47 protein-coding genes, 2 tRNA genes and 1 pseudogene are annotated in these 53,427 nt (G+C 59.7%); 31 read left to right on the forward strand and 19 right to left on the reverse strand.

From position 1 onward, the window contains the following. The first annotated feature begins 95 nt into the window (after nucleotides 1–95). The 8 genes from AKV04_RS02725 (at nucleotide 96) to AKV04_RS02760 (ending at nucleotide 9,270) form a co-directional block, all read left to right on the forward strand. A protein-coding gene (locus AKV04_RS02725; protein WP_156317321.1) for an IS3 family transposase occupies nucleotides 96–1,285 on the forward strand; the annotation gives its coding sequence in 2 pieces (ribosomal slippage) (nucleotides 96–354 and nucleotides 354–1,285; 1,191 coding nt in all). A gap of 590 nt (nucleotides 1,286–1,875) precedes the next feature. Then, nucleotides 1,876–2,601: a DUF899 family protein gene (locus tag AKV04_RS02730; RefSeq protein WP_054004963.1), complete on the forward strand. Its 726-nt coding sequence runs from the start codon at nucleotides 1,876–1,878 to the stop codon at nucleotides 2,599–2,601. Between the two features lie 182 nt (nucleotides 2,602–2,783). After that, the gene (locus AKV04_RS02735) at nucleotides 2,784–5,072 is read left to right on the forward strand and encodes an arginine/lysine/ornithine decarboxylase (RefSeq protein WP_054004964.1); all 2,289 of its coding nucleotides are present in this window, start codon (nucleotides 2,784–2,786) and stop codon (nucleotides 5,070–5,072) included. A 667-nt stretch (nucleotides 5,073–5,739) separates the two neighbouring features. Next, nucleotides 5,740–6,495, forward strand: a complete 756-nt coding sequence (locus AKV04_RS02740; protein WP_054004965.1) for an amino acid ABC transporter substrate-binding protein — start codon at nucleotides 5,740–5,742, stop codon at nucleotides 6,493–6,495. A gap of 4 nt (nucleotides 6,496–6,499) precedes the next feature. Next, nucleotides 6,500–7,174 carry an amino acid ABC transporter permease gene (locus tag AKV04_RS02745; RefSeq protein WP_054004966.1) on the forward strand — a complete coding sequence of 225 codons (675 nt, stop codon included), beginning with the start codon at nucleotides 6,500–6,502 and terminating at the stop codon, nucleotides 7,172–7,174. Next, on the forward strand, nucleotides 7,171–7,902 hold the full coding sequence (locus AKV04_RS02750; RefSeq protein ID WP_054004967.1) for an amino acid ABC transporter ATP-binding protein: 732 nt from the start codon (nucleotides 7,171–7,173) through the stop codon (nucleotides 7,900–7,902). Before AKV04_RS02745 ends, AKV04_RS02750 begins: the two co-directional genes overlap by 4 nt. 307 nt (nucleotides 7,903–8,209) lie before the next feature. Continuing rightward, nucleotides 8,210–8,755: a YaeQ family protein gene (locus tag AKV04_RS02755; RefSeq protein WP_054004968.1), complete on the forward strand. Its 546-nt coding sequence runs from the start codon at nucleotides 8,210–8,212 to the stop codon at nucleotides 8,753–8,755. Between the two features lie 77 nt (nucleotides 8,756–8,832). Continuing rightward, a complete protein-coding gene (locus tag AKV04_RS02760; RefSeq protein ID WP_235815519.1) occupies nucleotides 8,833–9,270 on the forward strand; it encodes a LysR substrate-binding domain-containing protein in 438 nt (145 codons plus the stop codon). Nucleotides 9,271–10,050: 780 nt separating this feature from the next. On the opposite strand, the gene AKV04_RS02765 is transcribed toward AKV04_RS02760, so the two are convergent. The 6 genes from AKV04_RS02765 to AKV04_RS02790 are packed head-to-tail and all read right to left on the reverse strand — an operon-like array spanning nucleotide 10,051 to nucleotide 14,851. Beyond that, complete coding sequence (locus AKV04_RS02765; protein ID WP_202905553.1) at nucleotides 10,051–11,187, reverse strand: GTP cyclohydrolase II; 1,137 nt, start codon at nucleotides 11,185–11,187, stop codon at nucleotides 10,051–10,053. Beyond that, nucleotides 11,184–11,786 (reverse strand): CDP-alcohol phosphatidyltransferase family protein, encoded by a 603-nt coding sequence (locus AKV04_RS02770; protein WP_054004971.1) that lies wholly within the window; start codon nucleotides 11,784–11,786, stop codon nucleotides 11,184–11,186. The genes AKV04_RS02765 and AKV04_RS02770 overlap by 4 nt, the downstream gene beginning before the upstream one ends. Then, nucleotides 11,783–12,040 (reverse strand): Rieske (2Fe-2S) protein, encoded by a 258-nt coding sequence (locus AKV04_RS02775; protein ID WP_054004972.1) that lies wholly within the window; start codon nucleotides 12,038–12,040, stop codon nucleotides 11,783–11,785. Before AKV04_RS02775 ends, AKV04_RS02770 begins: the two co-directional genes overlap by 4 nt. Before the next feature lie 2 nt (nucleotides 12,041–12,042). Continuing rightward, nucleotides 12,043–13,236 carry an iron-containing redox enzyme family protein gene (locus tag AKV04_RS02780; RefSeq protein WP_202905554.1) on the reverse strand — a complete coding sequence of 398 codons (1,194 nt, stop codon included), beginning with the start codon at nucleotides 13,234–13,236 and terminating at the stop codon, nucleotides 12,043–12,045. Continuing rightward, on the reverse strand, nucleotides 13,233–13,901 hold the full coding sequence (locus tag AKV04_RS02785; protein WP_054004973.1) for a RibD family protein: 669 nt from the start codon (nucleotides 13,899–13,901) through the stop codon (nucleotides 13,233–13,235). The genes AKV04_RS02780 and AKV04_RS02785 overlap by 4 nt, the downstream gene beginning before the upstream one ends. Next, the gene (locus AKV04_RS02790; RefSeq protein ID WP_054004974.1) at nucleotides 13,898–14,851 is read right to left on the reverse strand and encodes a lysylphosphatidylglycerol synthase transmembrane domain-containing protein; all 954 of its coding nucleotides are present in this window, start codon (nucleotides 14,849–14,851) and stop codon (nucleotides 13,898–13,900) included. Before AKV04_RS02790 ends, AKV04_RS02785 begins: the two co-directional genes overlap by 4 nt. A 382-nt stretch (nucleotides 14,852–15,233) precedes the next feature. On the opposite strand from AKV04_RS02790, the gene AKV04_RS02795 reads away from it, so the two are divergent. Both AKV04_RS02795 and AKV04_RS02800 read left to right on the forward strand, forming a co-directional pair. Continuing rightward, on the forward strand, nucleotides 15,234–16,286 hold the full coding sequence (locus tag AKV04_RS02795) for a sensor histidine kinase (RefSeq protein WP_054004975.1): 1,053 nt from the start codon (nucleotides 15,234–15,236) through the stop codon (nucleotides 16,284–16,286). A 72-nt stretch (nucleotides 16,287–16,358) separates the two neighbouring features. Beyond that, nucleotides 16,359–16,739, forward strand: a complete 381-nt coding sequence (locus tag AKV04_RS02800; RefSeq protein ID WP_054004976.1) for a response regulator — start codon at nucleotides 16,359–16,361, stop codon at nucleotides 16,737–16,739. A gap of 54 nt (nucleotides 16,740–16,793) precedes the next feature. Here AKV04_RS02800 and AKV04_RS02805 read toward each other — a convergent pair whose 3' ends face one another. From AKV04_RS02805 to AKV04_RS02820, 4 genes are all read right to left on the reverse strand, one after another. Next, nucleotides 16,794–17,939 (reverse strand): extracellular catalytic domain type 1 short-chain-length polyhydroxyalkanoate depolymerase, encoded by a 1,146-nt coding sequence (locus AKV04_RS02805; RefSeq protein WP_082351494.1) that lies wholly within the window; start codon nucleotides 17,937–17,939, stop codon nucleotides 16,794–16,796. A gap of 213 nt (nucleotides 17,940–18,152) precedes the next feature. Continuing rightward, nucleotides 18,153–18,785 carry a hypothetical protein gene (locus AKV04_RS02810; RefSeq protein WP_202905555.1) on the reverse strand — a complete coding sequence of 211 codons (633 nt, stop codon included), beginning with the start codon at nucleotides 18,783–18,785 and terminating at the stop codon, nucleotides 18,153–18,155. A gap of 40 nt (nucleotides 18,786–18,825) precedes the next feature. Next, a complete protein-coding gene (locus tag AKV04_RS02815) occupies nucleotides 18,826–19,317 on the reverse strand; it encodes a hypothetical protein (RefSeq protein WP_054004979.1) in 492 nt (163 codons plus the stop codon). Between the two features lie 352 nt (nucleotides 19,318–19,669). Next, nucleotides 19,670–21,718: a catalase gene (locus tag AKV04_RS02820; RefSeq protein ID WP_054004980.1), complete on the reverse strand. Its 2,049-nt coding sequence runs from the start codon at nucleotides 21,716–21,718 to the stop codon at nucleotides 19,670–19,672. A gap of 990 nt (nucleotides 21,719–22,708) precedes the next feature. Here AKV04_RS02820 and AKV04_RS02825 point away from each other — a divergent pair. The 5 genes from AKV04_RS02825 (at nucleotide 22,709) to AKV04_RS02840 (ending at nucleotide 27,828) form a co-directional block, all read left to right on the forward strand. Continuing rightward, the gene (locus AKV04_RS02825) at nucleotides 22,709–23,569 is read left to right on the forward strand and encodes a hypothetical protein (protein ID WP_054004981.1); all 861 of its coding nucleotides are present in this window, start codon (nucleotides 22,709–22,711) and stop codon (nucleotides 23,567–23,569) included. Further along, the gene (locus AKV04_RS26855; RefSeq protein ID WP_235815520.1) at nucleotides 23,566–23,922 is read left to right on the forward strand and encodes a ParB/Srx family N-terminal domain-containing protein; all 357 of its coding nucleotides are present in this window, start codon (nucleotides 23,566–23,568) and stop codon (nucleotides 23,920–23,922) included. The genes AKV04_RS02825 and AKV04_RS26855 overlap by 4 nt, the downstream gene beginning before the upstream one ends. 6 nt (nucleotides 23,923–23,928) lie before the next feature. Continuing rightward, a complete protein-coding gene (locus AKV04_RS02830) occupies nucleotides 23,929–24,918 on the forward strand; it encodes a DNA-methyltransferase (RefSeq protein WP_235815521.1) in 990 nt (329 codons plus the stop codon). Between the two features lie 673 nt (nucleotides 24,919–25,591). Further along, nucleotides 25,592–26,089, forward strand: a complete 498-nt coding sequence (locus AKV04_RS02835; RefSeq protein ID WP_082351495.1) for a DUF2924 domain-containing protein — start codon at nucleotides 25,592–25,594, stop codon at nucleotides 26,087–26,089. Next, a complete protein-coding gene (locus AKV04_RS02840; protein ID WP_082351496.1) occupies nucleotides 26,086–27,828 on the forward strand; it encodes a recombinase family protein in 1,743 nt (580 codons plus the stop codon). The genes AKV04_RS02835 and AKV04_RS02840 overlap by 4 nt, the downstream gene beginning before the upstream one ends. 179 nt (nucleotides 27,829–28,007) lie before the next feature. On the opposite strand, the gene AKV04_RS02845 is transcribed toward AKV04_RS02840, so the two are convergent. From AKV04_RS02845 to ychF, 3 genes are all read right to left on the reverse strand, one after another. Further along, nucleotides 28,008–28,097, reverse strand: a tRNA-Ser gene (locus tag AKV04_RS02845). A gap of 323 nt (nucleotides 28,098–28,420) precedes the next feature. Beyond that, nucleotides 28,421–29,365 carry a formylglycine-generating enzyme family protein gene (locus tag AKV04_RS02850; RefSeq protein WP_156317322.1) on the reverse strand — a complete coding sequence of 315 codons (945 nt, stop codon included), beginning with the start codon at nucleotides 29,363–29,365 and terminating at the stop codon, nucleotides 28,421–28,423. Between the two features lie 106 nt (nucleotides 29,366–29,471). Then, on the reverse strand, nucleotides 29,472–30,569 hold the full coding sequence (gene ychF, locus AKV04_RS02855) for a redox-regulated ATPase YchF (RefSeq protein ID WP_054004984.1): 1,098 nt from the start codon (nucleotides 30,567–30,569) through the stop codon (nucleotides 29,472–29,474). A gap of 241 nt (nucleotides 30,570–30,810) precedes the next feature. Here ychF and trpA point away from each other — a divergent pair, with 241 nt between their 5' ends. The 4 genes from trpA to AKV04_RS02875 all read left to right on the forward strand — a co-directional run bounded on the left by trpA (nucleotide 30,811) and on the right by AKV04_RS02875 (nucleotide 35,850). Then, the gene (gene trpA / locus AKV04_RS02860; protein WP_054005005.1) at nucleotides 30,811–31,602 is read left to right on the forward strand and encodes a tryptophan synthase subunit alpha; all 792 of its coding nucleotides are present in this window, start codon (nucleotides 30,811–30,813) and stop codon (nucleotides 31,600–31,602) included. A 154-nt stretch (nucleotides 31,603–31,756) separates the two neighbouring features. After that, on the forward strand, nucleotides 31,757–32,329 hold the full coding sequence (locus AKV04_RS02865) for a TMEM175 family protein (protein ID WP_054004985.1): 573 nt from the start codon (nucleotides 31,757–31,759) through the stop codon (nucleotides 32,327–32,329). Between the two features lie 73 nt (nucleotides 32,330–32,402). After that, nucleotides 32,403–33,569 carry an alpha-hydroxy acid oxidase gene (locus tag AKV04_RS02870; protein ID WP_054004986.1) on the forward strand — a complete coding sequence of 389 codons (1,167 nt, stop codon included), beginning with the start codon at nucleotides 32,403–32,405 and terminating at the stop codon, nucleotides 33,567–33,569. Nucleotides 33,570–33,666: 97 nt separating this feature from the next. Further along, complete coding sequence (locus AKV04_RS02875; protein ID WP_054004987.1) at nucleotides 33,667–35,850, forward strand: calcium-binding protein; 2,184 nt, start codon at nucleotides 33,667–33,669, stop codon at nucleotides 35,848–35,850. Here the strand turns inward: AKV04_RS02875 and AKV04_RS02880 are convergent. Next, a complete protein-coding gene (locus AKV04_RS02880) occupies nucleotides 35,847–36,986 on the reverse strand; it encodes an MFS transporter (RefSeq protein WP_054004988.1) in 1,140 nt (379 codons plus the stop codon). The genes AKV04_RS02875 and AKV04_RS02880 overlap by 4 nt on opposite strands. Before the next feature lie 210 nt (nucleotides 36,987–37,196). Here AKV04_RS02880 and AKV04_RS02885 point away from each other — a divergent pair, with 210 nt between their 5' ends. Beyond that, nucleotides 37,197–37,793, forward strand: a complete 597-nt coding sequence (locus AKV04_RS02885) for a 50S ribosomal protein L25/general stress protein Ctc (protein WP_054004989.1) — start codon at nucleotides 37,197–37,199, stop codon at nucleotides 37,791–37,793. Between the two features lie 129 nt (nucleotides 37,794–37,922). Here the strand turns inward: AKV04_RS02885 and AKV04_RS02890 are convergent, their stop codons facing one another. Beyond that, a complete protein-coding gene (locus tag AKV04_RS02890) occupies nucleotides 37,923–38,939 on the reverse strand; it encodes a glycosyltransferase family 2 protein (protein ID WP_156317323.1) in 1,017 nt (338 codons plus the stop codon). Between the two features lie 254 nt (nucleotides 38,940–39,193). Here AKV04_RS02890 and pth point away from each other — a divergent pair, with 254 nt between their 5' ends. Next, nucleotides 39,194–39,877, forward strand: coding sequence for an aminoacyl-tRNA hydrolase (pth, locus tag AKV04_RS02895; protein WP_054005006.1), 684 nt, complete (start codon nucleotides 39,194–39,196; stop codon nucleotides 39,875–39,877). Beyond that, nucleotides 39,874–40,929: a DUF2332 domain-containing protein gene (locus AKV04_RS02900; protein ID WP_054004991.1), complete on the forward strand. Its 1,056-nt coding sequence runs from the start codon at nucleotides 39,874–39,876 to the stop codon at nucleotides 40,927–40,929. Before pth ends, AKV04_RS02900 begins: the two co-directional genes overlap by 4 nt. Here AKV04_RS02900 and AKV04_RS02905 read toward each other — a convergent pair. Next, nucleotides 40,913–41,515 carry a DUF1287 domain-containing protein gene (locus tag AKV04_RS02905; RefSeq protein WP_054004992.1) on the reverse strand — a complete coding sequence of 201 codons (603 nt, stop codon included), beginning with the start codon at nucleotides 41,513–41,515 and terminating at the stop codon, nucleotides 40,913–40,915. The genes AKV04_RS02900 and AKV04_RS02905 overlap by 17 nt on opposite strands. A gap of 93 nt (nucleotides 41,516–41,608) precedes the next feature. On the opposite strand from AKV04_RS02905, the gene mnmH reads away from it, so the two are divergent. Further along, nucleotides 41,609–42,658, forward strand: coding sequence for a tRNA 2-selenouridine(34) synthase MnmH (gene mnmH / locus AKV04_RS02910; RefSeq protein ID WP_054004993.1), 1,050 nt, complete (start codon nucleotides 41,609–41,611; stop codon nucleotides 42,656–42,658). Nucleotides 42,659–42,720: 62 nt separating this feature from the next. Here the strand turns inward: mnmH and selD are convergent, their stop codons facing one another. Next, nucleotides 42,721–44,883: a selenide, water dikinase SelD gene (gene selD / locus AKV04_RS02915; protein WP_054004994.1), complete on the reverse strand. Its 2,163-nt coding sequence runs from the start codon at nucleotides 44,881–44,883 to the stop codon at nucleotides 42,721–42,723. 252 nt (nucleotides 44,884–45,135) lie between these two features. Here selD and rpoN point away from each other — a divergent pair, with 252 nt between their 5' ends. From rpoN to AKV04_RS02940, 5 genes are all read left to right on the forward strand, one after another. Next, entirely contained in the window at nucleotides 45,136–46,467 is a 1,332-nt protein-coding gene (rpoN, locus tag AKV04_RS02920; RefSeq protein WP_054004995.1) for an RNA polymerase factor sigma-54, read from the forward strand. Between the two features lie 51 nt (nucleotides 46,468–46,518). After that, the gene (locus AKV04_RS02925; protein WP_054004996.1) at nucleotides 46,519–48,543 is read left to right on the forward strand and encodes a hydantoinase/oxoprolinase N-terminal domain-containing protein; all 2,025 of its coding nucleotides are present in this window, start codon (nucleotides 46,519–46,521) and stop codon (nucleotides 48,541–48,543) included. A gap of 151 nt (nucleotides 48,544–48,694) precedes the next feature. Then, nucleotides 48,695–48,771, forward strand: a tRNA-Met gene (locus tag AKV04_RS02930). 528 nt (nucleotides 48,772–49,299) lie between these two features. Further along, on the forward strand, nucleotides 49,300–49,476 hold the full coding sequence (locus AKV04_RS02935) for a hypothetical protein (protein ID WP_156317324.1): 177 nt from the start codon (nucleotides 49,300–49,302) through the stop codon (nucleotides 49,474–49,476). Nucleotides 49,477–49,553: 77 nt separating this feature from the next. Next, the gene (locus AKV04_RS02940) at nucleotides 49,554–50,231 is read left to right on the forward strand and encodes a recombinase family protein (protein WP_054004998.1); all 678 of its coding nucleotides are present in this window, start codon (nucleotides 49,554–49,556) and stop codon (nucleotides 50,229–50,231) included. Between the two features lie 44 nt (nucleotides 50,232–50,275). Here AKV04_RS02940 and AKV04_RS02945 read toward each other — a convergent pair whose 3' ends face one another. Further along, nucleotides 50,276–50,680: a hypothetical protein gene (locus AKV04_RS02945; RefSeq protein WP_156317325.1), complete on the reverse strand. Its 405-nt coding sequence runs from the start codon at nucleotides 50,678–50,680 to the stop codon at nucleotides 50,276–50,278. A gap of 187 nt (nucleotides 50,681–50,867) precedes the next feature. Between AKV04_RS02945 and AKV04_RS02950 the strand changes: the two genes are divergently transcribed. Next, the gene (locus AKV04_RS02950; RefSeq protein ID WP_054005000.1) at nucleotides 50,868–51,722 is read left to right on the forward strand and encodes a ParB N-terminal domain-containing protein; all 855 of its coding nucleotides are present in this window, start codon (nucleotides 50,868–50,870) and stop codon (nucleotides 51,720–51,722) included. 186 nt (nucleotides 51,723–51,908) lie between these two features. Further along, entirely contained in the window at nucleotides 51,909–52,433 is a 525-nt protein-coding gene (locus tag AKV04_RS02955; RefSeq protein ID WP_054005007.1) for a ribonuclease H family protein, read from the forward strand. A gap of 14 nt (nucleotides 52,434–52,447) precedes the next feature. Here the strand turns inward: AKV04_RS02955 and AKV04_RS02960 are convergent, their stop codons facing one another. Next, nucleotides 52,448–52,972 carry a site-specific integrase gene (locus tag AKV04_RS02960; RefSeq protein ID WP_054005001.1) on the reverse strand — a complete coding sequence of 175 codons (525 nt, stop codon included), beginning with the start codon at nucleotides 52,970–52,972 and terminating at the stop codon, nucleotides 52,448–52,450. On the opposite strand from AKV04_RS02960, the pseudogene AKV04_RS26860 reads away from it, so the two are divergent. Then, nucleotides 52,965–53,427 (forward strand): annotated as a pseudogene (locus AKV04_RS26860) (transposase); the annotation flags it as partial. The gene AKV04_RS02960 and the pseudogene AKV04_RS26860 sit on opposite strands and share 8 nt — an antisense overlap.

A 53,427-nucleotide genomic window follows, 5' to 3' on the forward strand; every position in this document is an offset into this window, starting at 1 on the left:
CCTACCGCCACCTTGTGTGACGTTGACCCTGACGTTGCCCCCTGCGGCTAATCCAGTTTGAGATAGACTCTGGCCCAACCGAAAGGACCAGAGAGATGAAGCGCAGCAGGTTCACCGAGGATCAGATCATCGGCATTCTGAAAGAGCATGAGACCGGGATTTCTGTGGCCGACCTGTGCCGCAAGCACGGTGTCAGCGATGCGACCGTTTACAAATGGAAGGCCAAGTATGGCGGCATGGATGTCAGCGAGGCAAAGCGGCTGAAGGGCCTCGAAGACGAGAACGCCCGGCTGAAGCGGTTGCTGGCGGATGCCATGCTCGACAATGCGGCGCTGAAGGATCTCCTCGGAAAAAAATGGTAGCGCCCGCCGCGCAGCGGCAAGCGGTAGCACAACTTGTGGAGGGCCATGGGATGAGCGAGCGGCGGGCGTGTCGGGTGATCGGATGTTGCCGGATGACCATGCGGTATGAGGTGGTCCGTCAGGATGACGCGGTGCTACGGGAACGGCTGAATGAATTGGCCAAGGTCCGACGCCGGTTCGGCTACCGGCGCCTCCATGTGTTCCTGCGGCGCGAAGGCCACGAGGTCAATCACAAGCGCTTGTTTCGCATCTATCGCGAAGAAAGGCTCCAAGTGCGCCGTCGGGGTGGGCGCAAACGGGCGATCGGCACGCGCGCTCCGATGGCGCTGCCGTTTGCGCCGAACCAGCGGTGGTCATTGGATTTTGTGTCTGACCAGTTGACCGATGGACGCCGGTTCCGGATCATGACCGTTGTGGATGATTGCACGCGCGAATGTCTGGCGTTGGTTGCCGACACCTCACTCTCAGGCGCGCGTGTGGCGCGGGAACTGGCGACCCTCTTTGAGGCTCGCGGCAAGCCTGCAACGGTGGTCAGTGACAATGGCACCGAGTTCACCTCGAACGCGATCCTGATCTTCGCCGATGACCGAAAGATCCACTGGCACTACATCGCGCCTGGAAAGCCGACCCAGAATGCCTTCATCGAAAGCTTCAACGGTCGCCTGCGGGATGAGCTTCTGAACGAAACCCTCTTCCCGTCCCTGCATCATGCCCGTGTGACGCTGGCCGCCTGGCGCAACGACTACAATACCGAACGACCCCACTCGCGCCTCGGCTGGCAAACGCCCGCCGCCTTCGCCCTGACCTTCACCCCGCAACGGGATCTGACGCTCCGCAATTCGATCAGCTCCGCGCCAGCCCCCGTTGCCCACCCCGCCCAAAAGGGCCAAACTCAAACCCGGAGTCTCGCTCACGCTGGATAAAACTTGGGGGCAACGTCAGGCGCTCCGAAATCTGAACCGCAGATCGCCCGTCTCTAGATCGTGCTGTCCAGCTGCGCGGCAGCAAGCCCGAACCCTAGTCTGCCGTGTCTGCTTTGCGGGACAATGCTGCCATTCATTACTGCTGAATTGGAACATGCTTCAGTGCGGCCTGATCGGCCTGAAGGGCGGAAAGCCGTCTAACGGCAGTGCGGCAAAGCTACCGCAGAGACCTTGAAAAAGCAGCCATTCCTGCGAACCATGACGAGAAGCCCGCCGGAGCAACCGGGAGGGCGGCAAGCCGCCTGTTCACTCGGTTGGCTTTTCCCTGAACGGCGCGGCGGGTGCAATTTTGAAATTTGGCTTGAGCTTGGCTGCTTGCGCTGGTCTCCGCCGACGTGATGCCCTGATTCATTGCGATCAGGAACGCATGACTTTGAAAGGAGTTAGTGTCACGCGATCAAACGGTCAGATCTGTGTGGGCGAACGGCGCGGCCTTCCGTGGAAGGAACTGAAATTTAGCCGTCATCACCGGAATGGCTCGCACGTACTGATTTTCACAATGAGTCCCGTCCCCTGAAAGGAACAAACTCATGTCACTTAATCTCACGCTGTCACCTGCCGAAGAACTGGCGCGAAACAACGGTGTCCGCTTTCCCGGAGAAAGCCCGGAATACCGGCAGGCGCGTGACGCGCTGTTGGCCGAAGAGATTGAACTGCGCCGCCATATCGAACGGGTGGCTAAGCAACGGCGCAGTTTGCCTTCCGGTGGCATCGTGCCGCAGGATTACCAGTTCTTAGGCGAAGCCGGTCCGGTCAGCTTCGCGGACCTCTTTGGCGACAAGCAAACCCTTGCGATCTACAGCTGGATGTTCGGGCCGCAGCGCGCGCGTCCATGCCCGATGTGTTCCTCATTGCTGGCCGCTTGGGATGGCGAGGCGCTGGATGTGGACCAACGCATAAGTCTGGTGGTGACCGCGCGGTCACCGATCGAACGCCTTGTGGCCTTCAAGCAGGAACGCGGCTGGCAGCACCTTCGGCTATATTCTGACATCGCGGGAGACTTCACTCGCGATTACGTCAGCGCCGAGGACGAGGATGTTCCCGCATTCAACGTCTTCACGCGCGGTGACGGGACCATCCGGCATTTCTGGAGCGGTGAGATGGGCGGATCTACAGCCGACCCCGGGCAGGACCCGCGCGGCGCACCCGACCTGATGCCGCTGTGGAACATTCTTGATTGCACGCCGGAGGGCCGGGGCACGGATTGGTACCCGACCCTGACATACGACAGAGCGGCATCGGATACATTACGATGAACGGACGCTGTGACTGCGGCAAGGTCTCAATGACCTTAAAGGGGTTTGGCTCGGCAGGACTTGACTGCGAGCAGATCAACAGAAAGACATAAACTGCAAACTGGACGGTCCGCAACGAGAGCTGGGTCAGTCACGAAGCGCAATGTATTCCCATCCTGCGGACCTCCTGGAAGGAAAGTCGTATCAAGTTTCACTTCCCCATCGTTATCATTGACGAAGATTTCCGCTCTGAGAACTCGTCTGGCCTAGGTATTCGGGCGGTGGCGCAAGCCATTGAAAATGAAGGTTTCGAAGTGTTGGGGGCCACAAGTTACGGGGATCTTTCGCAATTTGCACAACAACAATCGAGGGCCAGCGCCTTCATTTTGTCCATTGACGACGAAGAATTCAGCCCCGGCCCAGATATTGATCCGGTCATCACCAACCTGCGCAGCTTTGTCGAGGAAGTGCGGCGCAAGAATGCCGATGTGCCGATCTATGTATACGGAGAGACCAAGACCAGCCGCCATCTGCCAAACGACATCCTTCGCGAATTGCATGGCTTCATCCACATGTTCGAGGACACGCCAGAATTTGTCGCCCGCCACATCATTCGCGAAGCCAAGATCTACCTCGAAGGCATCCAGCCGCCGTTCTTTAAGGCGCTGCTCGACTATGCCGAAGATGGTTCATATTCGTGGCACTGCCCGGGGCATTCGGGGGGCGTGGCCTTTCTGAAAAGCCCGATCGGACAAATGTATCATCAGTTCTACGGCGAAAACATGCTGCGGGCGGATGTGTGCAACTCGGTCGAGGAACTTGGCCAGCTACTGGACCACAACGGGGCCATCGGGGCCTCTGAACGCAACGCAGCGCGCATCTTCAACGCCGACCATTGCTTTTTTGTGACCAACGGAACGTCGACGTCCAACAAGATGGTCTGGCACCATACGGTGGCGCCGGGCGACGTGGTCGTGGTGGATCGCAACTGCCACAAATCCATTCTGCACAGCATCATTATGACGGGGGCGATCCCGGTCTTTCTCCGCCCGACCCGCAACCACTACGGCATCATCGGCCCGATCCCGCAAAGCGAATTCGAGATTGAGGCGATCAAGGCAAAGATCCGCTCCAATCCGCTCTTGGCCGGTGTTGATGCCGATGCGGTCAAGCCACGCATCCTGACGCTGACCCAGTCGACCTATGATGGCGTCCTTTACAACACCGAGACAATCAAGGGCCTCTTGGATGGCTATGTCGACAACCTGCACTTTGACGAGGCATGGCTGCCGCACGCGGGCTTTCACCCGTTCTACGGTACCTTCCACTCAATGGGACGCAACCGGGTGCGGCCGAAGGCAACCGTGACCTACGCCACCCAATCGATCCACAAACTGCTCGCCGGCATTAGCCAGGCCAGTCACGTTCTGGTGCAGGACAGCCAGAACACCAAACTTGACCGGCACCTGTTTAACGAAGCCTATCTGATGCACATCTCTACCAGCCCGCAATACAGCATCATCGCCAGCTGCGACGTGGCCGCGGCGATGATGGAGCCGCCGGGCGGCACGGCACTGGTCGAAGAAAGCATCATGGAGGCGCTCGACTTCCGCCGGACGATGCGCAAAGTTGACGAGGAATTTGGCAACGACTGGTGGTTTCAGGTCTGGGGCCCGGAAGCGTTGGAAGAGGAAGGCATCGGCCGCGCCAAGGACTGGGTGCTGCGCCGGACGGACGCCGAGGGCGTGCAAACGGCCACTGGCGACGAGTCTTGGCACGGCTTTGGTGACATGGCGCCCGGCTTCAACATGCTTGATCCGATCAAGGCAACGATCATCACGCCAGGCTTGAACATGAACGGCTGGTTCCAGGATTCCGGCATTCCGGCCTCCATCGTCACAAAATACCTTGCAGAACATGGGGTTGTCGTTGAGAAGACCGATCTTTACAGCTTCTTCATCATGTTCACCATCGGCATCACCAAAGGCCGTTGGAACACGCTTCTGACAGCACTTCAGCAGTTCAAGGATGACTACGATCGAAACCAGCCGATGTGGCGGACTATGCCAAAATTCTGCGCCAAGCATCCGCGCTATGAAAAGATGGGCCTGCACGATCTTTGCCAGCACGTCCGCAAGCTCTACGCCAAGTACGACGTGGCGATCCTGTCCACGGACATGTACCTCAGCGATCTGACGCCCGCGATGAAACCCAGCGACGCGTTTTCTCATATCGCGCGGCGGACCACGCAACGCGTGCCGATCGACGAGTTGGAGGGGCGCATCACCACCAGCCTCGTCACGCCCTATCCGCCGGGCATTCCACTGTTGATCCCTGGCGAGGTCTTCAACACCAAGATCGTGCAATACCTGAAGTTCAACCGCGAATTCGCACGCGAATGCCCGGGGTTCGAGACCGATATCCATGGGCTGGTGCAAGAGGTCGGGGAGGACAGTTCGGTGCAGTACTTCGCCGATTGCGTGGCAAACTAGGCCAAGATCGAAAGCATGAATCTCCGGAAGTCTCCAGGTGCAGCGCCAATACCGGGATTTCCCTTGGGCGCTCGCACATTTCCAGCAGACTTAGCCCTCGCCTCTGCGGATAGGCGCATAGTCGATTGATTCTTGCTGCGTCACAAATCGAGCGGCAGGTTCGAGGAATGCTGTCACGCAGCAAGGGGCGAGCTTGACCGGCAGCTATGGGCCGAACGTCGATTGGCCTATGCCAGACAGGAAACACTCATTGCTGCGCCGCCGAATGACGGCTTTGAGCCCGATTTCGACAGTGCCTTGGGCAACGCAATGGCGGACTTCGACCTGAGGCGCCGCATCAAGGTGAAAGGGCCGGAGAGCGATCGCGCGAGTTGTTCGTCGATGGCTGAACAATATGATTGGTTTCGTGAAAAGATCGCCTCATCGGTGAAAATGAGGTTTGGATTTGCCGGCTTTCAAACTCAGCGACATCAACGGGTAATGCAGAGCAAACCATTGTCCGCTGCGCACGAAACACTTGAGGAAAAAGACCTGATTTCACGCCAAATTACGGATGGCTATCCTGCAACATCCCACGGGCCGGGCTCTGCCGTGCTTGTTCCGCAATGCGTCTTGATCTCTACACCTGTCGCAAGCATCTTCTGTAGTCGAGATACAGGAGCGTCAGATGTTGAAATCTCTATCACTTGCCGCGTTGATGGCCGGAGCCGTTGTTCTCCCCGCCGCTGCAGAGACCATTCGTGTCGGTATGTCCGGCGGATACTTCCCCTTCACCTTTGTTCGGCAGGACAAGCTACAGGGCTTTGAGGTCGATCTGATGAATGCCCTTGCCGAAAGGACGGGCGATACGGTGGAATTTTCCACCATGTCATTCTCCGGTCTGATTGGCGCGCTGGAATCCGGCCGAATCGACACGATTGCCAACCAAATCACCATCACCCCCGAGCGCGCGGCGAAATTCGCCTTTAGTCAGCCCTATGTCTATGACGGCGCGCAAGTCGTGGTGAAGAAGGGCAACGAGACCGAAATCACGGGCGTCGAAAGCCTGAAGGGCCGTTCTGTGGGGGTTAACCTAGGATCCAACTTCGAGCAACTGCTGCGCGCACTGCCGTTTGCCAGCGAAATTAACATCCGCACCTACGAAAGTAATATCGAACAGGACACGGCGCTGGGTCGGATCGATGCATTCGTGATGGACCGTGTGTCCTCGGCGCAGGTCATCAAGGAAAGCCCGTTGCCGCTCGCCCTTGCCGGTCCCCCGTTCAGCGAAATTCAGAACGCCTTGCCCTTCCGCGACGATGCCGAGGGCCAGGCCCTGCGTGACAGGCTGGATGCGGCGCTGACCGAGATGAAAGCTGACGGCACGCTGAAGGCGATTTCTGAAAAATGGCTGGGTCTTGACGTGACCGCGCCGACAGGCTGACGCGATGCGGGCTCTCGACATCGACTACATGCTTGGGCTGGTGCCCGTCATTCTGGGCTACGTGCCGCTGACGATCGGTATGGCGCTTGCCGCGATGGTATGCGCTCTGCTGTTGGCTTGCCTGATGGCGGTGGAACGTGTGATGCGCGTTCCGGTGCTGGACCAGTTTGTGCAGCTTTTCATCAGCTTCTTTCGGGGAACGCCCCTGCTGGTGCAGTTGTTTCTGTTCTACTATGGCCTGCCGCAAATCCTGCCGGTTCTGTCCGGGATCAATGGCGTGACGGCGGCGATCATCGGGCTGACGCTGCATTTTTCCGCCTACATGGCCGAAAGCATCCGCGCCGCGATCCTTGGCGTTGATCGCAGTCAGTGGGAGGCTGCACAGGCCGTCGGCATGACGCAGGCGCAGTCGATGCGCCGGATCATACTGCCGCAGGCGGCCCGCGTGGCGGCACCAACCTTAGTGAATTACTTCATCGACATGATCAAAAGCACCTCGCTTGCCTTCACCCTTGGTGTGACCGAAATGATGGGGGCGACGCAGAAGGAGGCTGCTGGCAGCTTCTTGTATTTCGAGGCGTTCCTTGTCGTGGCCGTGCTGTATTGGGCCATCGTCGAAACCCTGTCCTTCCTGCAAAAGCAGCTGGAACGCCACCTGAACAAGGCTATCGCCCGATGATCAGCATTCGTGGACTGACCAAACGCTACGGGACAAACACCGTGCTGGACGGTATCGACCTTGACATCGCGGCGGGCGAGCGCGTGGCGATCATCGGCCCCTCTGGCACGGGCAAGTCGACCCTGCTGCGCTGTCTGAACTATCTTGACCGCCCCGACAGCGGTGTGATCCGTATCGGGGATCTGACGGTCGACGCCACAACAGCCACCTCTGCGCAAATTCTAGCGCTGCGCCGCCGAACGGCGTTCGTCTTTCAGAACTATGCGCTGTTCGCCAACAAGACTGCCCGCGACAACATCACCGAAGCCCTCATCACCGTTCAGCGCAAGCCCCGCGCTGAGGCCGAGGCGCGGGCCGACGCGATCTTGGGCGAGATCGGCCTTTCCGACAAGACCGCGAGCTACCCCGCCGCCCTGTCTGGCGGTCAACAACAGCGCATCGGCATCGGCCGCGCCATGGCGCTGGACGCGGCCCTGATGTTGCTGGACGAACCCACATCGGCGCTCGACCCCGAATGGGTGGGCGAGGTGTTGGACCTGATGCGCCGCGTTGCCGAGCGGCGGCAGACGATGCTGATCGTCACGCATGAGATGCAATTCGCGCGCGAAATTGCCGACCGGGTTATCTTCATGGACGGCGGGCGCATCGTGGAGCAAGGCACGCCTGCCCAAATCTTCGACGCGCCGCAAGACATGCGCACGGCAAACTTCTTGCGGCGTGTCAGATAGATTGATCGTTCTGACGCCACAAGGTTGCGGGTAGCCAGGGCTGGCCCCGTTGATCTCAGGCCTGCGCCACGACCAGGGCGCCTCAAGGAGAGCGATCGATGGGCAATCCGGGCTACCCCAGTTATATTGCCCCGCTTCAAACGCCGCGATGAGGGTGTTGGCCGAATACATAGCAAACGACCCAAACGGTGAGATTGGACATCTTGGCAGCTCCTGTTCGCCCCAAATGTCCCTGGCTTCGTTATCTGCTTTCACAAGGTCGCCAGACCCAGTAAGCATCCAAATCTTTGAAGTTTTAGGACAAATCATGGCGCAAAATGCCACCATTTACAAAGTCGAGCTTTCGGTCTCGGACATGGATCGCCACTATTATGAGACCCATAAGCTGACCGTGGCCAAGCATCCGTCGGAGACCGATGAACGGCTGATGGTGCGCATTGTCGCTTTTGCGCTCAATGCCCATGAGAAATTGGAAATGACGAAAGGCATTTCAACGGATGACGAGCCAGACATTTGGCAAAAAAGCCTGAGCGGCGAGCTTGACGTGTGGGTGGCCTTGGGGCTTCCCAGCGAGAAAGTGATGCGTCAGTCCTGTAGCAAGGCCGACCGGGTGATCGTTTATCCTTACGGCGGCAGAACGGCGGAAGTGTGGTGGGACAAGATCAAGGGCACCACCACGCGCTTTGAAAACCTGCAAGTGATCGGTTTTTCCGAGAAAGACACTGGCGAACTGGCCATGCTGGCAAGCCGCACGATGAAGCTTCAGATCAATGTTCAGGATGGCGATGTTATGGTCAGCGCCGGTGATCGCATCGTTTATGTTACCCCTTTAAAATGGAAGAGTGCTGCGTAATTCGAGGGTGCACGCTGCAAAGGCAGACTTAAGTTGCTCCGTTGTGTCCAATGGTCCTTGGCGCATTTGATGCCGCTTTGGACGACATCATCCGCATCCGCTATGGCACCGGCGCTTGGCAGCATGATCACAAGCTGCAACTCTTTGACGAACAGATCGCGCCCATCGCGTCGCCTGAACTCGCCCAAAGCGGAGGGCACTGGACGAAATGGCCGCGCATTGCCTGTTCCGGCCCACGCCCCGGCTGGACCGATTGGGCCACCCGCTTTGGCATCTCTACGACGCCGGTGCCCTATTTGCGGTTTGACACATTTCTATCCGCGCTCGGAGCTGCGCGCGCCGGTAGGGGAGTGCTCCTCGGGTCACTACCACTTTGTAAAGTGGATCTGGCCAGTGGGCGACTTGTCCGGCTTGGTGAGGAGGTACTACAGCATCACGAGAGCTATTGGGCCATTGCCGGGCCAGATGCGATCGCGAGAGCCCAATGGGATCAGTTTGTGGAGGCGCTTGCCTGACCATCTGCTGCATCGTCATTTTAGACCTGTCATGGTCCGATCGCCACTTAAGGAATTCTTAGGCAGAACATACTGCGTGATGAATGCTTGGCCGATCTGCTAGACCGTGCGTCAGGCTCCCGTGAACGTCAGAATTGGGCCGAGTCTTCCACTGCACCAGCGAAGGCTGTGGCATGCTGCTGTTTGGTCGAATGTCTGAGATGGGCTCGAAGCCGCCTTTCGGCGGCGCAGCAGAGGGGCAGCCCGGTCTGGCGCTGGCCCAGTCGACGCGGCCGGCCCTTAGCTGCCAGTCTAGCTCGATCCATGCTGCGGGGCAGCATTCCCAAATGCTGTCGCTCGACGTGTGCTGCAGCGAACGGAGGTGTCTGTTGTGCACAGCCCTTCGCGGCTGAGTTACGAGCGTAGCGGGCCGTAGTGCGACTTTGCCTAAGCTGACTTTCGGTCTCCGGGTGCGCTGCACCGCTGCATCCGGAAAGCTGTTGTTCAATCATGGTCCAGAAAGTGCCTCATCGCTATGGTCGAGCCGGCCCAGCAAGAGTGCCGTTTGGACCGATATGCCAGTTTGCGGTCATTCGTGAAGAAGCACTACTTTACAATAGAAATTTCAGATATCGCTCAGTACAGATGTCATTGGCTTCAAAAGCATATCTCGACTCCCCGGGGCGTATCACTTTCAACTCGTGGCCGGGCTCATCCACTTGAGCGGTCGTAGCACTAAAAGTCCGTGATCTTATTGGGATCTATTCCACTCCGAGAAACTTTGACGGCAGACCTGATCTGTCACAGCCGCCCACTAAAATAGCCAGAGGCGATCTTGGCGGTAATCTCCACCTGCGCGTTGATCGAGATGCGCTCAGCTGGGATTTCGATTTGGGTGTCAATCGTGATCCCAGCCGCCAACAATGCCGCACTTTTCAGGTTGCTCATCGACACCCATTTCCAAATGCGTCGCACCCCAAGCCAATGCAAAACATCGGGGAACAGGGCCTGCAGCCGCATGTCTTCGACGCCTGCAACCGCGCAGGTGTGCTGAAAGTAGGCGGCAGGAACGTCGCCTGCATTCGCACGCTTGCGGGCGTTGTAAACCAGCAGCTTCATGACCTCTCCCAAAGCCCGCCCCTCTTTGCGATTGTAGACCACGATCCCCAGCCCACCTGCCTGCGCGCCGCGGATGCATTCCTCGATGCCATGGATCAGATAGGGACGACAGGTGCAGATATCCGAGCCGAACACGTCCGATCCGTTGCATTCATCATGCACGCGGGCTGTCACGCGCGCATGGCTTTGTCCAAGCAACGCCGGATCGCCAAAGATGTAGACGCTCGATCCGCCAATGGGCGGCAAGAATAGCTTCAGATCGGGGCGCGTCATCAGTTCGGGATACATCCCGCCGGAATGATCGACGAGGGCCTGCCGCATGGCGCCCTCGTCAACCTTCAGACGGGCGGCAATACCCGGCAGATACCAGACCGGCTCGATGGCGATTTTTGTGACGCATATCTCATTGTTTTCAAGCAAAACTTTGCCATCAGACCTCAGTGCGCCTTGCTGTACGGCCTGCGCGATTTCAGCAATGGCAAGGTGACCGGTGGTGATGGCAATCGACGGACGCAGGTTGCGGCCTGCCGCGATATCCACGCGGAAATCCTGCGCTGTACGATGGCCCCAAGGATCAAAGGTGACAATCTTGGCCTTGTCCCGCCATTGCGGAAATGGCCCGATCGAAACGGCGGGTTGGGTGTCTTGATAGTCGGGTCGATGGTTCGGGCTAAGATCACCGGTTGCGACAGCCAAAGCGCGGTAGGTGGCATATGTGCCGGCGGGCACACCGATGGTGTTGCGGTCGGGCGCGGGCGAGGTGACTATCGGCCCACGCGACCATGCCGTTGCAGCCCCCCATTGGATCGGTGCGTTCATGACAAAGCTCCTTCTAACGGAGTGGTCGCAATGGCTTGCCATAGGTGGCGGGCATCGGGGTCGCGACCGCCGCGTGCCATGAACAGAATCTGTTCGATGCGGCTGGCGGCGATTACCAGTGCGGCGACAGGCACCAGCCATGTAGCCCCGGTCAGCGCCACTGCGGGCCAGAGCGCAAACAGCACCAGTGCCCCGAGCCGTGCCGAGTGAAAGTGAAACATGATGACGCGTCCGGTCATCGCCCAAGACACCGCAAGATAAGCAATGGGTGCGATGAACAGTACTGCGAGCGCGAGGGAATAATCTGCGTAAAGGCTCGGCAAAGCCAGCCACAAAAAGACAGCGATGGAGAGCGAGAATACATTGTCGATCACCGAATCCAGCACGGCGCCAAACTCAGAACAGCGTCCGGATCGCCGTGCCAGCCAGCCATCCAGCCCATCCGTCGCCACTGCCAGCACATAAAGCGCCAAGGCCGCCGTATTCATGTGGCGCATTAGCAAGACCACAATCGGCGGGATCAAGACGCCGCGCAGCAAGGACACCAAGTTTGCGGTTTTGAACGCGCCGCCTTCATCCAGCAGATAGGTCACGCTCATGGCCGGTTTTCCTCAATGATCAAACGCAGGGTGGTGGGGCGGGCGATCAACCGATCGGCAGAATAGGCATTGCCGTGCATCGGACAGACCACGGCATCGCTGTCGTTGACGTAGCCAAACTTCAACGGACCGCCGCGATGCGGGCAAAGGTTGTACACCAGATACAGCGCTCCCTGATGCGACAGCAGAAAATAGTCGCGGCCATCGCGAGTGATGGGGGGCAAGTCGCGGCCGATCCATGTATGCGCTGCCATGGCTACACCTCGCGCCCGATGGACCCGGCCGGAAAGCTGGCAAAGGCGGCAGCCGAGATTTGACCAATGCCACCGACCTGAAGTCTGGTCGAACCCGCGGCACTATCAGGCGTAACGCACCGCCCCGTCGCGTTGACTGCGGCCAAGCCATAGCTGGCCTCGCCCGCCTGCACCGCAGCATCAAAGGCTTGGCTCACCGCCAGCAGATGCCGATCTGCGACACCAAAGGCGGCGCGGGTCAGTTCTGCGCCCAAGATGATCTCTTGCCCAACATCCTCGCCAAAGCGGGCGACCAGCGGCTTGACCACCTCATTCACCACCATATCCGAGTGATGAATGTCGATATGGGCATGTTCGCCGAAATAGGTGGCATCCACGGTCGGATGGTATTTGCGCAGATGGCGGTAGTGATCGCCAGTCGAGCGCTGATAGCTGGTTTCGGCATAAAGCAGGAAACCGATCTGGCGGAAGAAGTTGCGCGGGCTTTGAAACAGCGAATGGATAACATTGTGCAGCGCAAGCGCAGGAGTGTCGAACAGCGGCCAATAGCCGTTGTACTGTTCAGACAAGCCAAATCCGCGCAAGGTTTTGCGGTACAGCACGCTGTGTTTTTTGTCATGCACGCCGTAGCCAAATTCGTCGATCAGAATGCGGAACAGCGCCGATTGCGGCGGGCCGTATTCCCCAATCACCCCCAAAGCCGAGGCAGAGGCTTCCGCCAGCAGGTCAGTGGACGACTGAATCAAGAAGTTCCGATAGAGATGCTCGCGCTCGTCAATTCCATCCAGCCACAGCAGGAAATCGCTAGGCGGGGCGGATTGTATGCCGCCCAACATATCGTCGATGTAATCGGCGCAGGTCTGGATCGTCACCTCCGCAGCAACTCGCTCGGCCATCGGTCCGATCAAAGCGGTCTCTAGCGCGCTGCGGTGCTGATCCAGCCGCAGCATGGAGGCCGGGTCGTAGTGACGGCGCATCTGATCCACCACCGAGCCGTTTGCGACATCCGGCAGCAACACAAACCGCCCCTGATAGCTGCGCATCAACGCTTGATGCTGCACATGCTCCATCAGTTGCAGTGAGTGGCTGTCTGCGAGGCTCGGGTCGTCAATCCGCAGATCGTAAACTGCAGGTGGCGCGTCACCCGTCCGCTCACGCAAGTCCGCACCAAGGATCAAAAGCTCATCGCGTGTCATTCGGGTGTTCCTTTCAGCGGCTCGTAAATTGAAACGCCGATCCCCCCGATCAGCCGCCAATCGACAACCTGCCAGCGCGACAGCGCCATCCCAAGGCTACCTGCGTAAGCCGCGAGATAGGTTGGAGCATCCACGGCCCCACTGATCACCGGAATATGTTTGATGACAATGCGGTTCACCAAACCTGCCGCGAACAACCCGTGCAAAAGGCGGCTGCCGCCTTCCACCATCAGACTGCCAACGCCCCGCGCAGACAGCCGCTTGGCAACCTCCTTCAGATCCACGACAGTCTCACCGCAGTCCATCAGGCTTACGCCGAGATGGGCTGTTAGGCGATCACGCACGGCATGCGGCAGGGTCTGCGGCACGGCGAACAGTGTCGGAAGGCCATCACTCAGAATATGGCTGCCCGCAGGAATATTGCCGTCATTCGTGGGAATTACCCGCAGAGGGTTGCGGCCTATCACATGGCGGACGGTCAGTTCGGGATTATCAGCGCGAACAGTGCCTGCCCCCACCATGATGGCATCATGCGCCGCGCGTTCGCCGTGAAACCATTGGCGCAACTCGGCTCCGTAGAAGTCGAACAGGGCCTTGCTGGACAGACCGTGGCCCAGTGTCATACAGCCATCAATCGTCAATTCAGAAAACGTGGTGATTTTCATGACGCTTGCTCCGGTTGGTCGCGTCGGGCGAACGCCAGGGCAACCAGCACCAAGCTGGCCAGAAGGAACGGCAAAACGGTGCGCATGGCGCGATACATAACCAGCGCCGTGGTGACCGCGGATTGATCAACCCCCTGCATACCCAGCAGAATTCTACCTTCAAAGGCCCCGACTCCGGCAGGAATATGGCTTAGGACGCCTGCGCCCACCGCCACCACAAACAGTACAAAGAACGACGCGACATCGCTTGCCCCCTCGGCAGGCAAAAAGACATAAAGCACTGCAGCAGATCCGGTCAGATCCACCAATGCCGCACCACATTGCGCCAGCGTGACACGCCGTTTCAGTAAGGTAAACCTTTGGCCAACCAGCATGATATGCCTGCCATCGGCCTGCCATATCATCAGCCTGGCAACGCCCAGCAGCAGCGCGACGCCCAATCTTCCGCCGTGCGATGTCAGTCCGGCGCGCATGGTGATTTCGGGGTCCAATAGCAAAACCGCTCCAATAATTGCCGCAGCCGTGACCCAGAACGCAACCCACGAGGACAGCACAACAGTCATCAATGCCCCGATGCCCGCCACGGTGTCGCGGTAGAACACATTTCGCACCATCGCGCCCGTGAGCCACGGAAAACCGATGAAATTCGTCACGCCGTAGGCTACGGCCCCTGCCGCCGCTGCCCGACGGTTTGAGATGCCAGACAACCGCAGATGACGGACCGCAATCACATCGTAGGCAACCAGTCCGCAAAAGCTGAATCCGGTTGCCAAAGCTGCCGCAATCAAGCTTTCGGCGGAAAGGTCACCCACAGATGCTAGGATATCGCTCCATTGAACTTGTCTAAGCAGCCAAAACGCCAACGTCATGACGGCTGCGGTGACTGTCGCGTACAGGACGTATTTATGCGCCGAGGTTTGCTTAAACAGTGGCGATGAGATGCTGAACATTCGCCATCCATAATATGCGAGATCGTCGTGCCATCTGACATCGACATACAGTTGAACGCACGGCTCGCAGGATGGTTCCGAAGCAATGCCCTCGGTACTTTCGAAGTGGACGCTCACTGCCTATAGGTCGGATAGGACCAGTGTTTTCGGCACAGCCATCGCTGTTGTGCAATCACTCGGAACCGCTCATGCGTGGGCGCGCGTGATGGTCCAGGTCTGGATGCGCGATTCAACTCTCCAGCCATTTATTCAATTTAGAGTGGTGCCGACCCCGACAAACATGCTATATTGCCTTAGATCGTTGCCTCACCACCTCGGGGTTAAACGCGGTCCTGCCGAGTGATGGCTCGCTTCGCGAGTTTTCGGCCCATGGGGGCCAATTATGCCAACTAAATCTACAGTGTATGTCGAAGCGCCAAGCACGCTTGCAGTGGTGGTCTTCTCCAACGAGCCACTGCTGTTCCTTTCGGCAGATCTTAAGATCATCGCCGCCAGCATTTCGTTTTGCAGAGCCTTTGACATTGCCCCCGCGACAATTGTTGGCAGACACCTTAGCGCGCTTGGGGATGGCGAATGGGCGATACCCAAGCTGACCTCGTTGCTGAATGCAACGGCCTCGGGCAGCGCAAGGATTGAAGCATATGAACTTGATCTAAAGCGACCCAATCAAAAAACACGGCAACTGGTTGTCAACGCGCAGATCTTAGACGACGGCGAGAAGGATCATATCCGGTTGCTAGTGGCGGTTACAGACGTGACCGACGCGCGCGCTGCCGCCCGGCTGAAAGATGATTTGCTGAACGAAAAGGCGATTTTGATTCAAGAAGTGCAGCACCGCGTTGCCAATAGTCTTCAGATCATCGCCAGCGTTCTGATGCAAAGCGCGCGCCGGGTGCAATCCGACGAAGCGCGCGGCCATCTTCAAAACGCCCATCATCGCGTGATGTCGATTGCGGCAGTGCAAAAGCAGCTTTCCACGTCAAAGGGCGGTAAAGTGCCGCTAAAAGCTTACCTGACCCTACTGTGTGAAAGCCTTGGCGCATCGATGATCGCGGATGAAGACCGCCTCTCCATCGCCGTGGATGTCGACGACAGCTCGGTCGAAGCCGATGTTTCGGTCAGCTTGGGGCTGATCGTCACGGAACTGGTGATCAATGCGCTGAAGCACGCTTTCCCCGATCAACCAAAGGGAAAAATCACGGTCAGCTACCGGTCTTCAGACTGTGACTGGACACTGATAATCGCCGACGATGGCATTGGTATGCCAGTCGGTCGGGCAGCACCCAAACCGGGCTTGGGCACTGGCATTGTCGAGGCGCTGACCAAAAACCTTCAAGGCGAACTCGAAGTCAGCAGTGCTGAACCCGGCACCATCGTGACCATCAGGCATCAGGCGGACGCGCAAGACCAAGCCGCCGTTCCAACGGCTGCATAGGAACCAAAATGCCGCCGAAGCGCTGTAATCGCGGGGATCGCAGAAATCCCGTTTCATATAAACGAGCAATACATGAAGAACGGTAGAGCAGTCGTACTGGTGGTGGATGACAGCGCGCTTATTCGGATGGGAGCAGTCGATCTTGTGCAATCCGCAGGCTATGAGTCGCTAGAGGCACAAGATGCCGATGAAGCAATCCGCATCCTGGAATCGAGAGACGACATTGATCTGGTGTTCACCGACGTTCAGATGCCGGGCACGATGGACGGGATCAAACTCGCGCATTACATCCGTAACAGATGGCCGCCCGTGAAGCTTATCGTTGCATCGGGGCAGGCCATTCTTGACGAAAGCAGTCTGCCCCTAGGCAGCCGTTACTTCGCTAAACCCTACACCGATCACGCAATAACCGACGCAATGGCCCGCCTGCTTGCGAAAGACAGTGCCGCCTAATCCCTTCAGTGGATTGCAGAGCAGGGCGCGGACGTCCGCATCCAAAATCCCACCTCACGCGGATTTCGCCAGAAAAAACCGGAGCATCTGTGCTGAGGCATCAGGGCCTTTGGCGTCAGTATAAGATCCCGCCGCACGGCCCCCTGACCAAGCATGACCCGCGCCTTCGATCAACCAGAATTCTAGCAGAACAGTGCCATCAGGTGCAGTAAATTCGCTGCGGCTATAATTGCGCCCGCGCACTGCGCGTTTGATGACTTTTGCTGGTTTTGTATCGTCACCTACAGCTGCCGCGACGATCATCGACGCATTGGACGGATGCACAGTGCTGTCGGCATCGCCCTGAAAAATAATCCGCCGTACGGGCTCTGAGGGCGGAGCAGCAGGGGCCACATTGCCAGAGGTGCCGCCGTTGCGCATCGCCAACATGGCCGAAAGCATATCGCGGGCAGCGCCTCGGGCCAGCCCGGAATGCACCCCGGCTGCCGAAAAGATATCCGGGTAGACATCTGCCAAAGTGGCCGCCATCGCGCCACCTGCGGACAATCCAGCCACGAAGACCGCATCGCGACCAAGGCCAAAGTCTTTCATCAGCTTGCGCGTCAGCGATGCCAGAATAGCGGGCTCACCCGCGCCGCGTATCTGGTCGTCTGGCCTGAACCAATTCCAGCAGGATGCCGCATTGTGGCTGCCAGTTTGCGCCGGATAGGCGACGGCGAGGCCGTGTTTCTCGGCCTGCGCGTTCATGTGGGTGCCAGCTGCGAAATCGTCCGGGGTCTGTGTGCAACCATGCAGCATAAGGATCAGGCCACGGGGTCGTTTTGGTTGGCTGGCGGGCAAGTACAGTTTGTAGCCGCGCGATCCTGCGGCGGAGCGATGCGTGCGGCTAAGATACTGCGCGCCTTTTGGAATACTGGGTGCAGTCATCCGTGCTTTTGAGCGATCCACCGCCGCCGGCATCAAGGCCCCCGGCATCAGGGATTGCACAGCGCGCAACTGCTTCATCACTGTGCCAAGCGATTGCCCTACTTTATGCGCCACCTTGCGTGGCTTGGTGGTCTTTGGCTTCGTTGGCGCGGCTAGTGAAGCCAGCATCAATCCTGCCATCATTTTCTGAACTGGGCGGCCTGCTTTGCTCAGCTTGGCAGGTCGCATAAGCCGATTTGCCCGGCGCAATGCCGATGCGAAGATGCGTGTCATCGTCATTTCCTTAAAATCTGGCCGCCGTGACGGATCGAAAGCAATACGCAAACGCGGATCACATCCCGCCACGGATTAGATGGGGATCATCACCCGAGGCACAAGGCAAATATCACCGGCCAAGGCGTTTAATATAAAACATCCCCTCAGCATGAAAAATGGGGCCACAATAAAGTGGCCCCAAGGCACTGATTTCACAATTACTCAGCAAATTCAAAAGCCGATTGGCGGATCCATCGGGCGCGTTACGCGCAGACGCATCTCACGTTCCTCATCGGTTTCCTCAGAGCGCCAGCCTTCAGCCTCATAGCCGATGCGGCGATCATCCAGCGACAGTGTCGGGGCGCTGTCCAAAGCCGTTACCACGGCGGCACGAGACTCTTCTGGGAATTTGACGCTGACTGCCACACCACCACGCCGGATTGCCTCCGAAAAAACCGGCGCATCCGCTTCCGAAAGACCAAGATCGACAATGGCACCGACTGCGCCACCCGCCAACGCGCCGCCAATCGCACCAACGGCAGTTGCGGCCAACCAGCCCGCAGCAACCACCGGACCAACGCCCGGAATGGCCAGCATCCCAAGGCCAGCCAGCAGACCACCGCCGCCGCCAAGCACCGCACCAATACCAGCGCCCGTCGATGTGCCAGAGGCATCGGGATCAGCGGTGATCGTCACCGCGCGTCCCGTGATGGTGTCGCGCTGGATCATGCCCTGATCATAATCGCGAAAGCCTTCATCGCCGATCAGCGACACATCGACCCCGGACAGACCAAGCGCGTTTACGTTCGCCATCGCAGTTTGTGCTGAGGTATAGTCATCATAGACTCTTGTTGTTACAGGCATAATATTCTCCAATGCTGTTGTGGTTTAGGCGCGAAAATGCTCACGCTTTCGGCGTGGTCACGACGTTGCCCTTGTAGTCGATGGCAACCGACACATCGGCGCCATCAAGCTTGCCAGTGCCGCGCCAGACACCTTTTTCATCCAGCGTCAGTGCCGAGACATCCATGACGTTCCACGCGACGGCCCGGTCGCGGGCCTGTTCCTCGGTGAAGCTATTTGCGCCCTCGAAAGGCGCACCTTCTTCAGCGGTATTTTGCGTCCAATGATCCGAACCACATAGTTCCAAGAACGCCGCTTTGCTGATGCCGCTGTCTTCTGGCGTCACAGCATCAACGCGGGCACGTGCGAACTCACGCGGTGCTTCTGCGTCGGTTAGATAGCCGTTTGCATCCGCGTCCAGCGCGGTGAATTGCGCTTCGCAGTCGCCTGCGGGCGCAGCGGCGGGTGCCATCGTTTCGGCTTGTGCAAATGTGGCACTGCCAAGTGTGACGATAAACGCCGCACCCAGCACATTTGTTTGAAATCCACGCATGATTTTCCTCCTTAGAATGACGGGTTGCGCGCTCGTTTGCGACCACCCAAGTAATAAGGAAACACTGCGCTGGGAGGAAAGTTCCGTGGGATCTATCGTCTTAATCACAGTTGGCGGAGTTTCGCCCAGCATTCAAAAAAATCACCACCGTGTAGAAAGGTCTTATTTATTTTTAACAGATGTGTTGAATCGCATAATTTAAAATATAATCTTAAAAAGTTCTCTCATAGAAGCGTCAAGATCTTCTGATCTCAACGCCATAAACGCTAACTACAGTATTGTCGCCTTAGCCCGATACGAAGCGCACAGTTGCCATAAAGCGCCCGCCCCATAGGGGACGGGCGTAATCATATCATGCAAGGTTGCGGATCGTCGCTTCGCGTGCCCAATAACGCCGTTTGGCGGTTTGAGGAAGGTCGCGGTAATGTCCCACCCCCTCGTCCGGTTCGATGCCTGCACGTGCAAGAATGACCTTTGAGCCATTGCAATGACCGACCGCCTTCAAGTGCACGAAGGCATCACTGACAAACCCAACAGCCGCCGAGTCTTTGGTCAGCTTTTCAGCCACCTCTGGCGCAAGGATCATGGCAATCGCATCGAACAACACAGAAGGCGACCCAGCCAGTTGGCCATCGGCTTTCATCTCGCCGCCTTTCAGCTTCAACACACCAACCTTCGGCGCGACGGTGAAAACGCTGCCACCTTCCGCCTTGATGGTCGCAATGAGTTTGTCTATCTCGGCTTTGTCAGAGCCTTCGCCAAACAGCAGCCCGATCTTGCGACCTTTCAGTGTTTGCTGCCAGTTTTTCTGGATCGAAAGCGCATCAGATGGAGCAAGATTTATTGGCGCGCGGAACGGTTTCGACGCTGGGGGCAAGGCCGTGCCGATGCCATCGGCGACGCGCTGCGCCAGCGCAAGATCAACATTTTGCAGATTACGGAGAACACGTTCGCGGACGTGATCAAGCGCGACCTTCGACAGTTCAAACACGAAAGCCGATGCGATATGGGCCTGCTCATTTTCGGTTTGCGAACACCAGAACATCCGCGGCTGGCTGTAATGATCACCAAAGGTTTCCGCGCGGATGCGCAGCTTTTCTCCCGTAACTTCTTGCGGTGAAGTCACAAATCCCGTCGCACTGGCACGGGGGCCGGGGTCTTCACCAGCTTGGTCCAGACTGTTCGGCTCGTAATTGGCGCGGCCCTTCGGCACAGCGGATTGCATCAGCCCGTCGCGCATCATATTGGCATAGGGGCACTTCGGCGCATTGATCGGAATCTGGTGGAAATTCGTCGTCCCCAACCGTGATTTCTGCGTGTCCAGATATGAAAACAACCGCCCTTGCAGCAGCGGGTCATCAGAAAAGTCGATCCCCGGCACGATGTTTGACGGCAGGAACGCCACCTGTTCATTCTCGGCGAAATGGTTGTCTGGATTGCGATCCAGCACCATGCGGCCAATCACCCGCAGCGGCACGATATCTTCCGGGATGATCTTGGTCGGGTCCAGCACATCATACGGCAGGCTGTCCGCCAAAGCCTGATCAAACACCTGCACCGCAAAATCCCATTCGGGGAAATCGCCAGCCGCAATCGCTTCATGCAGGTCGCGGCGGTGGTAATCGTTGTCGGCCCCCTGCAATTTGGCGCTTTCGTCCCAGACCAGCGATTGCATACCCAGACGCGGACGCCAGTGGAATTTGACGAAATGAACATTGCCTTCAGCGTTCACGAGCTTGAAGGTATGAACCCCAAAGCCCTCCATCATCCGCAATGATCTGGGAATGGCCCGATCAGACATCGCCCAGATCACCGTATGCATGGTTTCCGGCATCAATGAGACGAAATCCCAGAAAGTGTCATGCGCAGATCCCGCCTGCGGATAGCCCTTGTCCGCCTCCATCTTCACCGCATGGATGAGATCGGGGAATTTGATCGCGTCTTGGATAAAGAACACCGGAATGTTGTTGCCGACGAGATCCCAGTTGCCCTCATCCGTGTAGAATTTCACCGCAAAGCCGCGCACATCTCGCGGGGTATCAACCGACCCGGCACCACCTGCCACCGTCGAAAACCGAGCGAACAGCGGCGTTTTCTTGCCCTTCTCGGCAAACAGTCTGGCGCGGCTGAGCTCTGGAATAGGGTCGGTGCATTCAAAATAGCCATGTGCCGCCGACCCACGGGCATGAACGATCCGCTCGGGAATACGCTCGTGGTCAAAGTGAAAAATCTTCTCGCGCAGGATGAAGTCTTCCAACAGGGTCGGCCCCCGCTGCCCCACCCGCAAGCTGTTCTGGTTGTCGGAGATCGGAATGCCATGGTTAGTGGTCAATGCCGGGCCGCCCAGTTGCTGCGTTTCTCCGGCATTTCCAATTTCAGTCTGATAGGTCTGACGTGCCATTTGTGCTGCCTTTTCAATGGTTGTAGAGCCTGGATTACTTCCAAGAGTCCGGTCCGAAGGTGAGGAACGTGGGCAGGGTCTACATCGAGTTTCGGCCGTAATGGAGGCTCAGCTAGAGAACGGTGTCGAAGGGAATTGGTTCCTGTTTGCCGACATCGGTGCGTTGGCAAACCTCCGATTTCCAAACCAATCGGATTTTGCAGCGGTCAGTTAGATTAGGAGGTGGCCTGACCCAAGACTGGGACTATCGAGTATGGCCACTTTTACGGCTCTGGGTTTACAGGCCCTTGTGCAACAGACAAAACAAACACTGGTAGCCGTATTCACTGGAGCTACGCTAGCGCGCCGTGCGCCTGACCTCGTTTATGCGCCCAATTTGCCGGACGACATCAATCTCTAAGATGGGCCGATGAGCGCGGGCCTGGCCGGTCGCCCCTAGGCCGACGGTCAGGCAGAGATATATTGGTTGAAATGCTTGCCGTTTGCGTCACCCCGCAAGGTTGGCGCCGCGCTTAAGCCGAAGGTCAGCTTTCGAGCGATGCTGCGACCGCAGTGCTGCATCGCCATCAGTCAGCCTTCCGCCCTTTGCGACGATCTACAACGAGACGACCCCGCAGCAGGTGATCGCAAGTGAACATCAAGGCGCAATCTTCCTCCGAATCACTCGTGCCACAGCCACCGTTTCATCCCCGACAAACGCCGCATTTTCTTCAAACGATGGTATTCCACAGCGATTGGCCCAAAAACCGCGCAGTTTTTTGCACACCACAAAACGACACGAAATGTCGCCTTGAACGCTTTACGTCTGATCTTCAAATTTAAAGGGTGTTTAAAGGGTCGTTAAACGGGGGTTTAAACGGTCGTTTAAAATCGGCTTGTTTTCCGCTCGATGTGCGCGGTCAAGCCTCTGATTTTTATGTTGAATTGGTAGATTTATTCTGCACCCTGAGAGTTCTGTGGTGCCGCTCGGGTCCACAATTGGAGGGTGGGATGAACGATTTTGACGATATGGTGTATCGCGCAGGTCAGGCAACAGTGCAGGTCCGGAGCGATGGCCGACCGCGCGACATCACGGTGGTTGAGGCGATTGTGCGCAAGCAGCACGAAGCCGGTTTGAAGGGCAGCGTCGTTGCGCAGAAGGATGCGTTGCAATCGTTCTATCGGGCCTCCGAGCATAAGGCGGCAGAAGCGAGCCTGCGGCTTGAGCGCTGGGCGAAGATCAAACAAAGCCATGCTGCGTGCATTGCTGAGGCCAAAGCCAAAGGTGAGCCCATCGACGATATCCTGCCGCACCCGGCTGACATTGTGCTTGGTGGACCTGAAGGCGTGCGTATCGTCGGCCCGGTGGATCTGGCGGATGCGCAGACTTGCCGCAAGCAGGCGCGGTTGCGCGATTTGCTCTATATGCAGCAGCTGTTGGACGACGCCCTGAATGGCATAGCTGCGGCGGACCTCCCGTCCCGTGGTACGGCGCTTGTTCTGGGTGTCTGGTTGAATGATCAACTGCCGCCGAGCCTGCAGGATGCGGAGCATGCCACCCTCATGCGGTGGAGATCCTACACGGCGATGACAAAGCGCGAGCTGCTGAAAGCCTGCCACAGGGGCTATCAATCGCTGGGCCTAGAGGTTCGGCGGGGGCGCAGCTTTCCAGCGCTCACACCCGCGATGACCTATGTTGATATTGCGATGGGGCTGGCAGCCGGGATCGTCGCTGCAAACGGCGATCGCGCAGACGAGGCCGAAGCGATCGGCCAGGCGCAAGCTCGGTTGACGCGGGAACTCCCGCGCGGACTTTGGCCGTCGCAGGATCATGCCACAGTTGGGATTTCTCATCAGGGGATGGCACAATGACGACGCTTCTTAGCCCGCCATCGGAATTTGCCAGCCAGATCGAGTTGCGATCTGTTGCGACATTGGTGCCCTATGCGCAGAACGCGAGCACCCATTCCAACAAGCAGATCCGCCAGATCGCTGACAGTATCCGCAGCTTTGGCTTTCTCAATCCGGTGCTGATCGACGCTGCCGGCGAAATCATCGCCGGGCATGGCCGGGTGGCAGCTGCGAAGTTGCTGGGTATCCGCGATGTGCCAGTCTTGGCGATCACGCATCTCACCCCTGCGCAGAAGCGGGCCTATGTGCTGGCCGACAACCGGCTCGCCGAGCAGGCGGGCTGGGATCGCGAGATTCTGGCGATCGAGTTGTAGGCGCTGGTGGATTTGGAGTTCGAGGTGGAACTGATCGGTTTTGCCTTGGCAGAGATTGATCTGATCCTGGATGAAGACCGAGGCCGTCGCACGAATGGTACTGCTGGCGATACCGCCGATGAGGTGCCAGCTCTGATTGGCCCCACCGTCACCCGGCCCGGTGATCTTTGGCAACTCGGGCCGCATCGCCTGATCTGCGGTGATGCGCGCGACGGCACAGCTGTCGAGCGCCTGCTGGCTGGCGACACGGTTGATCTCATCTTCACCGATCCACCTTACAACGTGGCGATTGATGGCCATGTCGGTGGCTTGGGCAAGGTCAAGCACCGGGAATTCGCCATGGCCTCTGGCGAGATGTCCTCGGATCAATTCACCAGCTTTCTATGCGCAGCGCTGGCGCCGGGTGCGGCACAGTGCCGGGAGGGGGCGATTGCTTTCGTGTGCATGGATTGGCGCCATATGCGCGAAATGATCGTAGCCGGTGACACAGTTTTTGCCGAGTTGAAGAACCTCTGCGTCTGGAACAAGACCAATGGCGGCATGGGGAGTTTCTATCGCTCCAAGCATGAATTGGTGTTTGTGTGGAAAGTCCGGCCCGGATCGCATGTGAACAGCTTTGGTCTGGGCGACACCGGGCGCTATCGCACCAACGTTTGGGATTACGCCGGGGTCAACAGCTTTGGCGCCGCGCGCGATGCCGATCTCGCCATGCATCCAACGGTCAAACCGGTGGCCCTCGTTGGCGACGCCATTCGCGATTGCAGCCGCCGCGGCGACATTGTGCTCGATATGTTTGGCGGCTCTGGCACCACGCTGATCGCGGCAGATCTTGCGGGCAGGCAAGCGCGGTTGATCGAGTATGATCCGATCTACTGCGACACCATCATCGCACGCTGGCAGGCTCTGACCGGCAAGGTGGCGGTGCATGTCGAAACCGGCTCGAGCCGGGAGGATCTGCTGGTGCGGCGATCGGCGGATCTGGAAACCAGTGCCTGAGCCAGGATCTGGCCGATTTCTTGCGGGCCGGGACCTCGGTCCCGTCCCGCCGTCCCACCGTCGCGAGCCTTTATCATAGATGGATGGCCCGCTTTAGGCGTCAGAATCCCGTTCGGGGCGCCACGCTCCGGGCCAAGGTTGAAAGCGGAGATTGGAATGACGGAGGGCCGGAGATCCCCTCATGTGCGTCCACTGCGCTAGCGCGCCTGTCGCATGCTGGAGTCCGAAAGTTTCCAGCGTCGTCGTTCCAAGGGCGACAGGGCCCCCCAGTCCGGTTTCCCGGAAACCCTGCATGGCACTCCGACCCGAAGGTCGTGTTACGGCCGGGAGAATATTACCGCGTCACGCCCAGGACCGAGTTAGACCATGTCGGGGCCGCCAGACAAGTCCGAAGCGAGGCCAAAGCGTGCCATCTGGCTGATCTTGGAATCGCCCTTTCAATGGGTCTTTAAAGGCTTCGATAATGTCCACGCAAATGCTGCCGATTGCTCCTGCATGCCCGCATCGGGGGAGCAACGCGCGATCAGCATAGGCCCTCTCGCTCTTTCTGTTGGATCGGGTTCGAACGTCCAATTATCCCGCCTTTTCCTGTCGACTTCCGCGCTAAAGCAAGCGGTGCTGATCCGGAAAACCACCTTGGCTGTGGTGTCACCCAGCGAGAGAAGGGATCAGAATGCAGATCACGATAGAACGGAAAAACAAGGTCTTGGCGCGACAGGCCGTGCACACCGCAGCTACGGTCGCACTGCTTGACCGGGACGGGCTTGTCGCCTTGTGGTCTGAGATCATGGGCAGCCCAGCACCGCGCGGCATGAGCCAAGCCTTGCTGCACGCCTTCCTGGCCTTTGAGGTTCAGCAGCGGTCAGACGGCGGCTTAACCAAAGCGGACCTGGATCGCTTGGACCGCATCGGACTGGGGAAAGTCCGTGCGGTAGCGCCAAAGATGACTGCTGGAGCGCGGTTCCTGCGGGAATGGAATGGTGTCACCCATGTCGTGGAACGGATCGCCGCAGGCTACCTCTGGAACGGCAAGAGCTTTGCCTCTCTGTCCGCAATCGCCAAAGAAATCACTGGTGCACATTGGTCGGGGCCACGGTTCTTCGGCGTGAGTAAGGCGGGTGCGGGAAGCAAGTCTTCCGGCGCGCGACGCAAGTCAGGGGCGCAGGCGTGAACGCCCCGGCATCACCAAGCCGAAGCCTAGCCGTGCGCTGCGCGATCTACACCCGCAAATCCACGGAGGAGGGGCTGGAACAGGGCTTCAACTCGCTCGACGCGCAATATGAGGCTTGCGCCGCCTATGTCGCGAGCCAACGCCATGAGGGCTGGAAGCTCCTGCCCGAGCGCTTTGACGATGGCGGCTTGTCCGGTGGCACCATGGAGCGACCCGCCTTGCAACGCCTGCTGGCCGAGGTCGAAGCCGGGCGCATCGGCATGATCGTGGTCTATAAGATTGACCGGCTCACTCGCTCGCTTGCCGACTTCGCGCGACTGGTGGAACAACTGGATCGCCGCGGATGCTCGTTTGTGTCGGTGACGCAGGCATTCAATACCTCAACCTCGATGGGCCGTTTGACGCTCAACGTTCTGCTCTCATTTGCCCAATTTGAACGCGAGGTCACCGCAGAGCGCATTCGCGACAAGATCGCCGCATCAAAGCGCAAAGGTCTGTGGATGGGCGGCACCCTGCCATTGGGGTATGATCCCCCCAAAGATCCTCTCAAGGCCCGTGTCTTGGAGATCAATCCAACCGAGGCCGAAACCGTACGGCGTCTGTTTGCTCTCTACCTCACGGCTGGCACCTTAGGTGCCACGCGGATCGCTGCGGCAGAGCAGGGCCTGAGCCCACGCAAATCTGATCATGCGACAGGTCGTGCAGCAGGGGAGGCAACTGGCGCAAGCATTGCCCCGTTCTCGAACGGCCAGCTTCACTATCTGCTGACCAACCCGGTCTATCGCGGTTTGATCCGCCACAAGACCTTGGTCCATCCGGGCCAGCATGAGGCGATTATCGACGAGGTGCTGTGGTCCGCAGTGCAGACAAAACTGCAAGAGACCGCAGCCCGCAAGCGTCAGCGCCCTGTCGCGCCCGCTGTTGCGACAGAAGCAGATTCACCAGTCGCCGCGCCGCAAAACTCTGTGGAACCCTCGGCCCCGCTGATGGCAAAGCTGTTCGACGAAACTGGCGATCGTCTGACCCCCAGCCACACCAACCGCCACAACCGCCGCTTTCGTTATTATATCTCGCGCCGCCTGATCACCAAAGGGGCTGACCCGACGGGCTGGCGCTTGCCAGCACCACATCTGGAAGCGGTGGTACTCGAGGCGCTGCGAGACTATCTGCGCACCCGGGCAAGGCAGCATGACGTGCTGTTGCAACCTGCGGCAAACACGGCTGGCATCTTGGCCGAGAGTTTGGACAGGCTATCGGGCGAGGCAGCAGCCCAAGATCTCTGGCTGCTGATCTCAGAGGTGCATATCGCAGCCGGCAGTATGATCATACATTTGAGCCGGGAGGCGTTGGCCGAAAGTCTTGGTCTGCATCCCGATGCCCTGAACCCCGGCGTGATGAGCGTTCAACAGGCCTTTCAACGCCGCCGTCGCGGTGCAGAAACTCGATTGGTTACCGGCACCGTTGCACCCCAGCCTGACCCAGTGCTGCAGCAGAACCTCGCACGCGCGCATCGCTGGGCAAACCGGTTGCGTAAAGGGGAAAGCCTGAGCCAGATCGCGAAGGCCGAAAACTGTTCCGACAGCCTCGTCCGATCCCGCGTCGCCTTGGCGTTTCTGGCCCCGGATCTACAGCGCGCCATCCTCGATGGAACAGCGCCATCCCATCTGACGACCAATCTGATCGTGCGCATGACCCTGCCGCATGACTGGCAAGAGCAAGCCAAGGCTCTGGGACTCTAGTTCAAACAGCCCAAAAACTGCAAACCGCACCGCGTTTCTGGGCCGCAGAGACGGGCGACCAATTTGGCCGCAATCCGCGTACGCTGTGCTGTCTCAGAGATCAAATCTCCTGCGCAACCGTCGGAAATCACGCGGTAATTCCGCGTGGGATCCAGAGATACTCAACCTGCGATTGTGGTTGGCGGAAGCGGTGGGATTCGAACCCACGGTAGGGTTCCCCCTACGCTCAGTTAGCAACCGAGTGCTTTCGGCCTCTCAGCCACGCTTCCGACGGGGTTTATTTAGCGAGGCGAGGGGGCGGGGGCAAGAGGGAAAGCGGGGGCAGGGTGTAGATTTGGTGGGGGAGGGTTGGAGGGATCGGGTGGGGGCGTGGCGGGGTGTCCACGCGTGGACAGGGGTGGGGGTATGTTATATCAAGAGGTTAGGGGGAGCTGATTAAGGGTTTGTTAGGGTTTCTTATCTTCTGTGCCAAGTATGTCAGGCTAAGCTTGCTTGATGAGACGGGAACACGGAGATGTTTTCGAACCATCGTGCAAGACGAATGCGAGACCGCCGGGCACCTATATTCGGCGCAACTCTGCAGCCTTGCGAACTAGTGCAAAGTTTTGATGACGCGAAAGCCGACCATGCTAGTTTGGTGATCGGTATTCAGCGGCGCGCGCCATGCAGAGCGTAGCAAATCTATGGATGACTTATACGAGCCACCGCGTAGCACCCTTTTTGCACAGTGTGCCATGGTGGCTTCAAACCATTCGCTTGTCACAGACCATTGCGCCAGTTGTTTGGTATAGCAAGACACAGTGATTTCCATCGCGTTTCCGATCACGTGGCGCAGTCCCCAAGCATTCGCGGTCTCCATAGCGCCAACCTCAACCGGAACCCCGCGTTCAACAAGCTCTGGCATTTTCTGCATCATCACAAATTCCGTAAGCTGCTTGGAAAAATTTGCCTGCTCTGACGTGATCGTGTCGCCTTGAGGGAAGGTTGTTTGTGTTCCAGCTCGCGCTGCGTATTCCCATTCGGCTTCTGTTGGAAGTCGATAGGCATCTGACCCTGTCTTGTCGTTCAACCACTGAACGTAGGCCAAGGCGTCGAAATACGAGACGTACAAAACAGGATACGTCCCGACAACCCTGACTTCTATGGGATTGGGGCCGTCTCGAAACACAGTTTCAGCAGGAATATAACCACCGCATCCGCCATCCTGCACACATGCCATCCAATCGTCATATGTCGTCTCATCCCGCGCCATTGCGAAAGCGATGTCGACTGTGACCAGATGCTGCGGGCCTTCGTCATCTTTGCGGTAAGGATTCTTTGGATCGCCGCTATACTCTGAGACTGGCGTCACGTTGCGACGAAACTCGCCCTTAGGCGCTCCCATCATGAAGGTGCCCAAGGGCAGTTGGACCATCTCTGGGCAGGCGGCACAATCGCGGAAGCTTTTAAGCGGTTCCGCGTGGAGGGGGAGGGCGCAGACTTCCGATAGAACAATCGCCAAGCGCGACAAGAAACGAAGTGACCGCAGCGTTTTCACCTCACACCCCCCATGTCTTGCCGGGGCGCGAAAGCTTTCGCGCCCGTTCGACCCTCAAATCGCTCCACTGGAGCGATTTGCCCCCGGCAAGGGCCGGGGTCGGATCTCACCCATTAAACAAGAAATGCAGCACGTCGCCGTCCTTGACCTCGTAGGTCTTGCCCTCAACCCGGAACTTGCCAGCTTCCTTCGCCCCGGACTCGCCCTTGCCCGCGATATAATCATCGTAAGCCACGGTTTCGGCGCGGATAAAGCCCTTCTCGAAATCACCATGGATCACGCCTGCCGCCTGCGGCGCGAGCATACCCTTATGGATCGTCCAGGCGCGGGCTTCTTTCGGGCCGACGGTGAAATAGGTCGACAGGCCAAGCAGTTTATAACCCGCGCGGATCAGCCGGTCCAAGCCCGCCTCGTGCAGGCCCATTTCCTCCAGAAACATCGCGGCTTCGTCGTCGGCGAGCTGAGAAATTTCTTCCTCGATCTTCGCCGAGATCACCACCGAACCCGCGCCCTGTTTCGCCGCCATCTCAGCCACGCGGGCCGATTGGGCGTTGCCATCGGCGGCGCAGGCTTCTTCGACATTGCAGACATACAGCACAGGCTTCGAGGTCAGCAGTTGCAGCAGCCTCCACTGACGCTGATCTTCCTCGGCGATCTGGAGGTTGCGCGCAGGATGCCCCGCTTCCAGCAATTTCAAAGCTGCGCGCAGCAGGCGGTCTTGGTCCAAAGTATCCTGATCGCCGCCGCGCAGTTTCTTGGCAAGGCCGGTCAGGCGCCGCTCGATGCTCTCCATATCGGCGATCATCAACTCGGTTTCGATGGTTTCCGCATCGGCGACCGGATCAATCTTGCCCTCGACATGGGTGATGTCGCCATCTTCAAAGCAGCGCAGCACATGGGCGACGGCATCACATTCGCGGATATTGGCGAGGAACTGGTTGCCAAGGCCTTCGCCCTTAGACGCGCCACGCACCAGACCGGCAATGTCCACAAAGGTCATTCGCGTCGGGATGATCTGCTTGGAGCCCGCAATCGCCGCCAGTTTGTCCAGCCGCGCATCGGGCACCGCGACCTCGCCGACATTCGGCTCAATCGTGCAGAACGGAAAATTCGCCGCCTGCGCTGCTGCGGTGCGCGTCAAAGCGTTGAACAGGGTGGATTTGCCGACATTCGGCAGACCAACGATACCCATTTTGAAACCCATCGCGCGCACCCCTGTTGTTGGCCGATTGCCAAGACCGCCTGCGGCATAGGCAGGACAGGCGGTGCGGTCAAGGCTTTCGCTTGCGAAACCTGCGCGGGCTTGGGCTGTTGCAGCCTTTGGCGGGAGTATTTTCGCCAAGATGAAATTGCGAGGTGGGCTTCGGCTGGGCTGTGAAGGGGCATTGATTTTCCGGGGCTTCCCGTGCAAACCGCTAGACAGATTTGCAGGGATGGGCCGGGATATGAGCAGAATCGACGACACTTTCGCGCGGCTGACATCGCAGCAGAAAAAGGCCTTCGTCGCCTATATCATGGCGGGCGACCCGGATGTGGCACGGTCTTTGGCGGTGATGCAGGGTCTGCCGGGGGCAGGGGTCGATATCATCGAGTTGGGGCTGCCGTTCACCGATCCGATGGCGGATGGCCCGACGATCCAGCTTGCAGGCCAGCGCGCGCTTGAGGCTGGGATGACGCTGGACAAGACGCTGCAAATGGTGCGCGACTTCCGCAGCGGTGACAAAACCACCCCAATCGTGCTGATGGGCTACTACAACCCGATCTACTCGCGCGGCGTCGATCTGTTCCTGTCTCAGGCCACCGAGGCGGGCATTGACGGGTTGATCATCGTCGATCTGCCGCCCGAGGAAGACGCAGAGCTGTGCCTGCCCGCGCAGGCCGCGGGTCTGAATTTCATCCGCTTGGCGACACCCACCACCGATGCCAAGCGCCTGCCGAAAGTGTTGCAAAATACTTCGGGCTTTGTCTATTACGTCTCGGTCACCGGTATCACCGGGGCAGCTGCGGCGCAGGCGGGCGATGTCGGGCCGGAAGTGGCGCGGATCAAGCGTTCGACCGATTTGCCAGTGATCGTCGGCTTTGGCATCAATACGCCTGAGGCCGCGAAAGCCATCGCCAGCGTCGCTGACGGCTGCGTGGTGGGTTCCGCCATCGTCAAGGAGCTCAGCACCGGCAAACCGGTGTCCGAAGTGCTGGCATTTGTCGCCAAACTCGCAGCAGGGGCTCATGCGGCATAAACCGCCAAATCGTCTAAAACTTATCTAAAATTGTCATCCTCTGCGCGCAAATATCCCACCGGGGTTTGGGGGTGTGAAACCCCCAAGACGCCAGCCCCGATCACGCCACAAATCAGTCGCCACACGTTTAACCCGTAAACCTGAAAGGCGCGCCATGCACAAAGGTCGGATCGAAGCGTTCTCGGATGGCGTGCTGGCCATCATCATCACCATCATGGTGCTGGAGTTGAAAGTGCCGCATGGCCATGACCTTGCGGCGCTCACCCCGCTGATCCCGATCTTCTTCAGCTATGTTTTGTCCTTCGCCAATGTTGGCATCTATTGGAACAACCATCACCACATGTTCCAAGCGGTCAAACATGTCGGCGGCTGGGTGCTTTGGGCCAATCTGCATCTGCTGTTCTGGCTGTCGCTGATGCCGTTTGCCACCGCGTTCATGGGCGAGAATGGCTTCACCGCCCCCACCGTGGCGCTTTATGGCTTCGATCTGCTGATGTGCTCGGTGGCTTATGCTTTGCTGGTGAAGGCGCTTTTGGCAGAGCATGGTACGGATTCCGACTTCGCCCGGGCGCTGGGGTCGGATCGCAAGGGCAAGATCTCGACGCTGGCTTATACGCTGGCGATGCCGCTGGCCTTTGTGCAGCCGATGCTGGCGCTGGCGCTGATCGCCGTTGTGGCGGCGATCTGGATCGTGCCGGATCGGCGGTTTGCGCGGATGCCGCAGTAAGCACGAAAGCCATTGCGTGAAATCGTTGAAATTGGTAATCATCCATGACCAATTTCAGCGAAAAGGCCCGGATATGCCCCCTGTGATCACCTGCATCGACGATCTCAAGCAGCTTTACAAAAAGCGCACGCCGAAGATGTTTTATGATTACTGCGAAAGCGGGTCGTATACCGAGCAGACCTTCAAGGAAAACACCACGGATTTTGCAAAAATCCGGCTGCGGCAACGGGTTGCGCGTGATCTGACCGGGCGCAGCACCGAAGTGTCGATGTTGGGCAATCCGGTAGCGATGCCGGTCGCGTTGTCTCCGGTTGGCTCGACGGGGATGCAATGGCCGGATGGCGAGATTCTTGCCGCCCGTGCCGCTGCGGCGTTTGGTGTGCCGTTCACGCTGTCGACAATGTCGATTTGCTCGATTGAAGACATTGCCGCACACAGCCCGGTGCCGTTCTGGTTCCAGCTTTATGTGATGAAGGACGAAGATTTTGTCGATGCCGCCATTGAACGTGCGCGGGCGGCGAAATGCTCGGCCTTGGTGCTGACGCTGGATCTGCAAATTCTAGGTCAGCGCCACAAAGATCTGAAAAACGGCCTGACCAGCCCGCCGAAACTGACACTTCCGAACATGATCAATATGGCGACGAAACCCGCGTGGTCGATGGGGATGCTGCAAACCCCGCGCCGCACCTTCCGCAATATCGTCGGTCATGTGAAGGGCATCACCGATCTGGCGGATCTGACCAAATGGAGCAATGAGCAGTTGGACCCGCATCTCGACTGGGACAAGGTCCGTCGTATCCGCGACCAATGGGGCGGCAAGCTGATCCTGAAAGGCATCCTCGACGCCGACGACGCCCGTTTAGCGGCGGATGTGGGCGCGGATGCGATGATCGTCTCCAACCACGGCGGGCGGCAGTTGGATGGCGCGTTGTCGTCGATCCGCGTGCTGCCCTCGATTGTGAAAGCGGTGGGCGATCAGACCGAGATCTATATGGACTCAGGCATCCGCTCCGGCCAAGACGTGCTGAAAGCCCTCGCCTTGGGCGCGAAATCCACCTTCATCGGTCGTAGTTTCATCTATGGCTTGGGTGCGATGGGGCAAGCGGGGGTCACCAAAGCGCTGGAGGTGATCCAGAAGGAACTCGATATCTCGATGGCTTTGTGCGGTGTTCAACAAGCCCGCGACATCAGCCGCGAGCACGTTCTGGTGCCGCAGGACTTTGAGGGGAATTGGGCGTAGGGGTGCATCCGCAGATTGACGGCTGGCGCTGATCTGGTGCTCTCTCCCCGCAAGTGCGCAGTGTCGCATGATGTGAATGTGCAAGAAGGATTGTGTAATGGGTGGCGTTGTTGAACCGGTTGTCGAACCCCCGCTGGTGACAGCCTCAATCCTTGGCACTGCTGGCAATGATACGCTCATTGGAACACTAGGCTCGGATACCATCACTGGTCTCACGGGCAATGATGTGCTGTTCGGCGGCGGTGGTGGCGATAGCCTTTATGGTGATGCTGGGGACGACTATCTGGTCTATAAAGCTGGGGATTATCTGTTTGGTGGCGCAGGCATCGACACCGTTTATTTCGATCTGAGCGCGCGCAGTGCTGGCATAGAACTGAACAACGTCACTGTTGGCAGCCCTTTCGTAGGCTTTGAGACGCTGACCGGAAAGTTGACCGCCTTTGATGATACCTTGTTCGCGGGAGCGTTGGGGGGGGCGGATCCCTCGAGCCTGTCCTTTGTCTATGCAGGGGCTGGTCAAGACAGCCTTGTGTTGAATTACAGCAGCTTGGCTGTAGCCGAGCGTGTGGTGGCTGGCACTTATGGCAGCGCCATCGTCGCGGGGCGCTACCAAGGCACAACCCAACTTGGCTCGGCTAATTTTCATGATTTTGAGGCGGTCACCCTGCGCGGCAGCCTTGGCGATGATAGCATGGACCTTTCCGGCTGGACCGGTGGCACGACGCTGCGGTTGTTTGGGGGCGCGGGCAATGACGACCTGCGGGCCGGCGCTGAGGACAGCAATTTGCTTTATGGCGGCGATGGCAATGATCGGCTGGCGGCAAGATCAGGCAATGGCGCGGCGGATCGCCTGTATGGCGGCAGCGGCAACGATGCGTTCTGGTTTGTCACCGGGCAGGATCAGATCTTTGGTGGCGCTGGCGTGGACGAGGTTATTCTTGATCTTTCGGCCTCAAACGCTGGCGTGAGCATCGGCAAGATCCTTGATGCGGAGTATAGCGACGTCGAAAATTATTACGGCACTCTGACCCAATATGCCGACACTGTCCGCTTGGTTTGGGCGGCGACGGCTTTTGGCGGCGGCAGTGGGCAGTTGGATGCGGGCGCAGGCAATGACACGCTGGTGCTGGATTTTGGCCACATCACCGCTTTGGGCTACTCGGCGGTTTCCAGTATTGGCACTGGGGTCGGCAGTAACTTTGGCGTGGATTTGTTTGGCGCGAATGGCGTGCGCTCAGACAATCTCAGCTATGTCGGGTTTGAGAATATCACGCTGCTGGGCAGCAGCGGAAATGACAGCCTGCGGGGAGTCGACCTTGCCGAAACCCTGCGCGGGCGTGACGGCGATGACTGGCTGCGTGGCGGGCGTTTGGGCGATCTGTTGGATGGCGGCGCGGGCAATGACACGCTCCAAGGCGATTCAGGCGGCAGTCCGGGTGCCGACGATACGCTTTATGGCGGCAGCGGCGATGATGCGCTGGAGGGTGAAGCGGGCAATGATCTGCTGTTTGGCGGCGATGGCGCTGACGGCCTGTTCGGTGGTTATGGTGACGCTCACAGCTATGGCGGCAGTGGCGACGATACGCTGTTGGGCTGGTTTGGCAACGATCTACTCAGTGGTGGTAGTGGTAATGACAGTATCGACGCCGAGGTCGGCGCGGACACTTTGCACGGCGGGCAGGGTGATGACTGGTTGGGTGGTGGTTTAGGCGCCGACTGGATGACGGGTGCGGATGGCAACGACAGTCTTTACGGCGACACTGGCTTTGACGACAGCGGCGGGGCGGACAGTCTTTTTGGGGGCGATGGTGATGATTGGCTGTCCGGCGACGGCGGCTCGGATCTGCTTTACGGCGGGATGGGCAATGATGTGCTGGACGGGGGCAGAGATTACGCGCTTTCGCTCGGTGATGACAGCCTTTTCGGTGGCAGTGGCGATGACAAACTCTACGGCTATGACGGCAACGACGTGATGTCGGGCGGTGCAGGCAGTGACAGTTTGCGTGCTGGCATTGGCAATGACGTGATGACGGGCGGCGGCGGCGTCGATCGGTTCATCTTCGATTTTAACGGCTACGCCTCGGACGACCATGACACGATTGCCGATTATGCCACAGGCGAGGTGATCAGTTTTGCCAGATTTACCCCCTATAGTCTTGCCGATTTCACCATCACGCAAGACGGGGCGGATCAGTTGATCAGTTGGAGCAATGGCACGCTGACCTTGTTGAATTACAGCGGGGCGGTGACTTTTGCGTTCGGGGTCGATCAGGGCCTTTAACGCCGCAACAACACCCGTGCCAACACTGGGATGCCCGCCAGCATCACCGCGGCACAGACGAAGGCAAAGCGCAGGCCGAACTGGCCTGCGACAAAGCCAATCGCAGGCGGGCCGAAGAAATAGCCGAAATAGCCGATCAGCGTCGCCCGTGCCACCGCTCGCGCTCGCGCGGCGGGGTCAGACAACTGGCCCACCAGCGAGAACACCGTGGGTGCTATCACCGATGATCCGATGCCCATCACGATAAACCCGGCATAGGCCATCGCGGGTGTGATCGCCAAAGCGGCCCCCAACGCCCCCACAGCCGAGATCACCGCCCCGCCCGTCAGCAGCCACACCGCCGGGACACGGCTGGCCAAACCTTGCCCGAACAGCCGCGCCACCCCCATGGTGATCGCCATCACCGCGGGCCCCATTGCGCCATCGGAAGGGCTGCCACCGAGGTTCTTCTCAATATGCAAAGCCGACCAATTCTCGGCCGCATTCTCGGTCAGAAACGCGATCAGCACCATCGCCCCGCCGATCACCGGAACCCAGCCTAAATGCGCCGCCCCCTTGCCCTTGGGCCGGGCCAAACCCAATATCCGGCCATCTTCCTCATAACTCGCCAGCGCAATCACCCCGGCCAACAAAGCCATGCTGCACAAGACCCAAGCCGGAGACCACCCGGCGCTGCGCAACGCCCCCGTTGCAATCGCCCCGCCTGCATACCCAAAACTATAGGCGGCATGGCACAGGTTCATCAGTGGCCGCCCGCTTTGGGTCTCAATCGTGGCCACCCGCGCGTTCATCAGCACATCGGTCAGCCCAGTGCCAGCGCCACAGGCCATCATCGCCAGCGGGAATAGCAGCAGATGACTGAACTGCCCCGGCAGAGTGAACGCCACACACATCAGCAGACACGAGATCAGCATCGCGCGGCGCCCAAAGGCCACGCCCAGACGCGGTGCCACCAGCATCGCGCAGACCGCCGCAATCGGGGTCATGAACATCAAGGCCCCCAAGCGCGACTCGTCAATGTCGAGCATGGTCTTGATATCGGGCAGATCGGCAGCGAACGACCCCCACAGCACGCCCATCGCGGCAAAAGCCGCCACGGCGGGGCGGGCGACGCGAAGGGTATTCAGGGCGGTCATAAAATTCTCCTGCGGACTCAGGCGGGATAGCGCGCGGCGGCTGGAAAGACTATCCTACCCCCGACATCGCATCTCTCAGAGCCGCCAGCCGGGCATAGCCCCACAGGCAGGGGCACTTTCCGGCTTCCCTTCCCGGTGATTCCCCGCTATAGGCCCGCGATCGCGCCATGCACCCTTGAACGTTGGCGGATATATATATGGAGAAACACTATGGCACGCGAGATCCTTGATCTTCACGCCGAAGCACGCACGGGGACAGGCAAGGGGGCCGCTCGTCAATCACGTCGTGATGGCTTCGTTCCCGGTATCGTCTATGGCGATAACGTGGCCCCTCTTGCAATCAAGATCCCTTACAACGCCCTGCTGAAGCGCCTGAAAGCTGGCCGCTTCCTGTCGTCGCTGTTCAACCTGAAGGTTGAAGGTCAGCCGGACGTGCATGTGATCTGCCGCGCTGTGCAGCGTGACGTTGTGAAAGATCTGCCGACGCATATCGACCTGATGCGCCTGCACGACGAAAACCGCATCAATCTGTTCATTCACGTGACCTTCATCAACCATGAAGCGAGCCCGGGTCTGAAAAAGGGCGGCACTTTGACCGTTGTGCGCAACGATGTTGAGCTGAACGTTCTGGCAGGCGATATCCCGGATCACATCACTGTGGATCTGACCGGCAAAAACATCGGCGATGTGATCCACATCAATGACGTGGTTCTGCCAGAAGGCACCAAAGCCAGCATCGACCGTAACTTCGTGATCGCCAACGTGGCGGCTCCGGCGGGTTACGTGGAAGTCGCTGAAGCTGAATAAGCCTTTCAGGGTTTGAAGTTCGGGGCGCAGGGGGAAACCTCTGCGCCTTTGCTTTTGGCCGCGCGCTGTGACGCAGCCGATTTATGAAGTCATAAATCGTCGACGATTTATTTCTGAATAAATCGGCTCCTAGGCCTGATCCGCCAGCGCCTCCGCCTGCGCCAGAAACGCCGCATATCTCGGATCATCCTCCACCCGCTTGCCTGCCTTTTCGGCAATCGCGCGCACATGATCGGCGCAGCACAAAGCATGCAGGCGAGCCACATCCGGCAGCGCCATCACCTGTTCATACAAAGCATCAAACCGCGCCGAATAGCGGAAGGCGGAAATGTCCACCGCGCGCCCCGCATCGGCGGTGCGGAAATATTGCGCGCGGTAGCGGTTGCTGAGCCCCACGGGGGATTTTGTGCCGCGTTTCAGCCGATAGGTCTCAACCGAGCGCAGCATGTAATGGTTGATCTGTGCCACCTCATGGCTGACCAGCGCCGCGGGCATCAGCGTCAGATGGCGGTCCAGCGGTGCCCAGTGCGGCAGCGTTTGGCCCGCGGTGTTCACCCAAATGCCCCCCGGCTTGCCGCGCTTTTGCGCCGCGCGCTCATAGTCAAAACCGCGCGGGCTGTGCTCGCCCAGATGGCTGAAGAACTTCACCAACCGGAAGATCGACTTCACAAATCGCGACGTGCGATGCGCCGCCTCATGCGCATAGGTGAACTGGCGATGCACCGGGCGGTCCTCAAAGCTTTTCCGTCCCGAGGTGCCAAACACCCGCCAGTTGATCGACATACCGAGATAGGCGGGCTCGGCTTTGGTCAGATCAATCAGATCGCCGATCAGCCCTTCGCCGCGATGGATCACCAGAAACTCGTCAACATCACAGATCATCAGCCAGTTGCAGCGCCGCACCGCCTTGTGGCTTGCCGCCGCGTTCAGCTTGGCGCGGGTGATGCGCTGGCCGGGTTCAAGATCATGCCGAATGTGATGCACCAGCCCCGCCGCTTGCAGCGCATCCAGCAGTTGCGGCGAATGGTCGGTGCAGTTGTTGGTGACCACCACCGCATCGGTAAAGCCGAGCATCCGATACCAGCACAGCCATTCGACGATGAACGGCCCTTCGTTTCGCATCGAGGCTAAAACCGTAATCCGCACGCCTGTTGTGTCTTTCTTGCTTGGGCCGTTTGGGCTTGCTTTGTTTGCTAAGCTGAAGGGCGCGTCATGGCAAGTCAAGCGCGTGGCGAGAGGGTAGATGCGGCGAAAGATTAAGATTTCGTTAAAACCCCTAGGCTATGCCATTGATATAAAACACCTAAAAAAGGTCCCGAGTTGGGACCAGCCGCCCCGGCTTGCATCCCAGCCCGCGCCGGGGCATTTATGGCAGGCAAGCGGCAGATCGGCGGGGCATGATGAAACTCTTTGTAGGCCTCGGCAATCCCGGCGCGAAATATGCTGGCAACCGCCACAATATCGGCTTCATGGCCGTGGACCGGATCGCCGAAGATCACGGGTTTTCCCCGTGGCGGCGCGGCTATCAGGGGCAGGTGTCGGAGGGGCGGTTGGGCTCGGAAAAGATCGTGCTGCTGAAGCCCGAAACCTTCATGAACCTGTCGGGCCAATCGGTGCGCGCGGCGGTGGATTTCTTCAAGATCGACCTTTCAGACATCACTGTGTTCCACGACGAGCTAGACCTCGCCCCCGGCAAGTGCCGCATCAAACAAGGCGGCGGTCATGCCGGACACAACGGCCTGCGCTCGATCCACGCCCATCTCGGCGAGGCTTACGGCCGCGTTCGCCTCGGCATCGGCCACCCCGGCCATAAAGATGCGGTGGCGACCTATGTGCTGCATGATTTTGCCAAGGTCGATCAAGATTGGCTGGATGATCTGTTGCGCGGCATCTCGGACGGCGCGCAGGCCTTGGCCCAGGGTGACGGTCAGCGGTTCATGAACGCGGTCGCCCTGCGGGTGGCGCCGTCACGGTCGTCCGCGAGTGTGGAGAAACCTGTCAAACCGACAGCAAAGCCTACGCCGGAACCCATCCCCGAACCCTCCGCAAACCCGCTGCAAAAGCTGCTGGACCGCTTCAAATGACCACAGCGGTGCGCGAGATGTTTCTTGCGCAGGCGGCGGGATGTGACAGCCTCGGCTCGCCGCTGACCGCGCGAGTGCTGCGCTTGCTGGCTGCGGCGATGACGCCGGGTCACGCCATAGAGGACCGGGTGTTGGGGTGGCAGGGGGATCTTTCCCGCGCCGGGGATGCATTGGCTTTGCGGCTGGCGGGCGGGCTGCATGGGTTGGTGCTGAGCGGGGCTGCGCCAGATTTGGCGGCATTTTACCACGCGCCAGAGGCGGTCTCCGATGCCGAGGCGACGGCTGTGCTGTTGGGGGTGATCCGGGCGCATCCGGCAGCTCTGCATCAGTGGCTCGATCATCCGCCGCAAACCAATGAAATCCGCCGCTCTGCCGTGTTGATCGCGGCGGGGCATTGGTTGACAGCGCAGTTGGGTCTGCCGCTGGTGCTGTCGGAATTGGGCGCAAGTGCAGGGCTGAACCTGCTGTGGGATCGCTATGCGCTGGAGATTGGCGCGCATTATGGCCCGAAGGATGCGGCGATCCGGCTGAACCCTGTGTGGCACGGAGCCTTACTGCCCGAAGTTGCCCCGCAGGTCGCTGCGCGGGCGGGTGTGGATTTGCAGCCGCTTGATCCGGTGCGGGATCGGGTGCGGGCGTTGTCCTATATCTGGGCTGATCAGCCAGAGCGGTTGGCGCGCACGGCGGCGGGGTTGGATGCCTTGGCGACTTACGGCCCGGTGGTGAGCCAAGGCGACGCGATTGACTGGTTAGCGCAGCGCTTGGCCGAACCGCAACCGGGTCACTTGCACCTGATCTATCACACCATTGCTTGGCAGTATTTCCCTGCCACCGCAAAGGCGCGCGGGCTGGCTTTGCTTGAAGCTGCGGGGGCGCGGGCAACGCTTGCTGCGCCATTGGCGCATTTGGCGATGGAGGCGGATGCGCAAGAGCGGGGTGCGGCTTTGACTCTGCGGCTGTGGTGCGGTGGCCCGGTACAAGACATCGCCCTAGGGCGCGCGGATTTTCATGGCCGCTGGGTGGAGTGGTGCGCGCCTAGCGCCCGAGTTTGATCAGTTCTGCCACAGCATCGGGGCCAAGGCGGTAGTGGCCTGTTATGGGGAAGTCGAACAGACGGTCTTCCTCCTGCGCGCCTGCGCCGATGTTGTGCAGCACTTGCGGGCGGGTGCCGTCCATGCTGCGGGTATCCGAGATCAGGCCGATATGCGGCAGGTTGCAGGGCAGCAGCCATGTCACCACATCGCCGGGTCGGTAGTCGGCGGGATCGGTGGAGGTGGGCAGTTCGGCACCGACGCGGGCGAACAGGGTTTGCAGGTTCGGCACCCGGCGGTGGTCGATGTTGCGGTCAATGGTCTTCAGGCCCCATTGCTGCGGGTAGGCCGCGAAATGCGCCTTCATGTCGCGGTTGACGGCCAGTTGCAGATCTATGCCCCAAGCTGTGCGCAGGGTGCGGATGATGACATCGGTGCAGACGCCGTGGGCGGGGTCGACATCGCCACCGGGGAAATCAAGGCTTTGATAGCGGGGATCGTAGGTCGTGGTGACGCCGACTTGCGCGCGAGCGGCGGCGACCAGTGCCGGAGCGTCTTGGGCGGCGGCGGGCAGGGCGAGGAGGAGGCAGAGCAGCAGGATACGCATCGTAGGATTTAGCCAAAGCTCTGTGCAATCCGCTAGCGGGGCGTTTGCGGTCCGGCACCTTTCCGCCAAGCCGGGGATCGGCTATGCAGGGGCATGGCGATCACCCTGACCTCACTCACAGACCTCGCAGCGCATGGCTTTGATGACATCATCGACGCCCGCGCCCCAGCTGAATATGCCGAGGACCATCTGCCAGGGGCGATCAGCCTGCCTGTGCTGGATGATGCCGAACGGGCGCGCGTGGGCACGATTTACAAGCAGGTCACCCCATTCACAGCGCGCAAGGTCGGCGCGGCACTGGTGGCGCAGAATGTCGCCCAGCATTTGCAGGGGCCATTGGCGGATAAGCCGGGGGGCTGGCGACCGCTGGTGTATTGCTGGCGGGGCGGGCAACGCTCGGGGTCTTTTGCGCTGATCTTGGGCCAGGTGGGCTGGCGGGTCGAGACGATTGCGGGCGGCTATAAGGCGTGGCGCGCGCTGGTGGTCAAGGCTTTGTATGATGCGCCATTTCCTTGTCCGGTGGTGGTGCTGGATGGCAATACCGGATCGGCCAAGACCGAAGTGCTGAATATGCTGCCCGCGCGGGGTGTACAGGTGTTGGATCTTGAGGGGCTGGCCAACCATCGCGGCTCGGTGTTCGGGCATCGCGGGGGGCAGCCGTCGCAAAAGGCGTTTGACTGCGCTTTGGCAATGGCTATCTCGCGGTTGGACCCGACGCGTCCTGTGGTGATTGAGGCGGAAAGCGCCAAGGTCGGCGAGTGTCGCCTGCCATCAGGGATCTGGAAGGCGATGACAGCAGCGCCACGGGTGGCGATAGCCACGGGGGTGGCGGCGCGGGCCGCGTATCTGGTGCAGGCTTACGGCGACATGGTGGCGGACGGCGCGCGACTGGTGCGGGTGATCGAACGCTTGCGCCCCTTGCACGCCGCCGAGCGGATTGAAACATGGCAGGCGATGGCGGGGGCAGGTGCATTTGTCGATCTGGCGGCGGGGTTGATGCAGCATCACTATGACCCGCGCTATGACAAGCACCGCGCGCGGCAAGAGGCGCGGTTTGTCGAGATTGAGGCGGCTGGTTTGGGGCCAGATGATTTGACGCGGCTGGCGGATCAGGTGGCAGAGGCTGTGCGGGCGGCGATTTAGCCGAGTTGGCGGAACGCTTCGCGGGGCGCATTGTTGCCACGATGAAACCGCTCGGCGCAAGGTTAGTCAGCAAGAGTTATTCTGGGCGGGCCTGCGGTGATTTCGCCGATGAGGGCGGCACCTGGGATATATTTCAGCAGAGTTTCCGCGATATCGGCGGGGACGGCGGCAAGCAGGCCTCCGGCGGTTTGCGGATCATAGAGCAGGGCTTTCAGCGGGGAATCTGTGCCTGAGATGCGGCCTATAGTGGCGGCGCGGTTCGCGGGAGCGAGGCTGGAGGTTTGGCCAACTGCGGCTAGGGCAAGCGCGCCGGGCAGGGTTGGGATGGCTGCGCTGTGCAGGGTGGCGGCGGTGTCGGACGCATCTAGAATTTCCAAGAGGTGGCCTGCGAGGCCGAAGCCTGTCACGTCGGTCATCGCATGGGCGTAGGGGGCAAGATGTGCTGCGGCGGGGCCGTTGGGTTGGCTCATCTGGTGTAGAGCGCGGGCGACGGCTTCGCCGAGGATCAGGCCGGGAAGTTCGGCCATCGCCATCTCTGCCGCCATGATGGTGCCGGAGCCGATGGGTTTGGTCAGGATCAGTTTGTCACCGAGCTTTGCGCCGCCCTTGCTGATGGCGCGGGTGGCAAGGCCGGTCACGGTGAAGCCGATGGTGAGTTCGGCGCCCATCGAGGTGTGGCCGCCGACGATATCGGCCCCGGCCTCGCGGAAGACTTCCGCCGCCTCGGTCATGATCTCGGCCAACATCTCGGCGGATTTTTCCGGCGATAGGCGCGGCAGGGTGATTTGGGCGAGGGCTATTTGCGGGTTGGCCCCCATTGCCCAGACATCCCCAAGCGCGTGAATCGCGGCGATGCGGGCCATCAGGCGGGCGTCGTTTGTGAAGGCGCGCAGATGGTCAGTGGTGATGACTTGCACGCCGCCGGGCACGGTCAGGATGGCGGCGTCGTCGCCGGGGCCGGAGATGACCTCGGGGCGTTGCGGCTTCGGCAGGGTGGCGAGCGCGGTGGCAAGGTCTGATGCCCCAAGTTTCGCGCCGCAGCCGCCGCACATCGGTTTGTCACCAATAGCATCCAGCAGGCCGGGGATGGCGGGGTTTGGCGTCGGGCGCGGCATCGCGGGATAGCTGGCAAATTTCGCCATGAATTTGCGGTCGATGCGGTCTTTCCAGTGCCACAGCCATGCGCCGTCCAGCGGCAGACTCCATTTGTCGGCGACGGCACCTCTGGCTCCGGTCGAGATCAGTTTGAGATAATCGCGCTGCGGTTTGAAGGGCTTCAGCGGTTGATTGAGCAGGCTGGCGCGCAGGTTGTGCAGCAGGATCGGCGCGGCCCGGACGGCGTAGACTCCGGCTTTCGGGCGCGGGGCGAAGGGCAGGTGGGCGCAGTCTCCGGCGGCAAAGATCGCGGGGTCAGAGGTTTGCAGGGTGTCGGATACGGTGAGGAAGCCATTGTGCAGGGTCAGGTCGGCTTGGCCCAGCCATGCGTGCGGGCGGCTGCCTGCGACGGCGAGGGTGAAATCGGATGGCAGGCGGGTGCCGTTGCTGAGGGTGACGGCGGTTGCCTGGATTTCGGCGGGTTTGGCGTTGGTGATCAGGGAGATTTTAGCGCGGATGAGATGGGCGAGCAGGGCGTTGCGGGCTCCGCTGCCGATGGCGGGCAGGGCTGTTGGGCCTTGTTCCAGCAGGGTGACATTGGCGCTGGGTAGGCGGTGTTTGGCGGCAAGGGCGAGTTCTACACCGCCAACACCTGCACCGATCACGGTGATCTGCGGGTCAGGCAGGGCGCGGGCGACAAACTCTGCCCACTGGGTGGCAAAATCGCCCAAGGGTTTGGCGGCATGGGCGAATTGGGTGAAACCGGGGATGTCTGGTAAATCGGAGGTGATGCCGATGTCGATGCTGCACAGGTCGTAGGAGATCGGCGGGCGATGGGCGAGATGCAGGCGGCGGGTTTCGCGGTCCATCCCTGTGACGTGATCGAGGATCAGCCGGGCACCCGCAAATCGGGCGAGGCGGACAAGGTCGATCATGATCTCATCGCCGGCATAATGGCCAGCGATCAGGCCGGGCAGCATGCCCGTGTAGGGCGCGGCGGGGTCGGAGTTGATCAGGGTTAGCCGCACACCTGGAAGCGGGCTCATCGCCCACATCCGGGCGACAAGGGCATGGGCATGGCCGCCGCCGACCAGCACCAGATCTTTGACGATGGGGAAATCGGGTTGCATCGGCCTCTCGGTGGTTTGCTCCTTGGTAGCTGTGTGGGGTTGGAAAGGCCATGCTTGCTGGAGAGGGGATGTTGGACGCTTGCGGCGCCGTATTATCTAGGGTGCGGTTTGCGGTGTTGGCTGGGGGGAGCCTCCGGCGGGGATATTTGAGCCAAGATGAAATTGGCGGGGCGAGAAAGGGGTAGGGGGTGAGAGCGCGCGTCGCTTCTGCTGGCGGTTGCGCGGCGCGGCGCTGAAGGCTAGCCTTGCGCTATGAGATCACCCCAGCAGCGCCTTGGCCTGACCCAGACCCAGCGGCTTGAGCTGAACACCAGCCTGCAAGCCTCGATTGCGATTTTGCGCACCGATGCGGCGGGGCTGACGCGCTATCTGGAGGAGCAGGCGGCGGAAAACCCGCATCTGCGGCTGGAGCCGCCACCTCAGCCCGGTCTGCACGACTGGCTGCCGCGCTGGGCAGGGGTGTTGGGGTCGGGCGGCGGCGGTCTGGGGCTTGCGGCGGAAACCGCAGATACCAGCCCCAGTCTGATGGCGCATGTGATGGGCGCGATTGAGGCGCTGAAACTCGGGCCAAGGGAACAGCGGATCGCGGTGGCGCTGGCGGAGGTGTTGGAGCCGTCGGGCTGGCTGGGGGCCGAGCTGAGCCTTGTGGTGGCCGAAACGCGCACGACGCTTGCCGAGGTTGAAGCCGTGCTGCACCGCTTGCAAAAGCTTGAACCAACAGGAATTTTTGCACGCAATCTGGCGGAGTGCTTGCGGTTGCAAGCGATTGAAGCGGGGGCGCTGGACAAAGAGATGGCGGCAGTGCTGGCGCATCTGGATCTGCTGGCCTCGGGCGATCTGGCGCGGTTGGCCAAGACCTGTCACATCTCGGAAGCGGCGGTGTTGCAGCGGTTTCGGATCATTCGCGCGATGAATCCCAAACCGGGAGCGGAGTTTGCCAGCATCAGTGCCGCGCAATCGCGTGAGCCTGATCTGGTGGTGAAGGCGACGGCGACGGGGTGGAGCATCGCGCTGAACCGCTCGGCTTTGCCAACGTTGCGGGTGGAGAAGTCGGAGGCAGGCTCGGCAGAGCGGCTTTCGCAGGCCAAAGCGTTGGAACGGATGGTCGAGGCGCGCAATGCGACGCTGCTGCTGGTCGGGCGCGAGATTTTGGCGCGTCAGCAAGAGGCGATCCGGCTGGGGCCGATTGGGCTTGCGCCGATGAGCATGGCTGATCTGGCCGAGGCTTTGGGCTTTCACGAAAGCACGATCAGCCGGGTGGTGTCGGGGGCCAGTTTGGACAGCCCGCGCGGCACATGGTGGCTGCGGCAGATGTTCAGCAGCGCGCTGGGTGGCAATGGCCAGCCGCTGATCTCGGGCGCTGCGATGCGGGGGCGGCTGGCGCGGCTGGTGGCGGCAGAGAACCCGGCGCGGCCGCTGTCAGATGCGGCTTTGGCGATGGCCTTGGCGATTGATACCGGGGTGACCATCGCGCGCCGCACCGTGGCGAAGTATCGCGAGGCCGAGGGGATTCCGGTGGCGTCACGCCGCAAGCGCAAGCCGGTTTTGCCGCGAATGGGCCGAAAAGGTCGCGCAGAGGGCTGACTTCGCCGCGCAGCGCCGCTATCGCTGGGGCGAAATCAAACGGGAAGTCAGATGGCGCATTTTCTGGGCGTGGATACGGGCGGCACTTACACCGATGCGGTGATCGTTGATGAGGCCGCCGATCTGGTGATCGGCAAGGCAAAATCACTGACCACGCGGGCGGATTTGGCCTTAGGGATTGGCCGGGCGGTGGATGCGGCTTTGGCGCAATCGGGGGTGGCGGCTGCGGACGTGGCCTTGGTGTCGCTGTCGACGACTTTGGCGACCAATGCTTTGGTTGAGGGGCAGGGCGAGCGGGTGGCACTGATCTTCGTCGGCTTTGACGAAGGCGATTTGGAGCGCGGCGGGCTGATTGAGGCCTTGAAGGGCGATCCGGTGGTCAAAATCGCAGGCGGGCACAGCCATGCCGGGGTGCAGTTGGCCGCTCTGGATATGGCAGCGCTTGAGGCGCAGTTGCGCGAACTTGGCCCACAGGTGATGGGCTTTGCCGTCGCCGCCCGCTTCGCCACCCGCAATCCGGCGCATGAGATTGCGATCCGTGATCTGATCCGGGCTGTGACGGGCCGCCCGGTGACCTGCTCGCATGAGTTGTCAGCGCAGTTGAACGGGCCGAAGCGGGCGCTGACCGCGGTGCTGAATGCGCGGCTGATCGGGATGATTGACCGGCTGGTGGCGGCCTGTGAACGGCATCTGGCGGAAATCGGCATCACAGCCCCCCTGATGGTGGTGCGCGGCGATGGCGCGCTGATCTCGGCGGCGATGGTGCGCGAGCGCCCGATTGAGACGATCCTGTCGGGGCCAGCGGCCTCGATTGTCGGCGCACGGTGGCTGACCGGGGCGAAGGACGCTTTGGTTTCAGATATTGGCGGCACCACCACCGACGTGGCGCTGTTGCGCGATGGCCTGCCCGAGATTGACCCGCAAGGCGCGCGGGTCGGCGGCTTTCGCACTATGGTCGAGGCTGTGGCGATGCGGACCAGCGGCCTCGGGGGTGATTCCGAGGTGCATTTGATCACCGAAGGCCTGACGGGCGGGATGCGGCTGGGCCCGCGCCGTCTGATCCCGGTGTCGCTGCTGGCATCCGAGCATGGCGCGATGGTGCATGCGGCGCTGGATCGGGCTTTGTCCTCGGACAAGGCGGGCGAGATGGATGGGCGGTTTGTGGTGCCGATGGCGGGGCAGACCGGGGGGCTTTCTGCGCGCGAATTGACGGTGCTCGCGCGGATCACGCAGCCGATGCCGATGGCGCAAGTGTTGACGACTCGGTTGGAGATTGCGGCGCTGGAGCGGTTGGTGGCGCGCGGCTTGGTGATGATGGCGGGGGTAACGCCGTCGGATGCCAGCCATGTTCTCGGTGGGCTAGAGGCTTGGGATGGCTTGGCTGCGGCGAAGGCGGTGGAATTGCTGGGGCGCAGGCGTAATGGCTCGGGCGAGCGGTTCTCGACCGATGCTGCGGTCTTGGCGCAGGGCATTGTCGATCAGTTGACCACGCAGACGGTGGAATGTTTGCTGGAAGCGGCGTTTGATGAAGACCCCGGTTTTGCCGGTGAAAGCCCGGAAGTGCTGGCGCGGCACGCTTTGACGCGGGCGGCTTTGGGGCGGCATCGTGGGGTGATCGAATTCACCGCGCGGCTGGGGGTTCCTGTGATCGGGCTTGGTGCCTCGGCACCCTATTACTATGGTGCGGTCGGCAAGCGTTTGGGTTGCGAGATGATCCTGCCGGAACACGCAGGCGTTGCCAATGCCATCGGTGCTGTGGTCGGCCAAGTCAGCCAGCGGGCGACAGCGATTGTCACCAGCCCCGGCGTTGGCCGCTTTACCGCGCATTTGCCGGAAGGCTTGCTGAGCTTCACCGACCCGGAGACCGCGATGGCTGCCACCGAAGCGGCGTTGACACTGGAAGCGGTGCGCCGCGCCAAACATGCAGGTGCCGAGGATTTGCGCATCACCACCGCGCGCGATCTGCGCTCCGCCTCGGTCGAAGGTCAGCCGATGTTTGTCGAGGCGACGATCTCGGTGACGGCTTCGGGGCGGCCGCGGGTGGCGCATGCGGTGCCGGAAGAAGCGGCAATCTAAGGGAAATTTCTCGGCGGGACCGCTGATCCAGGCGGCTTTCGCTGCCAGCAAGGTCTGGGCGGTTATTCCGCGCGCAGCCCGCCAAAATCCACACTTTGCCCCAGAATACCCCTTGACGCCCCCCGCCCCCCAAACTACTCACCGCGCCAGTGGCGAGGTAGCTCAGTTGGTTAGAGCACACGACTCATAATCGTGGGGTCGAGAGTTCAAGTCTCTCTCTCGCCACCACTCTTTTACAGTTTCCGTAATTTCCCTGAATAATCAGGTGTTTACGGGGATTTTGGGGAGTGGTTGGCAATTCATTCCTACCAACTATTCCTACCAACCGACGCCCTTTAAGGGAACCTCAGAGGGGCCGCTAGTCAGCGCCGCGCCAATAATGTTCGGTCACACCGCCTGAGCCACCCCCAGATATTGAAAGCACGGTAAGGGTGAGGGGTGTTCCAAGTATAAGCAGCACAAAAAAGACAGTCTTAAGCTTGTCGATGATGTTTTCCCGGTTCAACATTTTGCTCCATTTATTTAAGCGGGTATCTACCCACGGAATATTTTACCGCACAAGTGTGAGACCCAGAGATAGTATAAGAGGCCCAGCGCGTTCCCCCCATGCCGCCCACGGAACACCTCACGAGGCAATGATAGTTCCACTTGCGGGAAATGTGCATAAGTGGAATAAAAACAAGGGGTTGACTGGGTTTACAGCGTGACTCACCATTGGGAGGCGCGATGATGCGCCGCACCTTGGAGACATGCACCATGACATTGACCTTTGAAGCCCGTGGCTTTCCCGTTTTCATTCGCTTGGGTCGCTTTGAGTTCTACGCCCAGCGCGAAACCGTTAAGCCTCTTCAACTCATTTCCAGACCCGGACCGGGGGAGATCATCATTGATCTGCCGGGGGTCGCGCTGATGTTCACCAAACATAGCCTGTAACGGTCACAACGACCGTTGACATTTGCAACAGCCCTGCTTTACATGGTTTCAAGATCATAGAAGCGAGGGGCAGGGCTGTGCAGCAATTCATCGTCTACTATCGGGTCAGCACCAAGGGACAGGGCGACAGCGGGCTGGGCCTTGAAGCGCAGGAACGTGACACCGCTCTATTCCTGACCACCTATGCGGAGACGCCCTTTGAAGTGGTCGCAGAGTTTACCGATATTCAGTCAGGCAAAGACAATGACCGCCCCGAACTGGTGAAGGCGCTGGACATATGCCGCAAGACCGGGGCCACGCTACTTGTGTCCAAGCTGGACCGCCTATCCCGCCGCCTATCCTTCATTGCTACCCTGATGGAAGACCCCAAGGTTTCTTTCCGCGTTGCTTCAATCCCGCGCGCGTCAAAGATTGAACTCCACCTCTATGCCATGCTGGCAGAACAAGAGCGTGACTTCATATCCATGCGCACCAAGGCAGCACTGGCAGTCGCCAAGTCCAGAGGCACCAAGCTGGGGGGCCTCAGAGACGCAACAGGTAAGCGCAACGATACCCTGCAAGCAGAGGCCCAAGGGCGGGCCGTTAAGGTGGCCGATCTGGTGCAACCTTTGCGGGCCGCTGGAAAGACCCTAAGGCAAATCGCTGATGCCCTGAACTCCAACGCAGTCCCCACGGCACGGGGCGGGGCATGGTCGGCATCGCAGGTTATGCGAGTTATTGAGCGGCTAGAGGCGGTGGAAATATCGGCGGCGTGAAGTTGCGAGGGGGTGTCGGTTAAAGCGGGCAGAGGGCGGCGTGTTTAATCGAATAGTTCAGGGTGTTTGTCGTGGAAGGCCAAAATGTAGTCGTCCATCGCAGCCCCAAGTCCGCCGCAGACCCCACGCACTTGTGCTTCTGTAACTAGCTCTCGCTTGATAGCTAAGTTTCCTTCCATCTGTGTTTTCAACATTACTTCGTATTCAGCTTTCTCGTTGCTGGTCAGTGCTCCGTATTCCAAACGCGAGACTGTCGTGGCGTGCAGTTCGAAACGATAAGGTGGACAAATCATCTTATGAAACGCGCGGTTCGCAGTGAAGAGCGCCGCATCGAGTAGGACTATGTCGCCAAGAATGTTGCGAATCTCAGCCTGAGTGTCAGCACAAGCGGGTGCGGCGGATAGTGTCGTGACAAGAAGAGCGGCTATGGCGGTCAAACGGGAAGGCATTCCGAACTCCGACAAGGTAAAGTGCTAGTTCCGCGATAGACCACAATTTGGACCACCTCAGCAATCCCTTGTGCGGCCTTCGTGTTATGTAATCACCCACACTCTAGCCCATACAAACCCGCCTTACACCATCCCACAGCCTCACCCAACCCGGTGGGGCTTTTTCACGTGCCCGAAAGGCCACCCCATGAACGACACCACCAAGCTCAACGCTCCGGCAATCGACCATCCCGAGACGCCGTTATTATCTGCCAAACCAGCCGTGATCAGGCTCACGCTGGACAGCCTCACATACGACCCGGCCTTTACGCCCCGCTTAGGAACCGCCAAGAACCACGTTCACGACCTTGCCCGCGCGCATCGCAACTGCGGTGATCTGGACCCCATCAAGGTCTGGGCCGAACCGGGGACGGGCAAGCTGATCATTCTTGATGGCCGTCACCGCGTTGCGGCTTACCGCTTCAATCGGGTCAGCATCATCCCTGCGGTGATCTTTCGCGGGGACCGTAAAGATGCCCGCTTGGAGGCCGCAAAGGACAACGCCAAGACAACCTTTCCTTGGACCACTGCCGAATGCACTCAATATGCGTGGGGGCTGGTGATCGAAGGCGGCGTATCGAAACGGCAGATTGTGCAGGCAGCAACAGTCAGCACTGGCACAGTCACCAACATGCGGAAACGGTTGGCGGACATGGTTGCAGCGAGGGCAACGCCATGCGGCAACTGGTGGCGGGACCGCAGCGACAATCAGCCAGACGGGCAACCCGAAAACGTCAGTGATGCGGTCAAACAGGCGCGCATCAAATTCCTAATGAAAGCGCAACAGGAGATCGAAATGCAGTTCAAGGCCAAGTATGGACAGAGGCCCGCCCTGACAGAACTTGGGGAGTCTTGGCGGTGGTCGCTCGGACAAGCCCGGTTCAAGGCGGCAGTGTCGGGCGGTTGTCTTTGCGATGAGGACGAGTTCAGCGACAACTCCGAACTGCCATCGCTAGCACACCCACAGGAGCAGCCAGCGGACATTACCAGCGGGGACTTTTAGACTCCTAGCTGGTCAGCCTGACATGGTCAAAATGACCACCCTGCGCCGCTTCTGACGGCCCCTGCGCTTCGGCGCAACCTTCCCCCACCAGCATGATGCAACAGCCCCCAGCAACCCGCTGACGGGGCGTGAGGGGCATCGTTTACAAACACCTGAAAGACCAACACCATGACAATCTTGACGACCATGACCAAGCCCAGCGCGGCACCAACCCCATGCAGTGACCAGCCCAAGGGCCAGACCAGCATACTGATTTACGCAGATGGCTCTTGCCTAGGGAACCCCGGCCCCGGTGGCTGGGCTGCGACTCTGCGGCGATATAGCGGCAAGGACCAGATTAATTACCGCGCTATCAGCGGCGGCGACAAAGCAACGACAAACATGCGGATGGAAATGACAGCCATCATCATGGCGCTGGGCTTCCTGCGACCCGATGAAACCGCGCTCATCACCATTCGCACCGACAACCTGATAATCGTGCGGGGCATGACGGAATGGCTTCCCGGCTGGATTGCGAAGGATTGGAAAAAAGCCAAGGGCAAGCCAGTTGAGAACCGCAACCTATGGGAAGAACTTATCCGGCTTTCCGAAGGCCGCAGCATCACTTGGGAATGGGTCAAAGGCCACGCCGGGGACGTCATGAACGGGGAAGTTGATCGACTTGCCAAGGCCGAAGCTGAAAAAGCACAGGCCAATGGGTTCATCGACTGAGGGCGTTTTTCTAGTTAAGCCGCCTTGATGCGCGCGGGCAGTTGAACGGCCTCCACACAAGCCTGCCTTTGCTCCTCGGAGATACCCTTGATGTAAACCCCAAATGTGATCTTCTTTTTGTCAGGACGATGCCCGATCACGCTGCCAATGGTGTTCTCATGCTGCCCCGAAATGCTGGCATTATATGCAAACCAGTGACGGGCGGAATGGAACGTCACAAGACTCCGCCGCTTGCCTTCTCTCATATCATCAACGCCCAGAGCGACACGGTAGCGGCGGAACCTCTTTCCTAGAATGTCGCCCGCGTCACGTTCTTTGGTGAGTTCGTGGAACAGCCAATCCTTTGGCCCCTTTCCCTCGGTCCTGCGTTTGATGATTTCGAGAAGGGAAGGGTGGATGGGAACCGGGCGCGCGGCGGCGGTAGTCTTCCCCTGCTGAATGTCAAAGACCCCATCACGGACTCCCTCGACCTGAATAGCCCCTAGATTTGTAGACGCCTTGCTTGGTAATTTTGGAAGCAAGGAGGACGATATGTCCACGAACAAATTCACAGATGAGTTCAAGCGCGATGCGGTCGCACAGGTCGAGGATCGGGGCTACCCGGTGCGCGAGGTGGCCGAGCGATTGGGGGTCAGCACCAAGTCGATCTACACATGGCAGAAGCAGTTTTCGCGGCCCGCAAAGGTGATCCAAGAGGTCGATGCGCAAGCTGATGAGATCCGCCGGTTGAAGCGAGATCTGCTGCGGGTCACGGAGGAACGGGACATCCTAAAAAAGGCGACCGCATACTTCGCCAGGGAATCCCGGTGAGGTATGCGTTTATCGCCGAACACCGGCCAATCTTTGCCGTCAGGGCTATGTGCCGGATGCTGGCCGTTCATCCGAGCGGCTTCTATGCATGGCTGCGTGAACCTTTTTGTCAGCGTGCGCTGGAGGATCAGCGCCAAACGGTGCTGTTGAAGCAGGCTTGGGATGACAGCGGCGAGGTCTATGG

Origin of the sequence: Cypionkella psychrotolerans, from assembly GCF_001294535.1 — a bacterium.
GTDB lineage: Bacteria > Pseudomonadota > Alphaproteobacteria > Rhodobacterales > Rhodobacteraceae > Cypionkella > Cypionkella psychrotolerans.

Coding starts and splice junctions, on each gene's coding strand:
- AKV04_RS02815 (WP_054004979.1), bottom strand. CDS start 19,317: ATGCGTGGATTTCAAACAAATGTGCTGGGTGCGGCGTTTATCGTCACA.
- AKV04_RS02740 (WP_054004965.1), top strand. CDS start 5,740: ATGTTGAAATCTCTATCACTTGCCGCGTTGATGGCCGGAGCCGTTGTT.
- AKV04_RS02945 (WP_156317325.1), bottom strand. CDS start 50,680: ATGCCTTCCCGTTTGACCGCCATAGCCGCTCTTCTTGTCACGACACTA.
- AKV04_RS02780 (WP_202905554.1), bottom strand. CDS start 13,236: ATGACACGCGATGAGCTTTTGATCCTTGGTGCGGACTTGCGTGAGCGG.
- AKV04_RS02820 (WP_054004980.1), bottom strand. CDS start 21,718: ATGGCACGTCAGACCTATCAGACTGAAATTGGAAATGCCGGAGAAACG.
- AKV04_RS02925 (WP_054004996.1), top strand. CDS start 46,519: ATGGCGCATTTTCTGGGCGTGGATACGGGCGGCACTTACACCGATGCG.
- AKV04_RS02770 (WP_054004971.1), bottom strand. CDS start 11,786: ATGAGCGTGACCTATCTGCTGGATGAAGGCGGCGCGTTCAAAACCGCA.
- pth (WP_054005006.1), top strand. CDS start 39,194: ATGAAACTCTTTGTAGGCCTCGGCAATCCCGGCGCGAAATATGCTGGC.
- AKV04_RS26855 (WP_235815520.1), top strand. CDS start 23,566: ATGACGACGCTTCTTAGCCCGCCATCGGAATTTGCCAGCCAGATCGAG.
- AKV04_RS02805 (WP_082351494.1), bottom strand. CDS start 17,939: ATGACACGCATCTTCGCATCGGCATTGCGCCGGGCAAATCGGCTTATG.
- ychF (WP_054004984.1), bottom strand. CDS start 30,569: ATGGGTTTCAAAATGGGTATCGTTGGTCTGCCGAATGTCGGCAAATCC.
- mnmH (WP_054004993.1), top strand. CDS start 41,609: ATGGCGATCACCCTGACCTCACTCACAGACCTCGCAGCGCATGGCTTT.
- AKV04_RS02935 (WP_156317324.1), top strand. CDS start 49,300: ATGACATTGACCTTTGAAGCCCGTGGCTTTCCCGTTTTCATTCGCTTG.
- AKV04_RS02745 (WP_054004966.1), top strand. CDS start 6,500: ATGCGGGCTCTCGACATCGACTACATGCTTGGGCTGGTGCCCGTCATT.
- AKV04_RS02905 (WP_054004992.1), bottom strand. CDS start 41,515: ATGCGTATCCTGCTGCTCTGCCTCCTCCTCGCCCTGCCCGCCGCCGCC.
- AKV04_RS02900 (WP_054004991.1), top strand. CDS start 39,874: ATGACCACAGCGGTGCGCGAGATGTTTCTTGCGCAGGCGGCGGGATGT.
- AKV04_RS02765 (WP_202905553.1), bottom strand. CDS start 11,187: ATGAACGCACCGATCCAATGGGGGGCTGCAACGGCATGGTCGCGTGGG.
- AKV04_RS02835 (WP_082351495.1), top strand. CDS start 25,592: ATGCAGATCACGATAGAACGGAAAAACAAGGTCTTGGCGCGACAGGCC.
- AKV04_RS02795 (WP_054004975.1), top strand. CDS start 15,234: ATGCCAACTAAATCTACAGTGTATGTCGAAGCGCCAAGCACGCTTGCA.
- AKV04_RS02880 (WP_054004988.1), bottom strand. CDS start 36,986: ATGACCGCCCTGAATACCCTTCGCGTCGCCCGCCCCGCCGTGGCGGCT.
- AKV04_RS02755 (WP_054004968.1), top strand. CDS start 8,210: ATGGCGCAAAATGCCACCATTTACAAAGTCGAGCTTTCGGTCTCGGAC.
- AKV04_RS02730 (WP_054004963.1), top strand. CDS start 1,876: ATGTCACTTAATCTCACGCTGTCACCTGCCGAAGAACTGGCGCGAAAC.
- AKV04_RS02775 (WP_054004972.1), bottom strand. CDS start 12,040: ATGGCAGCGCATACATGGATCGGCCGCGACTTGCCCCCCATCACTCGC.
- AKV04_RS02870 (WP_054004986.1), top strand. CDS start 32,403: ATGCCCCCTGTGATCACCTGCATCGACGATCTCAAGCAGCTTTACAAA.
- AKV04_RS02865 (WP_054004985.1), top strand. CDS start 31,757: ATGCACAAAGGTCGGATCGAAGCGTTCTCGGATGGCGTGCTGGCCATC.
- rpoN (WP_054004995.1), top strand. CDS start 45,136: ATGAGATCACCCCAGCAGCGCCTTGGCCTGACCCAGACCCAGCGGCTT.
- trpA (WP_054005005.1), top strand. CDS start 30,811: ATGAGCAGAATCGACGACACTTTCGCGCGGCTGACATCGCAGCAGAAA.
- AKV04_RS02885 (WP_054004989.1), top strand. CDS start 37,197: ATGGCACGCGAGATCCTTGATCTTCACGCCGAAGCACGCACGGGGACA.
- AKV04_RS02875 (WP_054004987.1), top strand. CDS start 33,667: ATGGGTGGCGTTGTTGAACCGGTTGTCGAACCCCCGCTGGTGACAGCC.
- AKV04_RS02800 (WP_054004976.1), top strand. CDS start 16,359: ATGAAGAACGGTAGAGCAGTCGTACTGGTGGTGGATGACAGCGCGCTT.
- AKV04_RS02785 (WP_054004973.1), bottom strand. CDS start 13,901: ATGAAAATCACCACGTTTTCTGAATTGACGATTGATGGCTGTATGACA.
- AKV04_RS02825 (WP_054004981.1), top strand. CDS start 22,709: ATGAACGATTTTGACGATATGGTGTATCGCGCAGGTCAGGCAACAGTG.
- AKV04_RS02955 (WP_054005007.1), top strand. CDS start 51,909: ATGACCAAGCCCAGCGCGGCACCAACCCCATGCAGTGACCAGCCCAAG.
- AKV04_RS02750 (WP_054004967.1), top strand. CDS start 7,171: ATGATCAGCATTCGTGGACTGACCAAACGCTACGGGACAAACACCGTG.
- AKV04_RS02790 (WP_054004974.1), bottom strand. CDS start 14,851: ATGTTCAGCATCTCATCGCCACTGTTTAAGCAAACCTCGGCGCATAAA.
- selD (WP_054004994.1), bottom strand. CDS start 44,883: ATGCAACCCGATTTCCCCATCGTCAAAGATCTGGTGCTGGTCGGCGGC.
- AKV04_RS02810 (WP_202905555.1), bottom strand. CDS start 18,785: ATGCCTGTAACAACAAGAGTCTATGATGACTATACCTCAGCACAAACT.
- AKV04_RS02950 (WP_054005000.1), top strand. CDS start 50,868: ATGAACGACACCACCAAGCTCAACGCTCCGGCAATCGACCATCCCGAG.